Below are 57,671 nucleotides of genomic sequence, written 5' to 3'. Positions count from 1 at the left end.
CAATCCGAGTGAAGCACCTGAATCAACAAAAGCCGAACTAAGGAAGATCAATAAAAGACAAGATGATATTATTCGTTTTATCCGACATTACGAAGAAGAACAGCTTAACCCAATGATACGGACTAGTAATTCAATAGCTAGTAGATTTGATAAGATAGTAAAGTCAATGGAAGATATTATTCTCACCCATTTTAAAGCGAATCAGGAAGGACAGAGCAATCTGTTAAGGATGTTGAGTGATAAGTTTACAGGACATGCAGATGCAATCAACAATCAAGGGAAACAACTATCAGCAATTTATAAGAATCAGCAGAAGGATAATAAGAAATTACTTCAACTTATCAGTCTCTATTCAGAACTAGCTACAGTAGGATTAATGGATGGAAAACGAAAAGAAAACATAAAAGCCGAAATAACCAATCTCATAAATGAGCAATAACACTTACACAAATGAATATAGATTTTCCACCATCATCCAAAGGAACATACAATAATGCAGGAAGCTGTAAACGGCTAGCCCAATATTTGGAACATGAGGATTTAGAACGGATGGAGAAAGGTATTTATACCGAAGGCTTCTTTAATCTCTCAGAAGAAACTCTCTATAAATCACAAGTTGTGAAAGATATAGATAGTAACAAAGCCCAACTACTTAAAGGGGATGCTAAGTTTTATGCTATTCATGTCAGCCCATCTACTAGAGAATTACAAGCAATGGGAACCACAGAGCAGGAACAAGCCGAAGCTATGAGAAGATATATTCGGGAGGTCTTTATACCTGAATATGCTAAGAACTTCAATAAAGGTTTATCAGCACAAGATATTAAGTTTTATGGGAAGATTCACTTTAACAGAGACAGATCAGAGAATACAGGGGGAAACATGCACTGCCATGTTATAGTCAGCCGAAAAGACCAATCGAATAAGAAAAAATTATCACCCTTAACCAATCATAAGAACACGAAGAAAGGAACAGTTAAGGGTGGTTTTGATAGGACGAGTCTATTCCGACAGGTAGAACAAGGATTTGATAGTATATTCAACTATGATAGACTGCTAACGGAAACCTTTGAGTATTGTAATACAATGAAGAATGGCTCTATCACAGAACAAATCAAGATGCAAGAACGAATGGATGAACTCACTAATTCATTACAACATGATGTCATGAATTCAGTATGTCAGCAACCTAGTCAATCAATAAACCATACTAGTGAGTCAATAAATCAATCAGATATACAGCAGAAGCAAGAAGAGGAAAAGAAACGGGATAAGAGCTTTAGAATATGAGATATTTATTCCAAATATCGATAAAATACTTAAGAATAAAAATTTATCTTTGTATTATACAGTGACTAAAAACAAAATGTACGAAAAAAAATACATATATGATGTGCTATATGGAGCAATATACCTGCCAGAATATGCTTGGCATGTGATATTTACACCGGAAGTTCAGAGGCTTAGAGAATTAAGATTATGTAATATTAATTCTCTATGTTTAACTGGTGGGGCAAATATTAATCGGTTCGAACACACTTTGGGTACATGTCATCTTGCCTTAACGAATTTAGACAACGGTAAATATGATATATCTCCTCATGAAAAAATGCTATTTGTATTAGCTACAATCTTTCATGATGTATATAATGCTGCATTTGGACATAGTCTTGAATATGTTGAAGGAGTCAAGCCTGAAAGTATGTTTTATGATGCAGCTACGGGACGAAAGCATGAAGCATACCAATATAGAGCTGCATCTTTTGAACCCATCTACTTTGGACGATTAGAAGAGCTATTCAATAAAATTAAAGAATTAAAACTTAGAGAAGAAGATATAAAGGAAATTGGAGATATCATTAATGGCAAAGGAAAATTGGGGAAGCTCTTAAGTGGGACAATGGATTTAGACAATATTGATAATGTCTGTAGACTAGCTTATCATATGGGAATATTCAACAATAAGGAATTACCTCTTAAATTAGCTAAAGCGATCTGGATAGAAAATAACGAATTGAGAATAGATGAAGAAAATATTCCGTTAATAAAAGAATGGATAAACTTAAGGGAATCATTTTATAAATTTTTACTACTCAATCCAGAAGAATTTTCTGCTAAATATATGTTAACAGAAGCTTTTGAATTATTTCAGAGACAAGAGGATAAAGAAATTGGTTTTGCATGGTATGATGCTGATTTTCAGCTGCTAGATAAATTATCTAAAACTTCGTCTGATGTATCCAATATTGTTTCCAATTTAATGTGTGGACAATTATATGGATGTATTGCGATATATACGACTATAAAAACAGAAAAATATCGTGATTTTTTAAATATTAAAGAAAGAGAGATTGTAGAGAAGAGTATATCTTCCCTTATTAAACCAGAAGTTGTACAAACGGTATACTTATCAGATAAGGAACAAGCTATTATTAGAGGCATAAAGGGGCTTACATATTTCGCAGAAGAAAAAAAATTAAGACTTAGTTTTGATATTAAAGATAAGATTTTCAATTTGCTAGTTGATAACGAGTTGTCTAGTCATAAAGCTATGTTAACGTCAATGAGAGATGAGGCAATAGTAAAGTATAATAAATATAAGATGAAATCCCCAATTATTGGAGTACATCCTATTCTTGATATTAACAAAACAAACAGGAAAGTTGATATTAAAACGTCTAACAATAAAAGTTATGAATTGGGTTATTCTTCTAGAGACCTGCATTTAGCTATCCTATTAAAAAACAAAGAATATATAAATTTAGATGCTTTTGAAGGAAATGGGTCTTTAAAGCCGGAAAATATAGAAAATATAAAACAAACAGTCAAAGAGTATTTGATTAACTTTTTAGACGACACCCAAATTATTGAACATAAATTATACTCAGAAATCACGTATGGACAAACCTCTAATTAAGGATGTAAGAGACGTTAAACCTATTTTAAATAATATAAATTGGTCGTTTTATCCAAAACCTCCTATTCTTAAAGATGTAGTTCAACCATTTAACTCAAGGAAATATCATTGGTATCCAGCTACTTACATTCCTGAAATACCATATTCGCTTATTGAAATATTGACACTTCCGGGAGCTAAGGTGTTTGATCCTTTTATGGGAATTGGTACAACTTTCTTTCAAACCTTGATTCAAGGAAGAATTCCTTATGCTAATGATGTATCTAAGATATCTTATGAATTTGTTAAGACTCTCTATAATCTTTTTGACCCTACTATAAATCACTCTAATATTCAAAAAAAGATAAAAAATGATATAGCGAGCTACAATAACCAAGAAAATTATCTCATAAAGGAGAGTAACCCTTATATAGATGAATTTAAGAAATGGTATTCTGATGATAATTTTAATGCTATAAGTTTCCTGATTCAACTAAAAAATACACAAGAGGATAACTTGATTAGTTCTATATATAGTATTGTTATTTCTTCATTGTTAAACTCATCATCCAATCAAGACAGAGGTATGAGTTGTATTGCAGATAATATGTTGCCCAAGCTATACCAAATTCGAGAAGTTGATGTATGTAAAGTATTTTTGTCTAGTGTTAATCGATTGATATCGGATATAAAAGAAACTATAAGTTTGTTGCCAAATGAATATTCATCTTTTTATGAAAATATTAAAAACAAAGAACTTATATCAAACAATGATATATCTGAAATAGTATCTATTGAAGATTCTTCTATAGATATAGTTATTTCTTCGCCTCCATACCCTAATATGATTGATTACACTACATCTCAAAGATTAGCATATTACTATTATGGAGAGGACTTAAATGAGCATCGTAAAAGAGAGATTGGTGCAAGATATAGGCGAAATGTGAAAAACACACTTCAAGATTATTATAATCGAATGAGTGATGCAAATAAGAATATTATAAAAACATTAAAAACAGGAGGTTTATTGTGCTACGTTATGCCTTCATTTAATTCTGATAACGAGAAGAATATTGACAGGAAGCAAATTATTCAAAAAGTAATGGCTAAACTGGAGGACGAACAGGGTATGACAAAAGAAATGGAAATTGAACGTGTTGTTCCGTCTTTACGAAGAACTCATAACAGTAAATGGACTACATTAGAAAAAGAAATGATATATATATACCGTAAAATATAAGTTTATGGACTACACAGGAATTATTCTAACAGGGACTAGTGCATCTGGAAAATCTAGTATTGCTCAAGCTCTGTGCTCATTCGATGGACGATTTCAAATAGTAAAAGCTTTAACAACTCGTGAACCAAGAGATGACGACTTTAACTATGAATACATTTCAAAAGAGGTGTTTGGAGAAAGACGAGGCAGAGGGGAGTTTATTATTGAAGCTGAATATCGTAATGAATACTATTCAATTTCTCAAGATCATATTAAAGAGGTAATAGATAACGGAAAGATACCAATTCTAATTATTACGCCTCAATCGACAAGCAATCCATTAAAGATAGGTGGAATTAAGCGTGACTTTCTCTCATTCTTCTTAGATGCTACTGATTCAATATTAGAGCAAAGATTAATAGCAAGAGGTAGCTCTATAAACCGTCAAAATGTGGTAGAAAGAAACAACTCAGATAGAGAATATCAAAAGCATTCTCTTTATGGGATAATAACCACTCGAGGCGAAGATATCAAAGAGGTTGTTAATTTAATTGTATGGTCATGGAACAATAAGAATAGTGGTGGTATTTTGCCTTCACAAATAATTAAGCTATTTATCAAGTATTGTTCGCTTGTAGAGTCAGAATTTATGATAAACTATGAAAAGAATATATCTGCGGCTTCTTTCGATTTAACGTTAGGAGATAGTTATTTCCAAAATGGACAAATAAAAGAACTTAAGGATAATGAACCCAATATTGTTATTCATCCAGGAGATTTTATTGTAGTTGGAAGTCAAGAAAGAGTGAGTATGCCTGCTTCTATAGCCGGACGATTTGATTTAACTGTAAGTATGTTTTGTAAAGGCTTGATTTTATCAAATGGTCCTCAAGTAGACCCTGGTTTTAAAGGAAATTTGTTTTGTCTTTTGTTTAATACTTCAAGTGAAAAGATTGAATTACAAAAAGGAACACATTATGCAACTATTGAGTTCCATAAATTAGTAGAACCAACTCTGAACCCATATTCAGAAAAAGATAAATATCAACACAAAGAAAAAATTATGCATTATTTACCTGTAACCAAAAGTATTAGTATTATACATCAAGTTCAAAAAGACATAGAGAGTCTAAAAAACGAAAAAAGATTAATGCAAACGCTTACAATAATAATATCTATTGTTGGTATTCTTCTAGCCGCTGCTGCTCTAGTTGTTACTTTAAAATAATTATGGCAGAAAATGCGCTAATAATAGGTGCAGGCATATCTGGTATATCATGTGCCATAACGTTAATAAACAAAGGATTTGTTGGACAAATAACAATTATCGAACAGGGAGCTAGTCATAAAGCAAGACTATGTTCTGTGGATAGTATGGGTATATGCACAAATTGCTCCCCTTGCAAGACAATCTCAGGTTTTGGTGGCTCCGTTCACTATGGAGATACTGTTAAACTCTCCTGTTTCCCCTCAGGGAAAAGGCTGATTAATACTTTAGGAGGGAGCAGAAGTGAGGAATTTCAAAGTCTAGCCTTATCATATTTCTCCGATGATGTATTAAAATTCATCACTCCATCAAAAGAGAATAGTTTGTTTATTGAAAAAGAGTATCCTATAAGTATCTTACATTCTAAGAAAGCTAAAGGGATTTTAGATGAGTGGTGTTTGAAACTATCAAATAAACCAAATGTAAAAGTCTTATTTAATTGTGAGGTAACAAATATTGAAAAGCAGAATAATACATTTAGTGTTTCTTATAAAGAAAAAAGAGAACATAAAGAGATATATGCTGATACAGTAGTCCTATGTATGGGGAGGGCTGGATTTCGCAAAATGAAACAGTTTGCGAGAGAAATAAATATCGTATCAAAACCGCCTCAGGTTTCTATTGGTTTTCGTTTTATGATGCCTAACTATATATTACAAGAGGTTTGCAATATTCATCCCGATTTTAAAACTTCTTTAAATCATAATGGATATAAGTATAAAACGTTTTGTTTTAGTGCGGGGGATATTGGAGGTAGAATAAAACATGCAAATCATGGAGGATTTATGCTTATTGATGGTCATTCAATAACAGATGATGAAACACCATCTCCATTGTCTAATTTTGCTATTTTATCACAGCTAAGGGACTCTTCTGGAAACTTTTATGATTATGATTGGATTGAAAATAATGTAATATTACCATATATCGAGTTAAATACCACTCACAAAGGAAAACCTGTGTTGCAGAGTTACAATGATTTTAAAGTAGGAAAAGTGACAAAACTTAGTAATGAACATTTAGCTAAGTTTAATTCTCAAATCTATGGTGTCGGTAATTTAGCTTCATTAATTCCGAGCAAAGAACAACATATCGGTTTTTGCAACTCTTTAGAAGAATTAATAACAGAGTTTTGTCGAATATCAGAAATAAAAGAACCTTTGTCTAATGTATTAGCGCAGATTTCAGTATTAGGGTTGGAGTTAGAAAGTCTTTGGGATGAAATAGAACTGAGTCAAGACATGGAAACTAATATTCCTTCGTTGTTTGTTACTGGGGATTCAACAGGTATCGCTCAAGGAATCCTACAAGCTTCGGTTGGTGGAATTGCGGCTGCATATGGGATATTGAAAGATAGTTTGTAGCCTCATCACAACATCTCCACAAAATCTAATTTCACCAGCTCCCACTCTTTCCCTTTCAAACAGATAGGATCAATATCTTCATCCGCAGAAGTAAAGTCTGTAAAATTAGCAATAATCTGCTCCCGATCATGAGTATATTCATGCCGTTGTTGATGTATATCAAGCATTTGAGAGATCGTATAAGTATTTAAAAGCTCGTGTAAATCCCAAAAATCCTTTTTGCGACCACCACGAGAAATAACGTCCACTTTCATGGCTACAACATCATCAAGACTAGCAATACGAATATTGTTAATAATATCACAAGGATTGATTATTTCGTCATGATAATACAAATCGACCTTTATGTTCTCGTCTTTCGATTCTCCAATATAATATGACCGTCCAAAGCCAACGATATCTGTTTTATCCGTACAATAATAATATGGATAGTTGTCTTGAAAGAATTTCTCATAAACAGAGAAATCCAAACTACCATAAGGAGCATTGGTAAACAAATCTATATCAACCGATATTCTATGCCCTAAACGTAAACTCAAGGAAGTACCACCAACTAAATAGAACGGATCAAATATAGAATTAGCCATAATATCATCGAGAACCCTTCTCAACAAGGGTGTAACGGTCTCATAATGTAGTTTGGTAGCCATTATTCAAATTTTATTTAGTTGATAGATTATAGTATCGGGTAATTTCCTCAATTTCGTCTTTACTTCCTCTCTCAAAAACTCGTTTGACAACAGTATCTTTGTATTTCCCCCAATTGATTTTACTAAAATCAACATCCCAGAATAAAGACTTGCGGATGCGAGGGGCTTCTGTATAAAGGCTTGCAAGTTCTTGTTCCTTGTATTGCTTTATATCATAGTGCGTTTGTAGAATAGCAAAAAAGCCATCTTCAAATCCTAAAGCCTGATCTATTTTAAGAGCCTGTTCAGTAGTTAAGTTACGCCTACCCGCTATAATTGCATTTATGGTTTGAAAGGGAATAGCCGTTTCCTCAGCCAACGCACGTTGAGTGAGATTCTTTTTCTTCAACTCCCTTTCAATAAACTTTCCAGGATGAATACCTTTTATTATTTCGATAAGATTATTCATAAACATCACTTTTTACAAAGATAAACAAATATGTTTATCTTAAGTTTGATGTATCAGAAAAATTAGTACCTTTACACTACCGCCACAAGACGTTGTGAAGTAAGCAGAAAAATAGCGAAATACAATCGTAGCCAGAGTCAAGGACTACTTTTTAGACATCATACAAACTGGCTTGTATAGCCGATTTCAAGATATGCGACCCCTCCCAGCGGGATCACTAAAAAAAAGCCTTTCAGAAATGAAAGGCTTTTTATTTTTGCTCTATAATATGTTGTCTCAATGTACTAGCCCTTTTCAAATATCTCATTTGTCATTTAAAGGATAACCAACATACGTATTTTCTCATCAGAAACTATAGCATCCTACCCAAACATCAAAAGGTAATATGACACAGAAGTTTCAAGATCGTAAAAAAATAAAATAGCTCTTTAGTAAGAGCAAAAAATGATGTATCTTTGTGCGCATTAAATAAACATCCCTTACTTATCTATATTTATGCACGAAAAAATCATTATTCTTGATTTCGGGTCACAAACCACCCAACTTATTGGTCGCAGAGTAAGAGAACTCAATACATACTGCGAGATAGTGCCTTACAATAAATTTCCATTCGGAGATGAAACTGTAAAAGGAGTTATTCTTTCGGGGAGTCCATTTTCGGTAAACGACTCTGATGCGTTTAAACCTGAACTTAGTGAAATAAGAAAAAACTATCCTGTTCTGGGTATTTGTTACGGAGCACAATATTTGGCTTATACATCGGGCGGAAAAGTAGAGAAAAGCGACTCTCGCGAATACGGGAGAGCTCATCTTGCCAAAATAGACTCTTCAGAGCCTCTGTTTGATGGAATACAAGCAGGTACGCAGGTTTGGATGTCGCATGGAGATACAATAACATCTCTTCCTCACGATTTTAAAACTATAGCCAGTACAGGTGATGTAGAGGCTGCAGCATATAAAATAGATGGAGAGCCTACATGGGCTGTACAATTTCATCCCGAAGTTTTTCATACAACAGATGGTACACGTTTGTTGAGTAATTTCTTGAATATATGTAAGATGAAGCGCGACTGGTCACCTGCTTCTTTTATCGATACTACTGTCGCAGAACTCAAAGAGCAATTAGGAGACGACAAAGTGATACTTGCACTCTCGGGAGGAGTAGATTCGTCAGTAACGGCAGTCCTTTTGAATAAGGCAATCGGTAAAAACCTTACGTGTGTGTTTGTTGATCATGGCTTGCTTCGTAAGAATGAATTCGAAAACGTTTTGAAAGATTATGAGCATCTTGGTCTTAATGTGATAGGCGTTAATGCTAAAGATCGTTTCTATAAAGCTCTTGCAGGTGTTACTGATCCTGAGCAAAAGCGTAAGATAATAGGTAAAGGCTTTATTGATGTTTTTGATGAAGAAGCACATAAGCTCACTGATATAAAATGGTTGGGGCAGGGTACTATTTATCCTGACATTATAGAATCTTTGTCGATAACAGGAACAGTAATCAAATCGCATCATAATGTTGGCGGCTTACCAGAAAAGATGCACTTGAAGTTGGTAGAACCTCTTCGCCTGTTATTTAAAGATGAGGTGCGTCGTGTAGGTCTTGAGCTTGGCATGAAGGAAAATCTTATCAAGCGTCATCCGTTCCCGGGTCCGGGTCTTGGAATTCGTATCCTTGGCGATATTACTCCCGAGAAGGTCGAGATTGCTCAGAATGCTGATGATATCTATATCTCTATGCTACGCGAATGGGGTCTGTATGATAAAGTATGGCAGGCCGGAGCAATATTATTGCCAATCCGTTCGGTGGGAGTAATGGGCGATGAACGTACCTATGAGAATACAGTTGCTTTACGCGCCGTAACATCTACAGATGCTATGACTGCCGACTGGGCACACTTGCCTTATGAGTTTTTAGCTAAAGTCTCTAATGAGATTATCAATAAGGTGAAAGGTGTAAATCGTGTCGTTTATGATATATCTTCAAAACCACCGGCAACCATCGAGTGGGAGTAATATATTGACAAAATATAAAAAAGGACTTCAATTTGAAGTCCTTTTTTTATGTCATATACGAAAGTCTTTTATTCCTTTTCTAACAAAACTTTGTCTATAGCTTCTTTTAGGGCATTTTTAGGGAGGGCACCTTGTGCCATCTGTGGCGTTCCGTTCATCGGTATGAACAGTAGGCTTGGTATACTTCTGATTCCAAATAGAGCTGATAACTCAAGCTCTGCTTCCGTATCTATTTTGTAAATATATATTTCTCCATCATATTCTTTTGCTAATTCCTCCAAAACAGGAGCTACAGCCTTACATGGTCCACACCAGTCTGCATAAAAGTCTATTAAGGCGGGTTTGTCTCCTAAGTATTTCCATTCGTTCGGATTGGCTTCGTAGTTAGCCACTTTCTTTAAAAAATCTATTTTGTTTAAATGTATTGTTTTCACTTTGTTTTCTGTTTTAGCAAGTTCCTCTGTCTTACTACTGCTGTTTTGAGCATAAGTTGTAAGCGAGATTCCTGCGATCAATACTAGTAATAATAATCTCATTCTATTTATATTATTTTTCTTTGTTTATTTCTTTCGATCCGGCATATTGCTGATTCTCATCTATCTGGCAATATCCTGTTATGCAGCAGGAAGTATTCACTGCCACGATAAAGATACCTAAAATAAATTGCAAAGAATGAGTAGCTACCCACTTCTTTATATACCGTTTCATCATTTTTTCTTTTTCTATAAACAGCTACAAATATAATATATATTTTCCTTTAGAATATATTTCTATGGTTAAATAAAATGAATAATGATATGCAGAACCTGATAGCGATTAAACCCTAAGAGGATTTAAAAAAAGATAAAAACAAATAAGTTTTAACTCCGTTTTTCGAAGCCAAAATAAAGATTCATCACACTTTCATTTATTTTTTTCTATCTTTGTTTTCTTATAATTGATTCATAAAAACATCTAAACTATATAAATACTGTGTCAAAAAAGGTAGCTGAAACCCCACTGATGAAACAATATTTTGAGATCAAGAGCAAGCATCCTGATGCTATATTATTGTTCAGAGTAGGAGACTTTTACGAAACATTTTCGGATGACGCTATCGATGCTGCCGAGATATTGGGAATCACGCTTACGCGTAGAGGAAACGGTACTGCTCAGTTTGTAGAATTGGCAGGATTTCCACACCATGCATTGGATACATATTTGCCAAAGTTGGTACGTGCCGGAAGGCGTGTCGCTATTTGTGACCAATTGGAAGACCCTAAGCAAACGAAGACCCTTGTAAAGAGAGGTATTACCGAGCTTGTTACCCCCGGGGTCTCTATTAATGATAATATACTAAATCATAAAGAGAATAATTTCCTTTGTGCCATTCACTTTGCAAAGAACACCTGTGGAGTTTCTTTTTTGGATATTTCTACCGGAGAATTTCTCGTTGCAGAGGGTACAAAAGAATATATAGATAAACTACTTACAAACTTTTCTCCTAAAGAGGTGCTCTTAGAGAGAAGTAAGAAAAAAATGTTTGAAGAGTCGTTTGGCTCTCGTTTTTTTATTTTCGAGCTCGACGATTGGGTGTTTACCGAAGATACAGCAAAAGGTCGCCTTTTGAAGCATTTCGAAACCCGCAATCTGAAAGGTTTCGGTGTGGAGCATCTGACAAACGGAGTTATTGCTGCAGGGACAATTCTTCATTATCTGGATGTTACTCAACATACTCAGATAGGGCATATAACATCTCTCTCTCGTATAGAGGAGGATAAATATGTGCGTTTGGATAAGTTTACAGTGCGTAGCCTTGAAATTATCTCAACGATGAATGAAGGAGGCAAAAGCCTGTTAGATATCTTGGATAAGACAGTCTCTCCAATGGGTGCACGCATGCTTCGCCGCTGGCTTGTATTCCCGCTCAAAGATGTAAAACCTATCAATAGCCGCTTGTCCGTTGTAGAATACTTCTTTAAGGATATTGAACTGAAAACTTTGCTCGAAGAACAGCTTGCGTTGATCGGAGACTTGGAACGAATTATATCTAAGGTTGCCGTAAACAGAGTTTCTCCGCGCGAAATCGTTCAACTTAAGGTGGCACTGAAAGCGATAGAACCGATACGAAATGCATTTTTGGCTTCGGACGAACCAAGCTTGAGGGAAATAGGAGAAAGGCTCAACCCTTGTCCGGTGATACATGATCGTATCGAAAAAGAAGTGCAACCCGATCCCCCTTCTCTGATTAATAAAGGAAATATAATAAGAAAAGGAGTAAACCCGGAACTGGACGAACTTCGAGATATAGCCTACTCCGGAAAAGATTACTTATTAAAGATACAACAACGAGAAACTGAAGCTACAGGTATATCATCTCTGAAGATCAGTTTTAATAACGTATTTGGCTACTATATTGAGGTCAGAAATACTCATAAAGATAAAGTCCCTGAAGGCTGGATACGCAAGCAAACGTTGGTAAATGCAGAGCGCTACATTACTCAGGAACTGAAAGAGTATGAAGAAAAGATACTGGGAGCCGAAGAGAAAATTCAGGCCTTGGAATCTAATCTATTCAATGAGCTTGTCCTTAGTATTGTAGAGTATATACCGGCAATACAGGCAAATGCAAGTCTTATTGCTCAGACCGATTGTTTACTTTCTTTCTCCAAAGTTGCAAAAGAGAATAAATATATCCGTCCCGAGATAAATGATACGGATGTTTTAAAGATAAAGAACGGTCGTCATCCTGTAATAGAGAAGCAGTTACCGCTTGGGGAAAGTTATATTGCCAATGATGTATCTCTGGATAGTAACAAGCAGCAGATAATAATTATTACCGGGCCTAATATGGCGGGTAAGTCGGCATTGCTTCGTCAAACTGCACTTATTACACTGATGGCACAGGCCGGAAGTTTTGTCCCTGCCGAATCGGCTCAAATAGGATTGGTGGATAAGATATTTACTCGTGTAGGAGCTTCTGACAACATCTCTGTAGGTGAGTCTACGTTTATGGTAGAGATGAACGAGGCTTCTGATATTTTGAATAACTTATCGCCTAAAAGTCTTGTTTTGTTTGATGAATTAGGGCGTGGAACAAGTACCTATGACGGTATTTCTATTGCATGGGCTATTGTTGAGTACATTCACGAACATCCTAAAGCAAGAGCAAAAACCTTGTTCGCAACGCACTATCATGAGCTGAACGAGATGGAAAAATCTTTTAAGCGGATAAAGAACTTCAACGTTTCGGTTAAAGAAATAGACAATAAAGTTATATTCCTCCGTAAACTTGTTCCCGGAGGAAGTGAACATAGCTTTGGTATACATGTGGCTAAGATGGCGGGAATGCCTCAAAGCATTGTTAAAAGAGCCAATTCGATATTAAAGCAATTGGAATCGGATAATCGCAAACAAGGTATATCGAAACCGATTAAAGATATTAAAGAAAACAGAGAAGGGTATCAGCTAAGCTTTTTCCAACTTGATGACCCTGTTCTCAGCCAGGTAAGAGATGAAATTAAATCATTAGATGTAAACAATCTGACACCAATGGAGGCTCTAAATAAACTGAATGAGATAAAAAAAATAGTATCCGGTAAATAGGAGTAAATATACTCTAGATACGTATAACTTTATAAAATAATAAGAAAACTTGCTGATCAAATTCATAAATAGAATCTGATAAATTCAAACTATTGCAAAACTGTACTTTAGGTAGTTTTTCTTTCAATAAAAAAACTACATTCGTCAAGTTTTTTGTTTCTTTGTGTTTTAGAATAAATTAAATAACAGCTATTTCTGTAAAATAATGAATCGCAAAAAGATATTGGTCACCGGTGGTGCGGGATTTATTGGTTCACATCTTTGTGAAAGACTTTTGAAAGATGGGAATGAAGTTTTATGCTTAGATAATTATTTTACAGGCTCAAAAGATAATATCATACATCTTTTAGATAATCCATATTTTGAATTAATCAGACATGATATAGTTCATCCTTTTCATGCGGATGTTGATGAGATATACAATTTGGCTTGCCCTGCTTCTCCTGTACATTATCAGTACAATGCGATAAAAACAATAAAAACGTCTGTAGTAGGAGCCATCAATATGCTTGGTTTGGCAAAGCGCCTGAAAGCAAAGGTGCTACAAGCTTCTACAAGTGAGGTATATGGCGACCCCAATGTACACCCTCAGCCCGAATCTTATTGGGGAAATGTAAATCCGATAGGGATACGTTCTTGCTATGATGAAGGAAAGCGTTGTGCCGAAACCTTATTTATGGACTATCACCGTCAGAATGGAGTGAGAATAAAGATTGTACGCATATTTAATACTTACGGACCTCATATGAACCCCAATGATGGGAGGGTTGTATCTAATTTTATTGTGCAAGCACTCAAGGGAGAAGATATTACGATATATGGTGATGGCACTCAGACCAGAAGCTTTCAGTATGTAGATGACCTTGTTGAAGCGATGACCCGAATGATGGCGACCGACGACTCTTTTATTGGTCCTGTAAATACAGGAAATCCGGGAGAGTTCACAATGCTTGAACTTGCAACCCTCATTCTCGAACTTACAGGTTCAAAGTCGAAACTGATATTTATGCCTTTACCTAGTGATGATCCTAAACAGAGAAGACCCGATATAACTTTAGCAAAAGAAAAGCTAAGCTGGGAACCGAAGGTGCAACTGAGGGATGGGTTAATTAAAACGATTGACTATTTTGACAAAATCTTAACATAATGTGTTATAATAATGAATGCAATTTACAAAACAACAAAACTATTAGCTGTAATGCTTTTGCTAGTAACAGCCGGAAATGCACAAGATAATGTAGCGATTGTAGGAGTAAGAGCCGGGATAAACCTTTCCGGACAAGATGGAGTGCCAAGAGGTGAGCTGGACAGTTATGCCAAAGTTGGCTTCAATATAGGCGTGACGGTAGATTTCAGATTATCAGATAAAATGTATTTGATAACGGGTATGGAATACACAGTAAAAGGTTCTAAAGGCAAAAAATATGTAGAGGCGACATCAGATGCTCCGGGTCACTATTTTATTAATAACGATAAGCCTGCTTATTTACAAATACCGCTTCATGTAGGTTACCTCTGGCCTATAAACAGGGATTTTCGTTTGATGTTTCATGCAGGACCTTTTATGGCATATGGCTTAGGCGGCAAAACGCATTGGACATATGTCTATGACGATGAAGAATTTAGAAAAAAAGAAGACTTCTTCGGTATTGGTGTCGGAAAATTTGACTGGGGATTAGGTGGCGGTGTTAATGCCGAATACGACAGATATGTTTTGGCTATAGGATACGATCGCGGATTGAGAAATTTTGCACCCGGATATAATGATGGAAAAGCCAGAACAAGAAATATGTATATTTCAGTAGGATACTTATTTTAAACGCAAACAGGATTATGAAACTCAATAATCATTCTTGCCTATAACGAGCCGAGGAAAATTCATTTGGATTGTTAGGAGTGCACTAGAAGGCAGATGTTACAAGCGGGATAAAGAAGATTCGGTAAATTGGATGAAGCTTTTCCAGGATAATCGTTTCTTTTCTTCTTTAATTTTTTCCCTATAAATAGAGATCTTCTTTTCATCCGAAAAGAATTCCAATACAGCTTCGGCAATGTCTGTATTGGTTGCAGTTGGTGCTACAACTCCAATTTGTGCATCTTTTACACTATTTCCTAGTTCTCCTACATGTGTCGCTATTATAGGGAGTTCCATCTGTATGGCAATCGCAGTAACCCCACTTTGTGTAGCAGACCGATAAGGTAATACTAAAACATCTGCTGCCGAGAAAAAAGTGGCGACCATATTATCCGGAATATATTGCTCAAATACTTTTATATTATCCTTTAATCGAGACTTCTCTATGAGTTTTTTATACTTTTCAAAATCGCCATAGCTTTCTCCGGATATGATAAGTTGGAAGCTATCGTCAAGGTAGTCCATTGCTTCTATAAGTAAGTCGAGGCCTTTATATTCTCGGATGAGACCAAAAAATAAAAGATTCTTTTTGTCACTTCTTATTCCCAGTTTATCGCAAGCTGGCTCTTTTTCTATTGTTTCGCCATAATTATCATATATCGGATGCGGATGTAAAAATATATTTGCCCCTTTGCAAAGCGATAATACATCTTTCCTGACTGTTTCACTTAATACGATGAAAGCATCACATCTATTGAAAAATAGTTTTGTAAGAGGCTTATCTATAACTCGTTTTTCGTGAGGAATCGCATTGTGTGCAAGTGACACTATTTTTATCTGCTTGTTTAGCATCAGGCAAACAGAGCTGTAGGCAGGCACCATAAATGACATCCAATAGGAGATAATCAGTATGTCAGGCTTGTATTTATTTATTTCCTTTGCTGTTTTTATATAGCTGACAGGGTTTATGCTATTCAGTGTACGACAGCTTTCTATATCCGAATATTCATTGTCAGGGACATATTGGCTTTTTCCCGGGAATAGAAAATTAGGGTATAATGTTGTAAATGAAAATGCCTTCACCTCATTGTTTCCCGATAGCCCTCTGTAGAGCAACTCGCTAAATTGGGCAATTCCTCCTCTGTAGGGAAAAAATGGTGATAGGATAGCTATTTTCATGATTCTTTTTTATTCAGTTCTTTATGGATACGGGATACGACCATATCTTCCGAAATTCTCTCTAAGCAAGCATAATCTTCTCGTTGGCAGGGTAGGTCTCCATATACCGAGCAGGGTCTACATTCAATATCTATTTGAATAGCATTGTCTAAGTCCTGATTGAAACCATAAAATCCTAGCGACGGGTGTGTTGCACCCCAGATTGATATTACGGGAACCTGAACAAGAGATGCCAGATGCATATTTGCAGAATCCATTGAGAGCATTACATCCAGATATGATATAAGCATAAGCTCTCTTTCCAGATTTAATTTCCCCATTGTATTTACTGTATTTGGATACATTTTAGCCCATTTAGACAGAACTCTATCTTCCTCTTTCCCTGCACCGAACAGAAATATAGTAATATTCCCTTCTTTGGATAGTTTCTCAATTACTTTTTCCATTTTTTCCAGAGGGTATATTTTGCCCTTATGCTTAGAAAAAGGAGCAATTCCAACCCATTTCCCCGTTTTTTCGGTAGCTATAGCCCTTAAGCTAGAAAAGTCTTTGGGTATAAACTGTAATACATTCGTAAAAATCATGGGAGCAGGAAATCCCAAATCGTCAAATACTTTTTGATATCGTTCGATAGTACTTTTTAAAGGGGGCTGTAAGTTTTTATTAGCAATCATTTCTCTTTTTTCTTTACGCCCTTTGTCTATATAAGCCACTTTACGTCCTGTCATTTTCATAAAAAAACGGATGGCTTTAGATCTCAGGACATCATGTTCGTCGGCGACATGAGAAAAACCAAGAGTTGCAACCCTCCTGATTATTCTGAACATTCCTACTATGCCCCTGTGTCTGCCGGTAACGTCTACCGGAATAACATTAATGTTGAAGCCTAAGTTTTCGAATAGAGGGGCAAAAGCTTTACGCGTCATTACCGAAAAACGGTCTTGAGGGTACTTTGCTGCAACAGAAAAAATGACAGGTACAAGAATTGCAACATCCCCAAACGAGGAAGTGCGGATTACTAATACTTTAGCCATAATTGCAAAATTAGTGTTAGGTTATTTTGATTCTTTTCCATATAAAACAGGATTAAGAGCAGGGTCGTTATACATTTTCATTTGCTTGTATACCTTCATATACTTGTTTCCTGCTTCTATGTCCTCTAATAATTCTTCAATAGCTGTGGATAAATCTTCACGCTGGGCTAACAGTATATCTAATTTTTTAGAAACCTGTTCGTGATGATTTGCATCCGAATCTTTTCTGTCTACCTCTTGCTGCATGTGATATATTTTGAGAGCAAGTATCGATAAACGGTCGATAGCCCATGCCGGGCTTTCTGTATTGATACGGGCATTTGGTTGTATCTTTATGTCTTTATATTTATCAAGGAAATAGCTGTCGATTAATTCAACCAAGTCAGTTCTGTCCTGATTCGACGTATCTATTCTTCTTTTTATTTTTAGAGCTTCTGTTGGGTTTATTTCAGGGTCGCGAATAATGTCTTCCAGATGCCATTGAACTGTATCAATCCAATTTTTGAGGTATAGGAAATACTCGATAGTTTTTTCTTCAAACGGGTTGTTTATTGGAGTATCAACATGATCTGCCTTATGGTAATCATTTATTACTTGCACAAAAATGGAATTACTTAATTCGGTAAAAGTCATGATCTAGATTTTTAGTATTACTTATTTATTAATTTATTTTTTACTCGCCCACGTTTCCCTATCCAAATTTCGGTAATTTATTGCTTCTGCCAAATGTTTTGAATGAATTTTTTCAGAATTATCCAGATCCGCAATGGTTCGAGACACTTTTAGTATGCGATCGTATGCTCTTGCTGATAAATTGAATCGATCCATTGCTGTTTTTAATAATTGCAATCCCTCGTTATCGGGTGAAGCATATTTAGCGAGCATTTTGGGTGTCATCTGAGCATTGCAGTAGATACCTTCTTCATTCTCGAAGCGTTTACTTTGGTGTTCTCTAGCAACAATTACCCGCTCTCGAATAAGGTTGCTTGCCTCAGCAGGGGTTTTATCCGATATTTTTTCAAATGGAACTGGTACTATTTCTATATGAATATCTACCCGGTCGAGTAATGGCCCCGATATCTTATTCAGATATTTTTGTACTACTCCATTGGGGCAAACACATTCTTTTTCGGGATGATTGTAGTACCCGCATGGGCACGGATTCATCGAAGAAATCAGCATAAAGCTTGCAGGATACTCCACTGTAAACTTTGAGCGTGATATGGTTATTCTTCTATCTTCAAGCGGCTGTCTCATTACTTCGAGCACACTTCGGCTGAACTCTGGCAATTCGTCAAGAAATAATACTCCGTTGTGAGCCAAACTTATTTCTCCCGGCTGAGGATATGCCCCGCCTCCAACCAGTGCTACATCAGAAATTGTATGATGCGGACTGCGGAACGGACGTTGAGCCATCAGTGCTGTTTCTGTGCCTATTTTTCCGGCTACGCTGTGTATCTTTGTTGTTTCAAGCGCTTCATGCAGGGTGAATGGAGGTAGGATGGAAGGCATTCGTTTAGCCATCATCGATTTTCCTGCACCGGGAGGGCCGATCATAATGAGGTTGTGACCTCCTGCTGCGGCAACTTCCAATGCTCGCTTTACGTTTTCTTGTCCTTTTACGTCCGAGAAGTCGAAATCGAATAATTGCTGGGCATTATAGAACTCGGTGCGAGTATCTACGATTGTTTTTTCCAGATCGTGATCTCCATTAAAGAAGTTTACTACCTCTTTGATGTTGTCTACACCATATACCTCGAGGTTATTTACAACTGCTGCCTCCCGTGCATTCTTATTCGGCAATATAATTCCTTTAAATCCCATTGTTCGAGCCATTATGGCTATCGGTAAAACACCTTTAATGGGGAGTATGCTACCATCGAGAGAAAGTTCTCCCATTATTATGTATTCTTCAAGTTTGTCCGGCTTTACACTGTCTGATGCCGCTAATATTCCGATAGCTAAAGGCAGATCGTAAGCTGTGCCTTCTTTGCGTATGTCGGCAGGAGACATGTTTATGACGACTTGTTGTCTTGGGAATTTGTATCCGTTTACTTGCAATGCCGAAATAATACGTTCATGGCTCTCCTTCACTGATGCATCAGGTAGCCCAACCAGCATGAACTTAATTCCCTTCGAGCAGTTAACTTCTATGGTGATAAGTGTAGCCTCTATTCCTTGAACAGCAGCTCCAAAAATTTTGACCAACATCTATTATATTGTATATAGTAGTAAAGTTGTACTTTTATTAGTACTACACAAATATAAGGAAAAAAAAGGAATCCTTAAGTGTTAACGACTATTTGCCGGAATCAACCAGCTCATCCATCTTTTTTATTAAAGCGGTAACGGGGAAATCTCTGTCGGTTATATTACCCGAAGGCGATATAAGTACATTGTATGGTATCTCGCGTATATAATAAGTATCGAATTCCTTTGCAGACCATCCGCCTTTTACGGGTATGATCGTCCATTTTACAGAATCTGTGAAACTCTTTGATATCGGTTCATCTTCTATATCTTTGATTATGGATATGAATTCGATATTCTTTTTCTGTTTCTTCAATTCGTTATAAACCTTTACAGCATCCTTTTTTTCTAACTTGCACACTTCACAAGTTGTAGAAGCAAATGTTAATAGCACATATTTCCCTTTAAAGTCGGACAGCTGTACATTTTTTCCATTTGCATCTTTCAGGTTGAAAACCGGTGCTATTGCTCCGATCGATGATCGTTTTACTTTATCTCTAAATTGTTTTAGGTCGGCTGTCAGTTGGAAGTCAACCGCTTTTCCTTTTAGTAAAGCGAGGTTTTCATCGAGGCGGGGAATAGATGATTCGTCTTTGAAAAATGTGTTGATTAACATCACGCTTGCTATCTTTTCCGGATTTGTTTTTATATAGTTAGCTGCAATGTTCGATAATTCGAAGTTTATATTTTTTAATTCTACTACGTAGTCTTTAACTTTGAGGGTATCATTGTTGTCTGAGTTTTTTCTGTCGGCAGCAATCAAGATGTCCGCCCGATTCTTTAGCAACTCTTTGTTTTGATTCTTAAATGTTGTGAGGTCATCATTCACATCTCCACCCTTCACGTTTATCAAGTCGGGGTATAATGCATCTCCTTTTAGTTCTACATCCCATCCTTTGTTTACAAGTATATAGGTGCTTTTTGTGTTCTGATTGAAATAAAGGGACATTTCTGTAAGTGTGTCAACCGCTCCTTTGAACGAAAATTCTCCTTTTGCATTTATCGGAATTGTATCTATAACAACGGAGTCGCCGACTTCATGAGACATTAGGAAATAATTCCCTGTAAGATTCTCCAGTTTTCCGGATATCTCATATTTCGATGTCGCTTTTTTGTCACAGGATATCATTACTGTAGCGCAAAGTGTAACGATTCCTATGTAGCGTAATGCATTATAGATAGACATTCTTCCTGATTTTGTTAAGTTATATATCTTCCCCTTGATATTTTGAACGTGTAAAGATACTATTTATTATTTAAACGTTTAAAAAAATAAAATTGTTCTAAAAAAAACTAATTTAAGCAAGGCTGATGAACTTGTTTCTTTCTGTTAAAATAGATTTGGACTGAAAAAGAGTCGTTTATATTCAGAATATTTGATCTTTAACCCTTGATCTTTTTCTTGTTATTGTCTTTTCTTTCCCTTATCTGGTATACTATTATATGCTCTTTGTAAGAAACGAAAACATTTAAAATCATTATCTTTGCTCGTAAAAAAACAAATTGATATTGTATGAAATCATTCGGTTCTCTTTTTTTTCTTCTTATAAGCATATTGTTTCCTATGAAATCTTATAGTCAAGAAATTCCTTTATCTCTCGAAGACCTTATTCCGGGAGGTAAAACGTACAGCAAGTATCGTGCCGAAATGCCTCGCCGGGTAAGTTGGGCTGGTGATAAACTTACCTACGTTAAGGGGGATTCTATCATGATAGCACCTAATACGGAAAAGGAAACAGCTCAGGTTTTACTTACAGTTAAGGATATTAATGCCAATAGTGGTTTGGGCGAAGGAGAGAGCGTTAAGAGTTTAACTTACGTTCAGTTTGTTTCTGCAACGTCAAACAATTTGATGATCGTTTCTCCCGAAAAGATCTATTTGTACGATTTTGTAAATAAGAAGTTGGCAGGAACTTTTTCTTCTACAGAAAAAATGGAGAATCACGACCTGTCAGATAAAAGTAACAATTTGGCATACACGATAGAGAATAATCTTTTTGTACAAACTCCTGACGGGAAAAAGTATGATGTCACAACCGATACTGACAAGGGTATTGTAAACGGACAATCTGTCCATAGAAATGAGTTTGGAATAAATAAAGGCACTTTTTGGTCTCCTAAAGGGAACCTTCTGGCTTTTTACCGTATGGACGAAACAATGGTGACAGATTATCCTTTGGTCGATGTTTCGACTCGTATTGCTCAACTGAAAAATATAAAATATCCGATGGCAGGAATGAAAAGCCATCATGTCACAGTCGGTGTTTTTCACCCTGCAACTCAGGAAACAGTATTCCTTAAAACAGGTACACCGAAAGAAAAATATCTGACAAATATATCTTGGAGTCCCGATGAAAAGAGTGTTTATATAGCAGAAGTAAACAGAGGGCAGGATACATGTGTGCTAAGAAGCTACGACGCTTTGACGGGAAAACTGCAGACGACATTATTTACAGAGACTCATCCGAAATATGTAGAACCAGAAAATCCTGTTCTATTTTTGAAAAATGATCCGAATAAATTTATTTGGCAAAGTGAACGTGATGGGCACAATCATTTGTATCTGTACGATATTAGCGGGAAGTTGCTAAAACAAATCACTACGGGAAATTGGGATGTCACTTCTGTTCTCGGGTTTGACAAAAAAGGAGAAACTATATTCTACGTATCCACCGAGGAAAGCCCGATAGAAAGGCATATTTATAAGCTTAACCTCAAAACCGGAAAGAGAGAAAAACTGTCGAAAGAAGAAGGTGTGCACAATGCCATGCTGAGTGCTTCGGGAAAATACGTATGTGATATTTATACTTCACAAAACAATCCGGGTAAAGCTGGCGTTACGGAGACTAAAACAAATAAAACCTATATCTTTCATACAGCTAAGAATCCTTACAAGAATGTGGAGTTGCCTGAAATTACTTTAGGTTCGTTGAAAGCCAACGATAATAGTACCGATTTGTATTATCGCATTGTTAAGCCTCTGAACTTTGATCCGAACAAAAAATACCCTGTAATAGTTTATGTCTATGGAGGTCCGCATTCGCAATTGGTAGATAACTCATGGCTTGGTCAGGCGAGGGGTTGGGATATATATATGGCCGAAAAGGGATATATTGTTTTTACAATCGATAACAGAGGTACAAGTTATAGAGGGATAGATTTTGAGAATATCACACATCGCAGACTTGGTGTTATAGAGACTCAGGATCAGATGACAGGTGTTGAATACTTGAAATCTTTGCCATACGTAGATACTGTCAGGATAGGCGTTCATGGATGGAGTTTCGGTGGTTTTATGACTCTCAATCTGATGCTTCGTCATCCCGAGACTTTCAAGGTAGGTGTAGCGGGTGGACCTGTTACCGATTGGAAATATTATGAAGTGATGTACGGCGAACGATATATGGATAGTCCACAGGAAAATCCTGAAGGATATAAAGAAACAAGTATGGTAGCACGTGCGGGAGATCTGAAAGGACGCTTGATGCTTATACATGGAGACGAAGACCCGACAGTAGTGATGCAACAAAGCCTTCAATTCCTAAATTCTGCAATAAAGAAAGGAACGCATCCCGACTTCTTCATCTATCCGGGGCATGGTCACAATATGATAGGGCGTGATAGAGTGCATCTGCATGAGCATATAACTCGCTATTTTGATGATTTCTTGAAATAACTGATAAGTAAATGACAATAACCAGAACTGATTCGTCCAATAAAGATTTTATCGAGCTTATACCATATCTCGATGCGGAACTAGACGTAATGGATAGGGAGGCTCATACGATATGCAGTCAGTATAACGGTGTGGAAGCTATAAAGAATGTCGTTCTTGCTTATTCGGAAGGAATAGTTGTCGGGTGCGGAGCAATTAAAAAGTACTCGGAAGATACGATGGAAGTAAAACGAATGTTTGTAAGACCGGAATATCGCGGCAAAAGGATTGCTTCAAATGTATTGAAGGAATTGGAAGTTTGGGCTTTAGAGTTGGGGTATTCAGTCTGCATTCTCGAAACCAGTTGTAAACTCTCCGATGCGATAAGGCTTTATGAGAAAAGCGGCTATGTGCAAATACCTAATTATGATCAATATGAAAATGTTGAGACTAGTCGATGTTTTTGCAAAAAGCTGAAATAAATACCTCGAATAGAAACTGACTCGAACAGATACATTTCTTTCTAATAATTATCTATTAATAGAAGTATGGATATGAGGATAGTCTCTTGAAAGGTTATTTGTAATTTTGATAAAAAAAGGTAACAAATGAAATCAACGAAAAAGGTGTTACTTTTGTCACTTTTTAGTATTTAATAAATTTAGAATAAGGTACATGTACAAAATAAGCAAACAGTTCTCTTTTTCGGCCTCACATATTCTTGAGGGACTCCCTCAGGAGCATCCTTGTTCCCGATTACACGGGCATAACTATGTTATTACCGTGCATTTGAAATCAAAGGAATTGAATCAAGTAGGCTTTATAAAAGATTATAGAGAACTAGACAGTGTAAAGAAATATATTGACGAGAAACTCGACCATAGGCACTTAAATGATGTTTTGTCCTTTAATCCTACGGCAGAAAATATTGCCCGATATCTGTATGATACATTTGTGGCGGATATTCCTGAGTTGTATGCTGTAGAAGTTTCTGAAACACCAAAAACGACCGCAATATATGAAGCTGATAGTAAATGAGATATTCTACTCCTTGCAGGGAGAAGGGGGGCGTAGCGGAGAGGCTTCTATATTTATAAGGCTTACAAAGTGTAATCTCGCTTGCAGCTTTTGTGATACAGACTTTGCCGACGGCGATGTGATGACTATAGATGAAATACTGGAAGAGATAAAACAGTATCCTTGTAAGTGGATTATATGGACAGGAGGAGAACCGACTATCCAGCTCAAAGATGAATATCTTGCTGTTTTCAGGAAGCACGGCTATAAACAAGCAATAGAGACAAATGGTACGCGCCTTGTGCCATCCTTGATAGATTATATTACATGTAGTCCCAAGCAAGATTACGAAACGATAAAAAGCAGGATTCCTGTAGTAAACGAAATAAGAATTCCTGTTAAAGTAGGAGATACAATTCCTGATACTTCTATTTTTCCAAAGGCCGACAATTATTTTTTAAGTCCGATTTTTGATGCAGACAAAATCAACTTGGAGAATGTAGACTATTGCGTAGAACAAATAAAGTTGAACTCACAGTGGAAGCTGAGCTTACAAGTTCATAAGCTTATACATATCGAATAATGGAGAAGTTTGAACTCGATATACTAGGCTGTGGCTCGGCTACTCCAACTACTCTGCATAATCCTTCATCGCAAGTGTTGAACATAAGAGATAAACTCTTTATGATAGACTGTGGGGAGGGTACACAGTTGCAGTTTAGGAGAAGCAAACTGCGTTTTGGGAGGCTTAATAGTATTTTTATATCCCATCTGCATGGCGACCATTGTTTTGGTCTTATCGGGCTGATCTCTACATTAGGGCTGCTTGGGCGTACGGGTGATATTACGATATATTCCGTTGCGGGACTGGAAGAAATATTGCGCCCCGAAATTGACTTCTTCTGTAAGGATAATCCTTTCCAGGTGAAGATAGAAACTTTTGACCCTAAAAAGAGTGAGCTAATATATGATGATCGTTCTGTTTCTGTGACTACAATTCCCCTGAAGCATCGTGTTCCATGCGCCGGATTCCTTTTTCGGGAGAAGCAAAAGGAAGCGCACTTGATTCCCGAGATGATAAAGTTTCATAATATCCCCATTCGGGAATTAGCTAATATAAAAAAGGGTGCTGATTTTATAACAGAAGAGGGAAAGGTTATTCCTAACTCGCATCTGACAATTCCTTCCGAGCCTGCACGTTCTTATGCTTATTGTTCAGATACAGCTTACAATGAAAAGATAGTGCCTATTATAGAGGGGGTTGACTTGCTTTATCATGAGGCTACCTTTGTAGACGAAGATGCTACAAGAGCCAAGGCCACAGGGCACTCTACTGCGTCTCAGGCTGCACAGATAGCAAAGCTGGCAAATGTAAAAAAAATGATGATTGGTCATTTTTCGGCACGATACCCTGATAATCAGATTTTGTTGGATGAAGCAAGGAAAATTTTTCCGAATACAATTCTTGCTAACGAAGGGTTACGTGAAAAATTGTAAAAACAAGGTTTTTTTTATTCTATTTTATTCTTTTATAAGCTTTAATATCTATATTTGCGTTTATTAGGAGTATGATTAATGGCAGGAATTAGAAAAATATTATTCATTGCGTTGTTTGCAGGGCTCTCTTTATCAGCCAATTCGGCTAGGGCGGAGTTTCCTTCAGACCCATTTCGTACTGCCGGTGAACAGCAAGATAATACGATGACTTTAGAGGTTGTGATCAATGGTATCTCTAAAGTAACAATGGAAAATATTCCAACGGCCGGCTATCTTGAAGTTTATAGTATATTGGGTGTAAAGGTAAGAAGCATAAACCTAAGAACATATCTAGGTGTGTGCAATATTGAACTTCCTAAAGGCATATATATATTGAAAGCCGGAAAGGTTGCCCAAAAGGTAATAGTGAAATAAGTTTTGGCTTATTATATTTATTTAGTGAAGGCAGTAAGATTTCTTACTGTTTTTTTGTTTTAATCAAATGACAAGTAGGGTGTTAGCCTTTTTGTATCGGCATCTGTAAACTCTTCGAGTAAAGACAATCTGTCTATAGACTCTATTTTGCCTTTTCGCTCTCGTATATCTATGATGATTTTGGCCCGTTTGTATTTGATATATGGGTGTTTGTTCAATTCTTCAAAAGAGGCTGTGTTGACTTTTATCTTTTTAGTATTGGGCGTGATTTTCAGATATGGTATGATTTTCTTGAATAGATCATCGTCCATCCCCCATACTTCCTTCAACTGATTCAGATTGTTGTATCCACCCAATAGATTACGGTATTTTACTATCCTGTTGGAAAAAGCACTCCCTATGCCGGGTATCTTCTTTAGATCAGTCGTGTCGGAACTATTTATCTCTATTGTTTCACCGGTTTTTAACTTCTCCTGATGAGTGTATTCAGTGTAATGTGTGCTGTCTTTCTGTATATGGTTTTCTTGTGCATAGGAGTTTGTTGAATCCCTGTCTTTTAGTTTTTCTATAAATGCTTCAAATTCTCTTTCGGATTCAGGACAGATGGTTTTATCATTCTCTTTCTGAATGGAAACGAGAATGTATATTCCACCCGAGATAACGATAAGGATTAGTAATAATATGATTGCTATCCTATCTCCCTTATGGATATATAGATAATCCTTCCAGCTCATGTATTATTTACCGCTGAGGCTTTCTATCAGGGTATTTATGTTTGAGGTAAACAGGCTTACTGATATTGCCATTACGATGACTCCAAAGAATTTACGCAACACATATACTCCTCCTAATCCCAGCAGCTTTTCTACTACCTTCAGATACCTGAGTACAAGAAATACAATTATCATGTTAAGAAATAAGGCAATAATTATATTCGATACATCATAATCTGCACGCATGGATAGTAGCACAGTAAACGTTCCCGGCCCTGCTATTAAAGGGAATACAATCGGAACAAGAGTCTTTGATCCTCCCGGTGCATCATTCTTGAATATTTCGACCCCAAATATCATTTCTATCGAGATGATAAATATGACCAATGCTCCTGCAACGGCAAAGGATGAAACTTCTACATTGAACATGTTAAGTACCCATTTGCCCACAAATAAGAAAGCTGTCATTATTATAAAAGAATAGATCGCAGCTTGTAGCGGGTTTATGTCTCTGCCCTCTCCTTTGAAACCAAGAAATATAGGAATTGATCCGGATACATCGATTAGTACGAAAAGCACAACGAATGCGCTCAGAATTTGTGTTATGTCAATATTAAAGTCCATAGTATTTGCTTTTTTAGGATTACACAAAGGTAAATAATTTTTGATGCATCAAAAAAGTTAAAGAGAAAATAGTATGCAGGCTAAATATGTTTTATAATAAGTGATTAATAAAAAACTTTTGTAAGTTTGTAAAAATATAATATTTGTATGAATAACCACGGATTTGTAAGGGTGGCAGCAGCTTCTCCGGCTTTGAAAGTTGCAGACTGCGATTACAACACTGACGAAATCATAAAACTCATAAATAAGGCTGAAGAAGATAACATTTCGGCAATAGTTTTTCCTGAACTATCCATTACGGCATATACTTGCGGAGACCTCTTTCTACAAAGTTTGTTGCTTGAAGAAGCCTTGAAATCACTCAACCGTATCTGTGATGCTACGGGCAATCTGTCTATTGTGGCGTTGGTAGGTCTGCCTATAGCTGTATCCAATCGACTTTATAATATGGCGGTAGTAGTTAGTGGCGGGCGAGTTATGGGTGCTGTTCCTAAAACGTTCTTGCCTAATTATAATGAGTTTTACGAAAAACGATGGTTTTCATCATCCGAAGAATTAAAAGAAAAAACAATTACCTTATGTAACCGTTCTGTTCCTGTGGGAGTTGATCTTATCTTTAAAACGGAATTGTTTAATTTCTCAATTGATGTTTGTGAAGATTTATGGACTCCGATACCGCCATCAAGTATTTCTTGTCTCAATGGCGCAGAGGTGGTTTTTAATCTTTCGGCAAGTAACGAGACTACAGGTAAACATCTTTATCGAAAATCTCTCGTTAGCCAACAATCGGCACGTTGCATTTCCGGATATGTATATGCTGCCTCGGGCAATGGGGAGTCTACTACCGATATAATTTTTGCCGGGAGTAGTATGATTGCAGAGAATGGTTCGATTTTGGCTGAAGGAGAACGTTTTTCGTTCGATAGTAAAGTTACAGTTGCAGATATAGATATTGATCGGTTACGCATTGATCGATTGAAGAACAAATCATTTTCCTTGTCTGAATATACAGCTATAAAAGGTGTTGAGTTTAGAGACGTTTTTGTGTCTAAAAACCTTATATCAAAATCTATTTCAGATAAATTAGGTAAGGATAAAAAAGCGGACATAAAAAAATATGGATTGAGGCGATTTATATCTCCTACACCTTTTGTTCCAACAAATGATGGTACGTTGAATGAACGTTGCGACGAAATATTTTCAATACAAGTTAGCGGCCTAGCCAAAAGGATGCTGCATACCTCTATTCAAAAGGCAGTAATTGGTGTTTCAGGTGGTCTTGATTCTACATTGGCATTGCTTGTTTTAGCTAAGACATTTGACAAACTGAATATATCCCGAGAGAATATAATCGGTATCACAATGCCGGGCTTTGGGACTACCGATCGTACTTATACGAATGCAATTAAGTTGATGCAGTCGTTAGGAACAACGATTAAAGAAATATCTATAAAAGATGCCGTAATTCAGCATTTCAAGGATATTGAACATGATGTAAATACCCATGACATAACTTACGAAAACTCTCAGGCTCGCGAGCGAACCCAAATACTGATGGATTATGCGAATAAAGTGAATGGGCTTGTGATAGGAACGGGAGACCTCTCGGAATTGGCATTAGGTTGGTGCACCTATAACGGAGATCATATGTCGATGTATGCAGTGAATACGGGTATTCCGAAGACGCTTGTTCGCACCCTAGTAGGATGGATTGCCGATACACATATGGATGAGTCGTCTAAAGCTATACTTCTTGATGTAATGGATACACCTGTTAGTCCCGAACTGCTTCCTATGGATGAAAACGGAGAGATCTTGCAAAAGACAGAAGATGTGGTAGGACCATATATATTGCATGACTTCTTCTTATATTACGTGTTGAGATTTGGGTTTCCTCCTTCAAAAATATATTTTCTAGCTAAGCATGCCTTTGCAGAGCAATATACTAATCAGGAGATATTGAAATGGCTTAGAACCTTCTTTTGGCGGTTTTTCTCTCAGCAGTTTAAGCGTTCGTGTCTGCCTGATGGTCCGAAGGTAGGGTCAGTAAACTTGTCTCCACGTGGTGACTGGCGGATGCCAAGTGATGCTTCTGTGGCTTTGTGGATAAAGGAATTAGAAACGTTACAACCATAGTTTATTATATTTAAAGACAACTATTTACTTTGCAAAAAGATATTTATATTATTTGAATTATTGAAAAGGCTATCATGAACTTTTTCATATAATAGAAGATTCATAATCATACAACAAATACAGATTAGGTAAAGCTGAGAATGTAGATATAAAATTATAGTATATTTAATCTTTAGTACCTAAACACGTCTCGATCCTTCTGAACGAAACTTTATAATCAGAAAAACTATATGACCACAACAAGACTTTTTTCAACGATCTTTCTATTGCTTTATTTTACTTCTTTGTTTGCTCAGGATGAGCCCCCTTTCCGATTTGGGATAAGAGGTGGAGGTAATTTGTATAGTGGAGTACTAAGTGTAGCTCCGGAAATCAGCAAAAAATTACATGCCGGTTATCAGATTGGATTGACCGCTGAATATGAGTTTAGAGACAACGTTTATTTGCAGACAGAAGTCGGCCTTACAACAAAGGGCGTAGTATACAAAGGTTCCGAAGTTTTGGAAGGGGGAGTAAGGCAGTGGACGCAAAACTTCACACTCAGATATTTAGAGGTGCCTTTTTTAATTGCTTATAAACCTGAAATAGAGGAAAATATTAGTCTGTATTTTCATGGCGGACCTTATTTCGCCTACGGCATAGGAGGTAAAACAAGGCTAAAGATAACTCATAAGCAAGCCGAAGGTGAAGATGTTGATACTAGCCAAGATTCATTTGGAGAAAATGGATTTAAAAAATTAGATATTGGCATAAGGTTTGGTTCAGGACTTGAATTTGAGAAATATACTATAGGATTTGATTTTGAATATGGTCTCACAAATATTAGTCGTAAAGACACTAAATTGAGTTCTCTTCTCAATGATAGAGGATTTAAAAATAAGGGAGTATGTTTATCGTTAGGGTATAAATTCTAAAAAAAGAAGCGTAAAGAATATAAATTTGAAAGAAGAAAAAACGATAAATTGAAATTATATTAATTCTTACAAAAAGTCTCTTATTCTTTCTTTTGCCATTGTTTTTTTAACATAGTTCTATTACCTTTGGAGAGAGTAATCCGGATTTTGTTTATCGTTGATAAACAAATGGATAAAGATATTCTAATGAAAAGATAAGAATATAAAGAAATAAATATACTTAGGAAAATGAACGGCTTTGGCGTTTATATGTTATAAACATGGAAATTAAAAATTAAATCAAATGAAGAGTACTCTAGTTAATACCAATTTCCATTTTAATGGGCAAACAGATGTCTATCATGGAAAAGTAAGGGATGTATATTCTGTAGGTGACGACCTATTAGTGATGATTGCAACAGACCGTATTTCGGCTTTTGATGTTGTGTTACCAAAAGGTATCCCATACAAAGGACAAGTGCTGAATCAGATTGCTGCGAAATTTCTGGATGCTACAGCCGATATTGTTCCTAACTGGAAATTGGCAACACCTGACCCTATGGTAACAACAGGGTTGCGTTGCGAGCCGTACAAAGTAGAAATGGTAATTCGTGGTTATCTCACCGGTAGCGCTTGGCGTGAATATAAAGCAGGAGCAAGAACTCTTTGTGGAGTGTCACTTCCTGAGGGGATGAAAGAGAATCAAAAATTTCCTACCCCGATCATTACTCCTACAACAAAGGCAGATGAAGGCCATGATGAAAATATATCTAAAGAAGAGATAATTGCACAAGGATTAGTAAGTAGAGAAGAATACGAGCAACTTGAAAAATATACTTATGCACTCTTCCAACGCGGTACAGAAATGGCTGCACAAAAAAAACTGATTCTAGTAGATACAAAATATGAATTCGGTAAAAAAGATGGAAAGATTTTCTTAATAGATGAAATTCATACACCAGACTCTTCTCGCTATTTTTACGCTGATACTTATCAAGATCTGTTTGAAAAGGGAGAAGAACAACGACAACTATCTAAAGAATTTGTTCGCAAATGGTTAATGGATAACGGATTCCAAGGTAAAGAAGGACAGACTATTCCGGAGATGACAGAGGAATATTGCAATAGTGTATCGGAACGTTATATCGAACTATACGAAAAGATAGTTGGAGAACCGTTTATAAAAGCAGATGTAAGCAATGTTTCGGAACGTATCGAAGAAAACATTAGCAGATATCTAAAAAAGAGAGGATAGAAACGGATGCCAAATCTCTATATTATAGCTGGCTGTAATGGTGCGGGAAAAACAACCGCATCATACGCCATGTTTCCTGAAATGCTCGATTGTAAAGAGTTTATCAACGCCGATGAAATAGCCAAAGGATTGTCTCCATTTCAGCCGGAGAAAGTCGCTATTGAAGCCGGTCGTATCATGCTTATGCGCATGAACGAAATGATGCGTCTTCAGGAAGACTTTGCTATAGAGACAACATTGGCGACCAAGTCGTACGTCAACTTTATCAGACGTGCGCAAGCTGAGGGTTATTTTGTAACACTTATATACTTTTGGCTCGAATCGCCAGAATTGGCAATAAAAAGGGTAGAGCAGCGCGTGCGTTTTGGAGGGCATCATGTTCCTGATGATGTTGTAGTAAGACGCTACTTTGCAGGAATGCGAAACTTATTTTCGCTATTTATTCCTATCTCCGATTACTGGCTTTTGGTTGATAACTCAACCGATCCATTCAGAATTATTGCAGAGGGGAACAGAACTAAAATACAGGAAATTCAAGATGAAGATACTTTCTTCTATCTCAAGAATGCTTGATCTTCAACTGAAGTCTACTTCAATTATATTCCATAAAAGATAATGAGCTATAAAGCCGAAAAAGTAGTGCCTTATTCCTCTACAGAGAATAAGGGAGCACAAGTCGAACGGATGTTCGATTCCATCGCCGAAAACTATGATACCCTAAACCATACAATGTCGATGGGTATAGATATAGGCTGGCGTAAGAAGGGCTTGTCTATGCTTAAAAAGAATAACCCTCAACATATACTGGATATTGCTACCGGTACAGGAGACCTCGCTATACAGGCTTATGATATATTATCTCCTCAGCATATACTGGGAATCGACATATCTGAAGGCATGATGAATGTTGGGCGTCAAAAAGTAGCAAAGGCGGGGTTATCTGATAAAATAAGTTTCGAGAAGCAAGACTGTATGGCTTTGAGTATTGAAGATAATTCGTTTGATGCCGCAATTGTGGCTTTTGGTGTTCGTAACTTCGAAGATTTAGACAAGGGATTGAAAGAAATACTACGAGTTCTTAAGCCGGGAGGTCAGTTGATGATTTTAGAACTTAGTACTCCCCAACATTTTCCCATGAAGCAAGCATATTGGTTGTATTCTAGATTATTTATACCTACAGTTGGGCGATTGATATCAAAAGATAAAACAGCCTACTCTTATTTACCAAAATCAATAGAAGCTTTTATTCAGGGAAAAGATATGACAGAGACCCTATTGAAAAATGGTTTCCGAAAAGCAATATACAAGACTTATACGCTTGGTGTTTGCTCTATGTATCTGGCTGAAAAATAATTTCTCTTTTATAAAAAGGCAAGACTCCATTCATCAAATATTTTAACGGAGTTTATCCCATGCTTTTCTAAACCTTTTCTTATTTTGTCTATTGACTTTTCTACTCCCAGATTTGTCTTTGAATAAAAACAATCGGCAAAACAAATAATCTTTTCCTCAATGCTCATTGGTTGCATATTGCGGTGCGGTAAAGGCAGGTTCTCTGCTTTTATTTCTTCGAGAGAAATGCCCACGCCTGTATGTCTTTCACAAACCAATGCATGACGGTGATATCCTTGGGCATCTAATAACTCACGTCCCAAGTATCCATGACACACATACGGTGCTATTCCATTACACTCGATAGAAGGAGCGTTGGTAAGGAAAATACCTATATCATGAAGCATGGCGGCTTCTTTTATAAACTGAATATCAGCATTTAGTTCTGGGTGTTTCTTTGCGATCTCCAGGGCTTTGTTCATTACCTCTTTGCTGTGTCTGATCAGTATCTTATATAAATCAGAATCTTTCTTATAATATTTTTCTATAATAGCGATCACGTCCATGACATATAAATATTTATTGAGTACGAATTGTGTAAATTTGTAACATGTCTTATATTCAATATTAGAAACAGTCAATATCAAAAAAAGTTTTGTAATTTAGTAACAATAAAAATCGCCTCATGACAATTGAGGATGTATAGAAAATGAGATAAGTAAACAAACCTCGGAAATGATTGTTTACATGCTGAGAATAAACAATAAAACAACATAGTTATGTCAGATAGTGGCAATAATGAATGTCCTCTTTGTGGTAAAGATACACAAGATGGTGAAATATTCTGTCGTGACTGTCAGGAAATTGCACAAAATTCTTACCCCTCAGGTTTGCTGTCGGCAGATGAAGAGGCAGTAATATCCCCAGAGCTTCATGAAGAAGCCGATCAAGGTGAAGTAAATAATTTAGACAATGCTTTAGATAAAGATGAAACTTCACCTTCGACAGAGGCGGAGGATAAGAATACATTTTTCCGTAAAAATAAGAAGCTGTTAATATTCTTCTTTGTGGGGCTCATTATCTTCATGATAGTTGGGGTGATAGGGGGCTACTTGCGTCAACAGAATTTGAATACGTTGGCAACTGAAACTGCATATTGGAACAAGTGTATCGAAGAAAATACGCCTTTGGGATATTCTAAATACTTGGTGAAATACCCCGAAGGGAAATACAGTGAGGAGGCTTATCAAAAGATTGTAGAACTACGTGACAACGAACGAAAAGCTTGGGAAAAGCTCAGAAGATCAAATGATATAGATGCCCTGTTTGCTTTTCTCAAAGATCATCCTGAAACGCCTTATCTAAAAGATATTCGGCATGTGATAGATTCGTTAAGTTGGATTGCAGCTCAAGCTCAAAATTCAGCAGATGTCTATTTGGCTTATCTGGAGAATTCAAAACTTGGGCGGATTGATGGAGAGTACATTGCATTGGCTCAGGAACGTTACGACTATCTTAGTCAGCTGAAAACGCTCGAAGGAAAAGATCTGGATGAAGTGAAGAAAACCTTGACAGATTTCTTTAGTGCCATGTCTACTGTTAGCAGTAAGGGAATGCAAAAGTTATCAGTAGATACCTTAAGTCAATTCTATACCTCTAAAAACCTATTGAGCAAGCATATCGCAGATTCATTGACAGTAGGTCGTAAAGCAGATAAAATACGCAGCGTGCTTTACACTCCTGTTACAGACTCCATAGAAGCTATTCTTGACAACAAAGGCGTTTGTTTTATTACATTGCCTGTGAAGAAGGAAGTGACTTATTCAGATAGGAAAAAGAAGAAAGATCTTAGTCAGTCTACTCTAAGCATAGAGCTTAATAATAAGAAATTGCAGGCTATCTATAAAAAGTCTAAAGCTACAAAATAAAGATAGCATTCCTTTCCTTCTTATTATCAATTGAAATACTGCTGATATTCTGCTGGGAGTTCTTTTATCTTTTTGATCTCAATGTCTTTATAGAATACTTCTCCGGCTTCGCTCTGTAATTGTATTTTGCCTTCTACCAATGGCTTTGTTTCTCCATTGTCCAGGTGGCGAAGGTTGGATAATGCCATTACTACATTGCCGTTTACAATATGTAAGCTTTTGCCTTCGTAGCATATAAGCTCTATGTCGTTCCACTCATCTTTAGGTCTCTCTATTGTGCCTTTTGCTGCGCAGTAGTAGCCGTAAGGAGAGTTAACTCCGATCGGGATTAAGGGAGCTGCATTGTCGAATACGACTCTCGATGAATCTTTTCGGGCACGAACATCCATTTGAGTTTGACCTATGCACCAGTAGTCTCCACTGCTGCCCTCAGTTCCGGTTTCTATTAGTTGAAATTCATGACTTGTCATCCATGTTCTCCAATAGTCGGCGCCACACTCTCCGATGGAATGGTATAATATTCCTGAGTCCAAAGACTTATTGAGTCTTGGCTCCCACTTCTGACTTCCCCATTTCATCTTTAGTCGGAGATGATAATTTCTATAACTTTCCTTTGTGAAAACACATCCGTAAACTTCCCCGCTAACCTTTAATATTGGTTCGTCACCGTCCTGTATTACCGTAAATACATTTTTATAGTTGTTGTTATATCCTATAGGTTTGATTGTGTCTCCGTTTGCATCTAATGGAACTCTGCCGTTGTAGTTGTCTTTCATCTCGTAACTCAGATACATATCCCATTTCGACAAATCTTTATCAAGCAAAGATGTCCATCCGGTCTCTTTTTGTCCTTTAGATCCGCATGAGATAAATACAACGACTAATAATAAATAGCTTAATTTTGATAATATGTTTTTCATAAATAGCAATGATAATGTATTGAATGATTGGCTGTTCAAATATATGCAATTAATTTGTTAGTTTTTTGAAAGTCCTATATATTCTACTCAACAGATTCTAACAATAAAGCAAAAGGTGACAAAAGTGACACTTTTTAGACCCTTATCTATTGTCACTTTCTGAATTTGTTCTGCTCTCTTTATCCTTGCTTGTCATATATAGGAACGAAGCACTTCTTCTATTATAAGATAATTTATTTACATAAAAGTACGTTGTAATCTTATATTGAACAAAAAGAGTGAGCTTTAGTCTTTGGATTATACTTCCATTTTCAATATTTTCCTAAATTTGCAATACGTAACAAATTGAATGAAAAGAATGAATAATAGAATTACATCTTTATTTGGTATAAAATATCCGATTATATCAGGAGGTATGGTTTGGTGTAGTGGTTGGCGTTTGGCTTCGGCAGTCAGTAATGCCGGAGGGCTTGGGCTTATAGGAGCCGGGTCTATGCATCCCGAAACATTGCGCGAGCATATACAAAAATGTAAGGCAGCTACAGATAAACCTTTTGGTGTGAATGTGCCATTAATGTATCCTGACATAGAAGCGATTATGGATATTATTGTATCCGAAGGGGTGAAGATTGTATTTACATCGGCAGGTAATCCTAAGCTTTGGACTAAAAAGCTTCAAGATAATGGAATAAAAGTGGCACATGTTATTTCCAGTTCTAAATTCGCATTAAAATGTGAAGAGGCAGGAGTGGATGTTGTAGTAGCTGAAGGGTTCGAAGCCGGAGGGCATAACGGACGTGAAGAGACTACTACAATGGTGCTGATTCCGCAAGTAAGGAAAAGCATATCGATCCCTCTTATTGCAGCCGGAGGGATAGGGACGGGCAGTGCTATGTTAGCTGCTTTCGCATTAGGGGCGGAAGGGATTCAGATGGGTACTCGGTTTGCTCTTACACAGGAGAGTTCGGCTTCTAAGGAGTTTAAAGAATTGTGTATAAATCTTAAAGAAGGGGATACCATTCTCTCATTGAAAAAACTTAGTCCTACCCGACTAATAAAGAATGATTTTTATACTACAGTTCAGGAAGCAGAAGACAGAGGAGCAACAGCAGAAGAAATGCGTGGAATTTTAGGACGTGGGCGTGCTAAGAAAGGAATTTTTGAAGGAGACCTTTCGGAAGGCGAACTTGAGATAGGACAAGTTAGCTCACTGATTGAAGACCTTCCTACAGCCGGAGATGTAGTAAATAGTGTAATTGAAGAATATAACGCGAAAGTTGAAAGTATGATTTCGCAAGACATGAAATTTTGATAATAAAAAATAGGAATTGATACGGAGGTTTTCATAAAATTGGAAGCCTTCGTTTCGGTTCGTTCAGTACTTCTTAAACAGGAGAGCTACAGAATATAAACAGATACGAAGATAGCCTGATCTTATTTTTATAATAAGATTAATTATATATAATACCTAAATCTCAACTGATAAAAACATGAGAAAATTCTGTTGTATATATGTACTGATAGTTCTTTGTCTCTTTTCGGCCTGTAAAAAGAAAGAACAGAAGACTCCCTATGATTTTGAGCAGATCAAACAAAAGAAGGAACTAACCATTATTACGCTCAACACCTCTACATCTTACTTTATATACAAAGAAGAGCCTATGGGGTATGATTATGACCTCGCTCAGGATTTCTGCGACCACTATGGGCTGACATTGAAAGTAAAGGTAGCGGAGAATACAACTAAGCTTGTGCAGATGCTGAATAATGGTGAAGGCGACCTCATCGCCTATGCTGTACCTATACAGACAGGACTTAAAGATTCTATCCTATATTGCGGACTGCAACAAATAACCCATCAGGTATTAATCCAACAGGCAAATAAGGGAGATACTATAATAAAAGATGTAACGGGCTTGATCGGCAAAGAGGTCTATGTAGAAGACAACACAAAATATTATCAACGCTTGCTAAATCTGAATTCCGAACTGGGAGGAGGTATCAACATTCATCCTGTAAATGAGGATACGATTACCAGTGAAGACCTCATCGAAATGGTATCTCAAGGAAAGATAAAATATACAATATGTGATGAATATATTGCCAAGTTGAACAAAACATATTATCGCAATATAGATATATCGCTTCAGATCAGTTTCGACCAACGCTCATCATGGGCTGTGCGGAAAGATTCTCCCCAGTTGGCAAAAGCATTAAATGAATGGTTCCAGCAGAATGGGAATACTCCTGTTTATAAAGGAATTACTAAAAAGTATTTCGAGCTGAGTAAGCAGACTTTCGAGGGTGAGTACGAAATCCCGAAGAATTTACCTAAGGGCGCAATTTCTATTTATGACGAACTGTTTAAAAAGCATGCTAAAGGAACAAAGTACGATTGGCGTTTTTTGGCAGCGATATGTTATCATGAGTCTCGTTTTCAAAATAATCTTACTTCATGGGCGGGAGCTGCCGGAATAATGGGATTGATGCCACGCACAGCAGCGTCTCTTGGTCTGAAAAGTGAAGACCGGATGAATCCCGATTTAAGTATAGGTGCTGCCGTAGAGCTACTCGATAGACTAGACAAAATATTTGGTAAAGTGAGTAGCATAGAGGAGCGCGAGAAATTCTTGCTTGCAGCTTATAATGGAGGAAATGGGCATATAAATGATGCGCAGGCTTTGGCTCAAAAATATGGCGCTAACCCTTATATATGGGAAGGGAATGTGAAGAAATATTTGGAGCTGAAAGGAAATCCTGAATATTATAATGACCCTGTATGTAAAAGTGGATACTTCAGAGCCGGACAAACGACACGCTATGTAAATGATGTATTGAGAACAATGGAACGCTTCAAAAGGATAAGTCCAAAATGATAAAATCAGAAAAGGGTATTTGCTATAAGCTGTACCCTTTTAATTTTTCTGTAATTTTTATCGTTTCTACTGCTTCTTTTACGTCGTGCACACGTAAGATGTCAGCCCCGTTCTGTAGGGCGAAAGTGTTTAGTATGGATGTGCCATTAAGGCTTTCTTCGGCTGTTGAGTCTATTAAATTATAGATCATTTTCTTTCTGGAAATACCAACAAGTAAAGGAAGCTCAAAAATAGAGAAGCCTTTCAATGAAGCCATCAACTCATAATTCTGGTCGATGGTTTTACTGAATCCAAAACCCGGATCTATTATAATATCGTTTACGCCTTTGAGGTGTAGTTCGGCTATCTTTTTAGAGAAGTAGTAAAAAATATCTTGAATCAGATTGTCGTAATCTGTCAATTGGCTCATTGCTTGAGGTGTGCCTCGCATGTGCATAAGAATATAAGGAACATTGAGCGAAGCAACGGTGTCGAACATATTTTTGTCCATTTCACCTCCCGATATATCATTTATAATGTCAACACCATGTTCTTCTACACAAAAACGAGCGACATCGCTATAGAATGTGTCAACCGAGAGAATAGCGTCGGGAAATTCTTTATTTATAATATTCAGTGCCGGTTTTAGGCGTTCTATCTCCTCTTTTGAGGACAATAATGTAGACGAAGGGCGTGTAGACTGTGCTCCTATATCCACAATTTTGCCTCCTTGTGTTAATATTTCTGCTACACGGGCAACAATTTCTTGTTCACCCTGTTTGCGGCTCTCTGCAAAAAATGAATCAGGAGTAATATTCAATATCCCCATCACAATAGGTTGCGACAGTTCTAGCAATTCTCCTTTTATATTAATTGTTTTCATGCAATTCTCCCTTTTACTAAGATGTAACAAAAGTAACAGATTTTCTGCGATTATTGCTATCTTACTTTTTTCATATTTGAAGCCGAGTCTTCAATAAAATAGAGAGGTGATATTCAACGCTAGTAAGATGTCTCTTAAAACTCTCTCAGTCCCGACACTTTATAGCGGCTCAGTGTTTCTAATTTTACGTTCTTGCCTACTACCACTCCATTGTCATAGAGGGCTTGTTCCACGGCTTTAAAAGCTATTTCGGGGTGATTATTGTCTTGGCTGAGGTGGCAAAGCCAGATGTTTTGAAGATTTTCGCTGTATATGCTTGCAATAAACTGGGCAGATAAACGGTTGCTAAGATGCCCCATGCCATTGCCTATACGTTGTTTCAGATAGTAAGGATATTTACCCGCCTGAAGCATATATTCGTCGTAGTTGGCCTCAATTACCAGGTGATTTGCCTTCGCGGCATATTCTTTTATCGTATCGGTAATCCGTCCGATATCTGTTACTAATACAAACGTTTGCTCGTCGAACTCAATGTGATAACCTACGTTCTCTATACTGTCGTGAGGAACGTCAAAGGCGGTTATCTGAAATTCCCTGATAGAAAATGTTTGTTCTTTTTCTATAATCTTTCTTGAGTGCACCAAGCTTGCTCGTACAGCTCTGTTTCTTAAGATCCCGTTATGTACGGTTTCCGTTGCATAAACAGGGATGTTGTATTTGTCACCCAGGCATCCCACTGTTTTGATGTGATCAGCATGGTCGTGGGTTACCAATACGGCTATGATTTTATCGAATGAGACACCGTATTCGCGAAGGGCTTTTTGTATGGAACGTATCCCTATGCCGGCATCGATGAGCACACCATATTCACTCGTTCCCAGATAGTAGCAATTACCACTGCTACCACTACCCAGGCTGAAAAATTTATATTTATATTGAGGGAATAGGCTGTACTGCATAATGAATGCAAAGTTATATAGTCCTCCCTATAAAAAAGACTTATATTAGGTTAAAAAATAGACGCAAAGAAAAAAATATCTTTTATTTATTTTAATATCCGAAGGGCTAGCAGGCTCTTATTTCTTCAGGAAGCATGTTTTAAGTACGATGCTCGATCCGTCTATCTTACAATCCACTTCAGTGGGTTCTTCTGTAAGGCGGATACTTTTTACCTTCGTACCTCTTTTTATTACCATCGATGATCCTTTTACTTTCAGATCTTTGATTACTGTAACCGCATCTCCGTCTTGTAGCTCTGCGCCGTTGCTGTCTCGTGGTGTCATATCGTCTGATTCTGCTTTTGCTTCGCCTGTCCATTCATGAAAACAGTCGGGACAAATAAACATAGTACCATCAAAATATGTATTTTCCATGCTGCATGCAGGGCAATTTGGAGTATCTCCCATTTCGTGCTAATTTTTATAGTGTTAAAAAATGAATTATACTCTTTTTCGGTAAGAAATATAGAATATAATATATTTACTAATTATTTGAAATAAGGTGCAAAGATAAGGCAAATAGCAAGTGCATCCAAATAAGGAGTAGAAACAGGGAATGATTGGCAAGGATAAGGGATTTATTGATATTGCTTAATGAATGTTTAGTGATAATAAAATATATTATCCGAACAATACAGTTAACAAAATAATAGGTTAAATTTGTTACTTAAAGAAAAATCAACGATCTGTTTTGTGTAGATCAGAATATAATTTAGATAATATATATTGAGCCGATAAAACGGCAGAAAAATTAAAATATACAATGGAGAACCAATTAAAAGAGATCGTTTATTCTCGTGATACAATTGAATTTGTAACAGTAGCAGTACAATATTGTGGCTATTTTGAAAGCTTTGAAGATGTAAGCGAAGCGGAGTTGATAGATAAGCTTACAAAGCTTCTTCCACTGCTTTACTTAAAAGCTTCTCTTGTACCCGAGACAGATATCATAAATGAAGACGAGGAACCTGAGATAACAGTAACGGAGGGAGATTATAGCTATATCTCTTCAAAGCTATATGATGTATTTCAGAATAATGATGCGTATCTTGAGGTTTTTCTTCAGGATATGAAATATAGCGACACTCCTATTACTGCCAGTATAAGCGAAGATCTCTCGGATATCTATCAGGATTTGAAGAACTTCATTACGGTTTTTGAAAGAGGTGTTACAGACAATATGAATGATGCACTATATTTCTGTATAGAGAATTTTAAATCATATTGGGGGCAGAAGCTGGTAAATGTTTTGAGAGCTTTGCACTCACTCAAATATACGATAGTAAATGATAACCTTGATGAAGATCTCGAATCTGCTGATACAAATGAATTATGGTAAACACTATATCCAAAGCTGAATTGTCTACTTATGCACAGGAAGTTTTTCCGGGTAGAATAATCGTAATACAAGAAGAAACCGAGGCGAAGAAAGCATGTGACTATCTTAGCAAATGTGAGGCTATCGGATTTGATACAGAGACCCGCCCTGCTTTTCGTAAGGGAGTGACGCATCAGATAGCACTTATGCAGTTGTCTACAATCGATACCTGTTTCCTATTCCGGCTCAATCTCATCGGGTTTCCTGCTTGTTTGGTCGAACTTCTTGTCAATCCTGCTGTTAAGAAGATCGGGCTGTCGCTGAAAGATGACTTTTCGGCGATACACAAGCGGATGAGTTTGGCTCCGGCTAACTTCGTCGAATTACAGTCTTTTGTTAAAGATTACGGTATAGAAGACAATGGCTTACAGCGTATTTATGGCATACTTTTTGAAAAGAGGATATCAAAAGGGCAACGCCTGTCAAACTGGGAAGTAGATGTACTTTCTGACTCACAGAAAATGTATGCTGCACTCGATGCATGGGCTTGTCTGAGAATATATAACGAACTTAAAAACAAAGAAAAAATAAATTCGGTCAGGAGTTGATATTCTGATGCTTCTGACTCATAATTGAAAAATATATGGCATTTATAGATTATTACAGCATTTTAGGTGTATCTAAAACTGCCAGTGGCGATGATATAAAAAAGGCTTACCGAAAGTTAGCCCGTAAATATCACCCTGACATAAATCCTAATGATGAGGAAGCAAAGAAGAAGTTTCAGCAGATAAACGAGGCGAATGAAGTTCTGTCCGACCCCGAAAAACGTAAAAAGTATGACGAGTACGGAGAGAACTGGAAGCATGCCGAAGAATTTGAAAAAGCACGTCAGCAACAAGCTCAGAATGGAGGTTTTGCTGATTATAGCAGCTTTGGTGGCGACTTTGGCGGAAGGACATATAGCTTTACCGGTGAAGACGAAGGAGGGTTTTCTGACTTTTTTGAGTCCCTGTTCGGTGGTAGGGGCGCATCCAGAGGTTCTCGGACAAGCGCATTTAGAGGGCAAGATTATACTACGGAACTTCATTTAAGTTTGCGTGATGCCTCTGAAACTCATAAACAGACTTTGACTCTTAACGGAAAAAATTTACGGATAACAATTCCGGCAGGGGTAGCAGACGGACAAGTAATAAAGCTGGCAGGACAAGGAGCTCCCGGTAGAAATGGAGGCCCTAACGGAGATCTGTATATTACGTTTGTGATACAAGAAGATCCGAAATTCAAAAGAGTGAGCAATGACTTGTATACGAATGCAGATCTAAGCTTGTATACAGCTGTGCTTGGAGGAGAGGAAACGGTAGACACTTTTACAGGAAAAGTAAAATTGAAAGTTGCCGCCGGAACTCAGAATGGGACAAAAGTTCGTCTAAAAGGGAAAGGTTTTCCTGTATATAAAAAGGATGGACATTTTGGAGATCTGATTATTACCTATACGGTGAAAATCCCGACCAATCTGAATGCAGAACAGAGGGAACTGTTCGAAAAGTTAGCAAAGTCTTAATTTAAAGCGCCACAGTTATGAATTCAGAACTGATTATTATACACGAATATTGTATTCAAAACCAAGTAGAGCCCGATTTTATTGTGCAGCTTGAAAATGAAGGACTGATACAGATAAGTATTGTTGATAACGAGCGGTATATACATATTTCGCAGTTGAGTCACTTGGATCAGTATGTACGTTGGTACTACGACCTGTCAATTAATGTGGCGGGGATTGATGTTATTCAAAACCTTTTGGATAAGATAGATACGATGCAGGACGAAATTTTACGATTAAAAGAACAATTACGTTTGATAGATTAATATTTATGAAGAAACTTTTATTTCTTTTTTCAGCCATAGTGGTTGCTTTTCCTATGTTTTCACAAAATGAGGTTTTGAGAAACAAGATTCAAAAAATAATTCAGGGTAAAGATGCTACAGTTGGCGTTGCTCTTATTGTAGATGGAAAAGACACGTTGACTATCAATAATAATTTTCGTTATCCAACCCAAAGTGTATACAAGTTTCATTTAGCATTGGCTGTATTAGATTATTTAAATAAGAATAATCTCACTCTGGATCATCAGCTGTATGTAAAGAAGGGAGACTTACTCCCCAATACTCACAGCCCGTTAAGGGACGATTATCCGCAGGGAGAGATGTACCTCTCTGTTGCTGATATTATCAGATATACAGTATCTAAGAGCGATAATAATGGATGTGATATCCTGTTTCGCTTGGTAGGAGGTACAGCTGTAGTGGATAGATATATAAGAGGTCTTGGCCTTTCTGAGTTTGCCATTACTGCCACAGAAGAAGAAATGCACGGACCTTGGGAAGTACAGTATACTAACTGGTCTACCCCCTATACTGCTGCACAAGCTTTAGAAATATTTAGAACACAGGATATTTTACCCCAGCCTTTCCACGATTTTTTGTGGGATACGTTGGCTGGGACTACTACAGGGGGAAATAAAATAAAAGCATTGTTTCCCGAAGGGACATTCGTCGCACACAAAACGGGGAGTTCGTTTCGTAATGCCGAAGGGTTGAAGGCAGCGGAAAACGATATTGCGATCATACAATTGCCTGATGGTAGATATTATTCTTTGGTTGTATTTGTTGCCGACTCTATGGAAAGCAATGATGTGAATTGCGGTATAATTGCTCAAATCTCAAAAGCGGTGTATGATTCCCTTGTAGAACAGAAATAGCCGGATTTTACCAAATCGATTTTGCTGAATATACCTCCAGATTTTTGACCTCGATATTGTTCCCCCAGAAGTGGAACCCTTCTGTATTATTGCTATCGGGTTTGCGTTCCATCGAATATGAGAATATTCCTCCGTCGATAAATACTTCTACAGATGTGCGATCGATATAAATATCTGCTGAAAGTTCCATACTCGTCATGTCTTGTGGCGAATAGAACATTCCGTTCAGCATGTTTCCATTCATATCATAATTTATCAAGCGCTGACCAAATAGGTTGAGCCCTGCATCTGTGGCGTGTGACAGCCTAATTGTTGTTTTGATGCGCAGGCAATCTGAGTTGTAGAACTCTTTCATCTTGTTGTTGGCGTCATCCGATTTCAGATTACTCCATTTTTGAATAGGGGTAAATAATTGTTCTGTCTCTTTTATCGGTTTGTTTATCAACTTTACGCCGTCTTTTGTGTTTTTTAGAGTTAGCTCGGTAGGGAGTAACATCATTCCATTGAATGGCATATCGGGTTGATTTATGCGTCCCCATCCTATTTGTATGCGTCTGCCATCACTGTCGGGGATGTTTGTAAATGTCTGTGCAGCATAAATTGATCCCGAAGTATAATAATATTTGCCAGCCTCAGGAGTGAATGTCTTTCCGTCAAAAGAGCCTAGCATATATGTTCCCGAAGCTCCATACATCACCCATTTAGTATTGTTTTTGTTCCCGTCTATCGGTAACTCAAATAGTTCGGGGCATTCCCAAAATCCTGTAACGTGGCTCTCATAATTCCAATCTTTCAGATTCTTAGATGTGTATATTGAGTGCCCGTCTCTTTCATTCAGTACCATTACCCAATGTTTTGACGGAGTATACCAAAAAACTTTCGGGTCACGTGTATCTTTGCTATTCCATTTGTCTTTTGAGTCTATAAGCGGGTTTTTGTCATACTTTGTCCATGTACGCCCTTTGTCTAGACTGTAAGCCATGCATTGTACTTGCTTTTCAGAGCTATCTGCTGTATAAAAGGCTATCATCGCAGGATTGTCTTTCTTGTTATATCCCGCTGTATTATCATAATCAATGATTGTTGAGCCGGAGAATATTGTGCCCAAATGATCGGGATATAGTGCTTCGGGTAATTGTTGCCAATGTATCAGGTCTTTGCTTACGGCATGTCCCCAGTGCATGTTTTCCCATTCACGTTCGTAAGGATTATGTTGATAGAAAAGATGGTATTCACCATCGTAGTATATCAATCCATTGGGATCGTTTATCCATCCTCGTTGAGTAGTGAAGTGAAATTGCGGACGGTTCTTTTCCTTATACAGATTTTCATATCCTTCTATTCTGTCATCCTGATAGATTTTACTTAATCCTGATGGATCACCCTCATAGCTGATGTTTATAGTCTTACCCTTATAAGCTGCCATATCGTAAAATACCCAGTAATCGGGATTTGCAGATAGGCGTATTACGAATGATCTGTCCTCTTTTCCGTCTACATCAAAACTCATTCTTTTTCTTTCTGCTTTCTGCGAAACAGGGAGGTTCAAGTATTGTCTCGTTATCTTTATCGGAATATTTGCGGCAGATAAAGAAAAACAAAATAGAAGTGAAACGTGTAGGAATAATAAATTTTTAATGGGCATTTTCATGGTATATCCGATCGTTTATGTTTTCTTCTTTTTTACCAAAATAGATTCAGTGAGAAGTTCTTGCAGCCTTTCGGGTGATATATTCGTTTGTATTTTCCCTTCGCTTACAAAGGATATTTTACCCCTTTCTTCTGATATGACAATCGCTTTGGCGTCCGTTTCTTGGGATATGCCGAGGGCTGCCCGGTGTCTTAATCCGAGAGATTTGGGTATCTCCTGATTCTGCGAAATAGGAAGGATACATCCGGCTGCTTTAATTTTGTTTCCTGATATAATTAAAGCTCCGTCGTGTAAAGGCGTGTTTTTAAAGAATATATTTTCTATCAGGCGGGTACTGATCTCGGCATCTAAGACTTCGCCTGTTTCTTCATATTGTCCTAACTTAATCTCCTGTTCGATAACAATAAGTGCCCCTGTATATGTTTTGGCCATATTCATACATGCTAAAACAAGAGAGGTAATAACAGGCTCTGAGAGACCTCCACGTTCTTTTGAACTGAAGAACCGAGCAAAGAAACGGAAGGTGCGATTGGAGCCGAGCGTCATCAAAAAACGTCGGATTTCATCTTGGAAGATAATGATGAGTACGATGAGTCCAATATCGACAAATTTGTCGAGGATAGCACCCATAAGGCGCATCTCCAGAACTTTAGATACAAGTATCCATAAGATCATAAAAGCCAATACACCATTGAATATGGCTCCTGTACCCGATTTGGAGACAATCCTATATAATTGGTACATTACTGTAGCTACCAATAGTATATCAATTATATCTTTTATTCCAAAGTTTTCGAGCATATATGCGATACTATATTACTAAAATTCAAAGATAAGTTATTTCTTCGATAGATAATTCAGAAAAGACATCAGTCTTCTTAAAAAATCTTTTATTCCAACATCAGATTCATAATAGGCTGATGGTCTTCAAAGAATCGTTGCTGTTTTTCTTCGAGCTCATGAACCTTGTATCCAAACAAGAGCCTGCTCAGCAATCGTACGTCTGTTTCTATATCAAAAGAGTCTTCCGATTCTAATATTAAATCTACATTTCCACAGTCTATTGAATATATTTGAGGAGTATCTTCCTGCAAACAATCCGTTACTTTTATTCTGAATTTCTTAGATAGATTATCTTTTGCATATAGGTCTAAAAGAGTCCATGCGTCTATCACACGTGCCATGCCCGGTAGATCCCTTTTTTCGGGGTATCCGTCCAGTTTATACTCCTTGGCTATAGCCTCAAAGTCATTTCTGTTTTTTTGAACACAAAAGTCTCTGAATCTGAATAATTGATCGAACGTTTGATAAGCCATATCCATATTATCGGAATATGTATCTAGTATTTCTTTGACAGGAATAATATTTTCTCCCTTATCAAATACTTGTTCATATTCGTATTTCTTATAAAAGTCATACAGCCATTCTTCTGCAGGAATCAGTATTGCAAGAGGTATATTTCTTTTGGCAAGAACTTTATGCGCTTCATGAAGCAGTTGTGCCATGTAGCCTTTTTTTCTGTGTTTGGGCAATGTGCATAGTCCTGCCATGTATGCAAAAGGGATTTCCTGCCGGTAGAAGTTTATTGTATACGGTAACATTTGAAGGCTTGCAACAGCTTCTCCTTCTTCAAAATATATCAGTGTATTCTCATGCTTGTATTTGTATGTGAAAAGGATATCGAGAAACTCGTCCGTATCCTCGAAGCATATTTTCCACATACTACGTACTAATTCTGCTGTTTGCTCATTGGCGAATTGTATCATGAGAACGATAATATAATGTTACACAAATGGAATAAGAATTCCTTCTTCTAATAATATATCAGGGTAATATGACATTTTTGCTTTACGAAGGTTTGTTATGCCCATGTCTTCCTCTCTGTTGATATATTTGTATTCAGACGCTTCATGCTCTATAAACTGCTGGTTGATAATTGTATATGCGCCGTTTACTTCACTGAAGGCTTTTTCTACATGCACAACGAAAGTATCAGCCGTAAGTTGCTCTCCTATCGTAAATGCCACAATCTTTCCATTAACACGGATTGCACCTCCACGAAGTTGCAGATATTCGAAGTTTTCGAGCATAATTTTGGTTGCAATATAATCGTATCGTTGAGAAAAATCCGCTTTTGAGGTGTTCACTTCTTCCCATTCATCGAGCATATATGCACACTCTTCCAGCTCTTTTTTTGAGGTCAGAGGAAAATATTCCCAGTCGGGGTTGTCTGCCTTAAATCGGTTAATGTGATTGCGCTTGCTTTGTAGCTTTTTGCCCGAAAGGTTAATTAACTTCTCAGACAAATAGATATACTCATCATTGTTGCGATCGGGCAGATATCTGAACTCTCCCGGAATTTCGTTGCGTATTTTTTCCCACATTTCAGACGAGATGCCTTTCATCTGGAATGGTATTTTGTTTATTTTCGCATCTTCTTCTATTAATTTGAATGCATCTATAAGTGGCATTTTCCCGATAGGCATCATATAGTACGTCTGTCCGTCGGAATCCTGGAACCGAAGAAATATAGTCCGGTGTTCTATTGCGTACACCGTTTTGAATTTTGCATTCCATGCGTAAAGATTTGTAAAACAAAAGTCGCAGGCACGATATTCGTTTCCTGCAAAAGCGGCATCTATTACTTTTTTATCAGAAAATGTAATCTGCTTAAAGTTGATCATAAATTAGGAACGTATTAAAAATCCTATAAACAAAACTACTATAAATATTGTTTAGAAACACAAGTCCGGATTATTTATATTATATAACATTTGTTTATAAAATAAAATATCACGAAATTTGTGACTTATAAAGAATCATTCTATATAAGAAAACTATCGAAAGATGTCTAAAACGAAGAAAGTGCTGGCTGTAGCCGAAACTTCATATATTATTCGTAAAGGTCTGGTTTATGTTTTATCTCAGCTAAATAGCGTCGGTAAAGTTGTAGAATTGAGAGAAATGGAAGATATAAATTATCAGATAAATATACTCAAACCGGATGCTGTTCTTATCAACCCCATGTTGCTGGGGCATACATCAAGGCATGATATCCGGCAGCAGCTCAATTTGGATAAACATACAGCAATAATAGCTTTGGTTTATAATCTTATTGATGAGCAGTTTTATCGTTCCTATGACGCAGTTATACGTATAAATGATTCGGAATCGAAAATTGAAGAAACTTTACTTAAATGTCTTGAGAAGGAAACGGGAGGACAGTCAGACACCGAAGAGTTGAGTGATAGAGAGAAAGAAATTTTGATAAGTGTTGTAAAGGGCATGAGTAATAAAGAAATAGCCGATCATCATAGTATCTCTATTCATACGGCGATTACGCACCGCAGAAATATTACACGCAAATTGAAAGTTCATAGTATTTCTGGATTGACTATATATGCAATAATTAATAAATTAGTGGATATTTCGGAAATAAAATATCAAGACGAATAAACTTGTACACAATGCAGAATGTAACAATCATATTTAATAAGAAAATGAAAATGTCGGAGCTTATAGATGCCGACTACCACTTATTATTATTGCTCAATCGGTTAAATATTTCGCTTGGGTTCGGCGAAAAAAGTGTTGAGGCAGTTTGTAAAGAAAATGATTTTGATACAGATTGTTTCCTATTCCTTGCAAACTATCAATCAAATAAATGTATAACCAATATACAGGAGGTGTTCAGTAAATTGCCTCTTGCTCCGTTTCTCAGATACCTTAAAAATTCACACAGTTATTTTCTCGAAAGAAGGCTTCCGAATATTCGCCGTAAGCTTGAATTGGTTTTCCCCGAAACAGACAAAGCATTACAAACCGTTGTTCTTGATTTCTTCGACAATTATACCAAAGAAGTATTGGAGCATATGAGATATGAGGATGATGTTGTTTTTCCTTATGTCTACTCTTTGATTGATAAAGATGCCAATAAGCAATACTCTATCAATATATTTGAAGAACGGCATAATGATATTGAGGGAAAAATAAATGACCTGAAACAGATATTGTTAAAGTACGTTCCGGGCACGACAGATCAGATGTTGATGGTAAATGTTCTTACCGAATTGTATATGTCCGAAGAGGAGCTCGAAGCGCATACCTTTATAGAAGACAATCTGGTTATTCCACGTGTAAAAGAAATAGAGAAAGAGCGCAAAAAGAAGTAATTACTCTTTCTTAAACCAACTACCCAAATCTTTTAAGTTGAAAACTTTCTTCAATTTGAAGAAGGCATACAGTATGGAGGCACATAATGTGATCCCTCCTAAATATTTGTATTGCGGTATATACATCACAATAAGAAATGTAATGCAAATCAGCATTAGATTTATCAGTATCATTGAAATGATCGTATTAGTCCATTTGAAATCTGAGAGCTTACGTCCAATAATGTATACAAGAGGCAGATATACAATATAGGAAGCCAAATATGCAATTCCTGTCGCATCTAATCCATACAGCGGGTAGAGTATATATGCGGAGAGAAGATATACGCTATAATATGCGGCTTCTGACATAAAAAACACAAGTCCTTTATTTTTCACGAGCATAATAAAGGCTATTGGCCAGCTTAGTACTTTGAAGAATGAGCCTGCTACTTGCCAGCATAAGAGTGTATTCGCCCCCGAAAATTTCCCCGAATAGAGTACTGATAAAGCGAAGTCGGAGAACAGCATCATGCCTATAACAATAGGAGAGGCAATAATCAGTACGATATAGCTCTGTTCATTTATGAGTGCTTTCATTTTATCCTTTTCGCTCGCTATTGCCGAAAGACGAGGATAAAAGTCTGATCCCATCGATCTGAGTATGAGTGCAAGATATACATTTGTTATTGTCCATGCCGATTGAAATAGTCCTGCTGCTTCAATATCATCGGTTCGTGTGATGTATGCTCTGATGAGAAACATGCTCACAGTACTTACAAGCGCTGCCGATACAATGTAAATTCCAAGTTTTAGAGAGCTTAATCCTTCGTGGAAAGCTTCTTTATTCGAGATGTTAGCTTTCTCTATACTTTGTTTTCTGTAATAAAATTCAACACAAAGAAAAGATATTCCTCCCGATACAATAAAAGCAGGGATGATACCTTCCAGCCCGAAGATAAAATATATAGGAATGGTGATAATTAAGCCTATTAAACTACCCCATACAGCAGATTTTGCCATCTCGGGAATTTTGTGCATCCCCTGTAATATGGTTGATTTGCCTGTTGTAAGTATTGCCAGAAATACGCAAATAGCCAAACCTGCAATTGGTAGAGTATATTTGTTGCTGTCGAATGCCCAAAGGCTAATCGGATAGCATAAGATGAGGCAAATGACAGAGCCTATGATTGCCGACCATTTGAACCAAATATTAAGGCTTGATATCACTCTATTGAGGACTGTCAGGTCTTCTTTGGCTTCGGTTTCGGCTATGTCTTTTACTCCCGCAGTATCCAGTCCGAGGCTGAATCCTGATCGCATCATATCTATGATAGACTGGTAGATGCCGATAATGCCTATCCCCGTGGGTCCTAACAATATGGCAATAATCTTGGTTCGGATGATACCAATGAGAATAATCAATGCCTGAGATCCGCCAAAAATGGTGGTAGACTTTATTATCTGTTGATATGAAGATTTCTTGCTCAATGTTATACTTTAAGGTTTGGTCTTTATTTCAAAGTTGTTTTTAATTGTCTCAAAGCTTTTGTTCAGACTATCTTCCGTGTCGCTTTGTATTATGATTAGATAGCTCATATTTCCTACTTTAAGAGCGAACGTGTTTCCGTAAGATTTTTTAGAATCTCTAACGATCGTAAATTCAGAAGATAATGCATCATATTTGCCAAATTTGGATGGAATGATTTTCTCTGCTGAGTATTCAAACTTTGTTCTGTCTACATTTTTTTGATGCGTTTCTATTACTTCCTTTAAGTCTGTACTTTTTTCTGTAAATGTTATAAATATAATGTTATTTCCTTCTTTTCCTTTTATAGAATATGATTCTCCGGGCAATTCGTTTGTTTCTACAGTCCAGCTATGTGGATATTCGAAAAGTACCCCTTCATAAAAAAGTTTCTTTTCAGCATTGCCACTAATGCATGAAAGAAAACAAGTAATTAACCCTATGTTTAGCGCAAGAAAGAGAGCGGATCTGTTCATGTTACTTTTGATGAATGATTATGCAAATCTATTATTTTTTTACTGTTTTGCGCTAAATATCAATATCAAACGAAGATAAAATGCATCGATACTGTATTGTGGTTCTTAAATAATGTGCGGATTTCAGAACTTTAAATATTAGTTGCATAGACAACATGTATTTGATAATCAATAAGATAATGTTCATTTTTAACATGGTTTCTTTTGAAACTAATAGATTCCTTATATCTTTGTGCCCAATTTTAATTAATTATATCAAATGAATATGAAGAAGACATTGGCTATTGCTGTTTTAGCCCTGTGTAGTACCTCGCATGTCTTTGCAGGAGGTATTCTTACCAATACGAATCAGAGTGCACATTTCATCAGAATGGTTGCTCGTGACGCATCTGTGCAAATAGACGCCGCTTATACAAATCCTGCGGGGCTTGTAAAACTTAACGATGGTTTCCATTTTTCTTTTTCCAATCAGAGTGCTTTTCAAACAAGAACGATAACTTCCACTTTTGCTCCATTTGCAGGGTTTGGTGGCGATGCTACAAAAAGTTTTAAGGGAACAGCTTCAGCTCCGATCATTCCTAGTATTCAGGCTGCATACAAAAAAGGTAAATGGGTACTTTCCGGAAATATTGCAGTGACAGGCGGCGGCGGTAAAGCTACATTTAATGATGGGTTGCCTTCTTTTGAATCAACTATATCAATGTTGCCCGGTTTGCTTGCTGCGAGCGGAATCACCACAAATAACTATTCGGTAGATGCATATATGCGTGGTTCATCATTTATATATGGTGCTCAGATCGGAGGAAGTTATGCTATTAATAATATGTTTTCGGTATATGGCGGTTTTCGTCTTAATATAGTAAATAACAGGTACGAGGGACATTTGAGGAATATATCTTTTAACCCTCAACACCCGATGTTAAATCCTACAGGAGGCATGATGTCTGCTCAGACCTTTTTTAATGACGCTGCTTCGTTGGCGAAGGGAACTGCAGCAAATCTGAATCCTTTTATCGAAAGTGGAGCCGGTGCATACACTGTGGGGCAACTGATTACTGCAGGAAAGCTGTCGCAAGCGATGGCCGACCAACTAAGGGCTGGATTGAATATTGGCAATGCCGAGCAGTTTAATCAAATGCAGATACAGCAGGTTCAGGCTGGATATGTAATTGCAGGGCAGGCGTATGAAAATAATGCAAAAGCTGTAGCTGATAAAAATCTTGATTCATCACAATCCGGATGGGGTATATCTCCTATTCTTGGGTTCAACTTCAGCTATAATAACTTGAATGTCGGTATGAAATATGAGTTTCGTACAGCTCTCAACGTAGAGAATAAAACCAAAGTTGATGATACAGGCTTGTTTAAAGATGGAGTAAATACTCCTCACGATATTCCTGCTCTATTCACAGTGGGCGCTTCTTATCAGATTACCCCGAAACTATTGGCAAGTGTTGGTTATCACCACTTTTTCGACTCAGATGCTAAAATGGCAGACGATAAACAAAAGCATATAAACGGAGGTACAAATGAATATTTATTTGGAGCCGAATATAAAATAGACGACATGTTCTTGGTAAGTGCCGGAGGGCAAATCACCCGCTATGGCGTAAAAGATGAGTATCAGAGAGATTTAAGTTTCTCTATCAACTCATATTCTATAGGTTTAGGTGGTGCTGTAAATGTTGCCAAAAACGTTCTTATAAATGTAGGTTACTTCTGGACAACATATTCTGACTGGACAAAAGACAATCCAAAATATGTTGCAATACCAAATACCAACCCTCAGGCTTATCTTGCTGGAAAAGACGTATTCTCACGTACCAACAAGGTATTTGCTGCTGGAGTGGACTTTTCATTCTAACAGAAGCGTTTTATAAAAACTACGGAATTTTAGTGGCAAGATGGAATATTCAAGTTCCATCTTGCTTTTTTTGTTCAATTTTCTTTTCAAATATTTGTGTAATTAGCTGATTATGTCTACATTTGCAACCCGAATAATGCATGAAAAGGGCTTGTTCTGATGGCAATGTGTTGATTGTCATTCGAATAGTGTTCGTTTCTTGTGTTATTTGCTAATTAAATGTATAATTAAAAACTGAATTTAAAAAGTTCTAAAGATTAAAACAACATGCCTACAATTCAACAATTAGTAAGAAAAGGACGGGCGGTTTTGGTTGAAAAGAGTAAGTCTCGTGCATTGGATGCATGTCCTCAACGTAGAGGTGTTTGTATCCGTGTATATACAACAACTCCTAAGAAACCTAACTCAGCGATGCGTAAGGTAGCACGTGTGCGTTTAACAAATTCAAAAGAGGTGAATGCTTATATACCTGGAGAAGGTCACAATTTGCAGGAGCACTCAATTGTACTTGTTAGAGGTGGTCGTGTGAAAGACCTTCCGGGTGTTCGTTACCACATTGTACGTGGAACATTGGATACTGCAGGAGTAAATGGTCGTACACAACGCCGCTCTAAATACGGAGCAAAACGTCCTAAACCGGGAGCACCAGCGGCAGCTGCAGCTAAGGGTAAGAAAAAATAATTACCTGAGGCAATCCCTTTAACCGAGATTTTTAATTAAGTATTAAAACGGTTTAAGTTTATTGGATAGGCTATATATAGGTTGAGTAAATAGTTCGGCGGAACTTTTGAAGGCATCTAAAATTGGCAACCAAAAACAAAAACAAAATTTTTCAGTAAAAAAATGAGAAAAGCAAAACCAAAGAAAAGACAGATCCTACCGGATCCTGTTTTCGGTGATGTAAAGGTTACAAAGTTTGTTAACCACTTAATGTATGATGGTAAAAAATCTACTGCATTCGATATCTTCTATACTGCATTAGAGATCGTGAAGAAGAAATTACCAAACGACGAAAAAACTGCTCTCGAGATATGGAAAGCAGCTCTAGATAATGTAACTCCTCAAGTAGAAGTGAAGTCACGCCGTGTAGGTGGTGCAACATTTCAGGTTCCTACCGAAATTCGCCCAGACCGCAAAGAATCTATCTGTATGAAAAATCTTATCCTTTATGCTCGCAAGAGAGGTGGTAAGACTATGGCAGACAAATTAGGCGCAGAAATCTCAGATGCATACAACAATCAAGGAGGCGCATTCAAAAGAAAAGAAGATATGCATAGAATGGCTGAAGCTAACCGTGCATTCGCTCATTTCAGATTCTAACAAAAAGGAAGAGTTAAAAAACAATGGCAAAGGTTAATGACAGTTTAAAGAATACAAGAAATATAGGCATCATGGCGCACATCGATGCCGGTAAAACCACTACTTCTGAACGTATCCTGTTCTATACCGGTCTTACACATAAGATTGGAGAGGTACATGATGGCGCTGCCACTATGGACTGGATGGAGCAAGAGCAAGAAAGGGGTATTACTATTACATCTGCCGCTACCACAGCAAGCTGGAAGTATGACAATGAAATGTTTAAGATCAACTTGATCGATACTCCCGGACACGTTGACTTTACAGTAGAGGTAGAGCGTTCACTCCGTATTCTTGATGGGGCAATTGCTGCTTACGATGCTGTAAGTGGTGTTGAACCTCAGTCGGAAACAGTATGGCGTCAGGCTGACAAATACGATGTTCCTCGTATGTGTTATGTAAATAAAATGGACCGTTCGGGAGCAGATTTCTTTGAAGTGGTACGCCAAATAAAAGAAATGTTGAATGGTAACCCATGTCCGGTTCAGATTCCAATTGGAGCAGAAGAACACTTCAGAGGAATCATCGACCTTATCAAAATGAAGGCGATGTACTGGCATGATGAAACAATGGGTGCAGACTATGAGTTGGACGAAATTCCTTCCGAATATCTAGCTGAAGCTCAAGAGTGGAGAGAAAAAATGCTTGAAAAAGCTGCAGAATGTGATGAAACGTTGATGGAGAAATTCTTTGATGATCCGTCTTCAATCACAGAAGAAGAAATTATCGCAGCATTACGCATCGGTACTCTTTCTATGCAGATCAATCCAATGTTGTGTGGTTCTTCTTTCAAGAACAAAGGAGTTCAACCGTTATTGGATGCTGTATGTAAATTCTTGCCTAGCCCAATAGATACTGTAGCTATCGAAGGAATAGATCCAAGAACAGGTGCTACTATCGTTCGCCACCCAAGCCCAAGTGAGCCGATGGCTGCTTTGGCATTCAAAATCGCAACAGACCCATTCGTAGGACGTTTGTGTTTCTTCCGTGTTTACTCGGGGGAATTAGCAGCCGGATCGTATGTTTATAACAGCCGCTCTGAAAAGAAAGAACGTATCTCACGTTTGTTCCAGATGCACTCTAACAAGCAAAATCCGAAAGACGTAATTGGTTGTGGAGATATAGGTGCAGGTGTAGGATTTAAAGATATTCGTACAGGTGATACACTATGTGACGAAAACAATCCGATCGTACTTGAATCTATGGACTTCCCAGAACCGGTTATTGGTATCGCTGTTGAGCCGATCACTCAGAAAGATGTGGATAAATTGGCTACAGGATTAGGAAAACTTGCTGAAGAAGATCCAACATTCCGTGTTCACACCGATCAGGATTCAGGTCAGACTATTATCGAAGGTATGGGTGAGCTTCACCTTGAAATTATCATCGACCGTCTGAAACGTGAGTTTAAGGTTGAATGTAATCAAGGTCGTCCTCAGGTATCATATAAAGAAGCAATTACTCAAACTGTTGATCTTCGTGAGGTTTACAAAAAACAAACCGGGGGTCGTGGTAAGTTTGCCGATATTATTGTTAAAGTTGGTCCAACAGATCCTGGATTTGAAGGAGAACTTCAATTTATCGATGAGGTGAAAGGTGGTAACGTTCCTAAGGAATTTATCCCTTCAGTTCAGAAAGGATTTGCTGCTGCAATGAAAAATGGTGTACTTGCAGGA

57 protein-coding genes (2 of these 57 cut by a window edge) are annotated in these 57,671 nt (G+C 37.2%); 35 read left to right on the top strand and 22 right to left on the bottom strand.

The window, feature by feature from the left end; translation table 11 throughout:
- The 6 genes from BGO84_RS04540 to BGO84_RS04515 all read left to right on the top strand — a co-directional run.
- Positions 1-439: the 3' portion of a BfmA/BtgA family mobilization protein gene (locus BGO84_RS04540; RefSeq protein WP_291027957.1), read on the top strand. It extends 149 nt beyond the left edge of the window; the window shows 439 of its 588 coding nt (coding positions 150-588); the start codon falls outside the window, past its left edge; it ends in the stop codon at positions 437-439.
- 11 nt (positions 440-450) lie between these two features.
- Positions 451-1,290, top strand: coding sequence for a DUF5712 family protein (locus BGO84_RS04535; protein ID WP_291027956.1), 840 nt, complete (start codon positions 451-453; stop codon positions 1,288-1,290).
- Positions 1,291-1,366: 76 nt separating this feature from the next.
- Positions 1,367-2,917 carry a hypothetical protein gene (locus BGO84_RS04530; RefSeq protein WP_291027955.1) on the top strand — a complete coding sequence of 517 codons (1,551 nt, stop codon included), beginning with the start codon at positions 1,367-1,369 and terminating at the stop codon, positions 2,915-2,917.
- Positions 2,898-4,139, top strand: a complete 1,242-nt coding sequence (locus BGO84_RS04525; RefSeq protein ID WP_291027953.1) for a hypothetical protein — start codon at positions 2,898-2,900, stop codon at positions 4,137-4,139. The genes BGO84_RS04530 and BGO84_RS04525 overlap by 20 nt, the downstream gene beginning before the upstream one ends.
- 4 nt (positions 4,140-4,143) lie before the next feature.
- The gene (locus BGO84_RS04520) at positions 4,144-5,346 is read left to right on the top strand and encodes a hypothetical protein (RefSeq protein WP_291027951.1); all 1,203 of its coding nucleotides are present in this window, start codon (positions 4,144-4,146) and stop codon (positions 5,344-5,346) included.
- Positions 5,347-5,348: 2 nt separating this feature from the next.
- Complete coding sequence (locus BGO84_RS04515; RefSeq protein ID WP_291027949.1) at positions 5,349-6,749, top strand: hypothetical protein; 1,401 nt, start codon at positions 5,349-5,351, stop codon at positions 6,747-6,749.
- A gap of 5 nt (positions 6,750-6,754) precedes the next feature.
- On the opposite strand, the gene BGO84_RS04510 is transcribed toward BGO84_RS04515, so the two are convergent.
- On the bottom strand, positions 6,755-7,399 hold the full coding sequence (locus tag BGO84_RS04510) for a nucleotidyl transferase AbiEii/AbiGii toxin family protein (RefSeq protein WP_291027947.1): 645 nt from the start codon (positions 7,397-7,399) through the stop codon (positions 6,755-6,757).
- 10 nt (positions 7,400-7,409) lie between these two features.
- A complete protein-coding gene (locus BGO84_RS04505) occupies positions 7,410-7,847 on the bottom strand; it encodes a HigA family addiction module antitoxin (protein WP_291027945.1) in 438 nt (145 codons plus the stop codon).
- 495 nt (positions 7,848-8,342) lie between these two features.
- On the opposite strand from BGO84_RS04505, the gene guaA reads away from it, so the two are divergent.
- Positions 8,343-9,863, top strand: coding sequence for a glutamine-hydrolyzing GMP synthase (gene guaA, locus BGO84_RS04500; RefSeq protein WP_291027944.1), 1,521 nt, complete (start codon positions 8,343-8,345; stop codon positions 9,861-9,863).
- A 68-nt stretch (positions 9,864-9,931) separates the two neighbouring features.
- Here guaA and trxA read toward each other — a convergent pair whose 3' ends face one another.
- Both trxA and BGO84_RS04490 read right to left on the bottom strand, forming a co-directional pair.
- Positions 9,932-10,399, bottom strand: coding sequence for a thioredoxin (gene trxA / locus BGO84_RS04495; protein WP_283685454.1), 468 nt, complete (start codon positions 10,397-10,399; stop codon positions 9,932-9,934).
- A 10-nt stretch (positions 10,400-10,409) separates the two neighbouring features.
- Entirely contained in the window at positions 10,410-10,574 is a 165-nt protein-coding gene (locus tag BGO84_RS04490) for a hypothetical protein (RefSeq protein WP_167755448.1), read from the bottom strand.
- Between the two features lie 291 nt (positions 10,575-10,865).
- Between BGO84_RS04490 and mutS the strand changes: the two genes are divergently transcribed.
- The 3 genes from mutS (at position 10,866) to BGO84_RS04475 (ending at position 15,267) form a co-directional block, all read left to right on the top strand.
- A complete protein-coding gene (gene mutS, locus BGO84_RS04485) occupies positions 10,866-13,448 on the top strand; it encodes a DNA mismatch repair protein MutS (RefSeq protein WP_291027942.1) in 2,583 nt (860 codons plus the stop codon).
- Positions 13,449-13,653: 205 nt separating this feature from the next.
- A complete protein-coding gene (locus BGO84_RS04480) occupies positions 13,654-14,595 on the top strand; it encodes a UDP-glucuronic acid decarboxylase family protein (RefSeq protein ID WP_135105468.1) in 942 nt (313 codons plus the stop codon).
- A gap of 12 nt (positions 14,596-14,607) precedes the next feature.
- The gene (locus tag BGO84_RS04475) at positions 14,608-15,267 is read left to right on the top strand and encodes a porin family protein (protein ID WP_291027940.1); all 660 of its coding nucleotides are present in this window, start codon (positions 14,608-14,610) and stop codon (positions 15,265-15,267) included.
- Positions 15,268-15,363: 96 nt separating this feature from the next.
- Here the strand turns inward: BGO84_RS04475 and BGO84_RS04470 are convergent, their stop codons facing one another.
- The 5 genes from BGO84_RS04470 to BGO84_RS04450 all read right to left on the bottom strand — a co-directional run bounded on the left by BGO84_RS04470 (position 15,364) and on the right by BGO84_RS04450 (position 20,952).
- Positions 15,364-16,482, bottom strand: a complete 1,119-nt coding sequence (locus BGO84_RS04470) for a glycosyltransferase (RefSeq protein ID WP_291027939.1) — start codon at positions 16,480-16,482, stop codon at positions 15,364-15,366.
- Complete coding sequence (locus tag BGO84_RS04465) at positions 16,479-17,516, bottom strand: glycosyltransferase family 9 protein (RefSeq protein WP_291027937.1); 1,038 nt, start codon at positions 17,514-17,516, stop codon at positions 16,479-16,481. Before BGO84_RS04465 ends, BGO84_RS04470 begins: the two co-directional genes overlap by 4 nt.
- Before the next feature lie 21 nt (positions 17,517-17,537).
- Positions 17,538-18,149, bottom strand: coding sequence for a DUF4254 domain-containing protein (locus BGO84_RS04460; protein ID WP_291027935.1), 612 nt, complete (start codon positions 18,147-18,149; stop codon positions 17,538-17,540).
- A gap of 33 nt (positions 18,150-18,182) precedes the next feature.
- Entirely contained in the window at positions 18,183-19,727 is a 1,545-nt protein-coding gene (locus BGO84_RS04455; RefSeq protein WP_291027934.1) for a YifB family Mg chelatase-like AAA ATPase, read from the bottom strand.
- 88 nt (positions 19,728-19,815) lie between these two features.
- Positions 19,816-20,952 carry a TlpA disulfide reductase family protein gene (locus BGO84_RS04450; RefSeq protein WP_291027933.1) on the bottom strand — a complete coding sequence of 379 codons (1,137 nt, stop codon included), beginning with the start codon at positions 20,950-20,952 and terminating at the stop codon, positions 19,816-19,818.
- Positions 20,953-21,330: 378 nt separating this feature from the next.
- On the opposite strand from BGO84_RS04450, the gene BGO84_RS04445 reads away from it, so the two are divergent.
- From BGO84_RS04445 to BGO84_RS04420, 6 genes are all read left to right on the top strand, one after another.
- Positions 21,331-23,442, top strand: a complete 2,112-nt coding sequence (locus BGO84_RS04445) for a S9 family peptidase (RefSeq protein ID WP_291027932.1) — start codon at positions 21,331-21,333, stop codon at positions 23,440-23,442.
- An 11-nt stretch (positions 23,443-23,453) separates the two neighbouring features.
- On the top strand, positions 23,454-23,903 hold the full coding sequence (locus tag BGO84_RS04440) for a GNAT family N-acetyltransferase (protein WP_291027930.1): 450 nt from the start codon (positions 23,454-23,456) through the stop codon (positions 23,901-23,903).
- 193 nt (positions 23,904-24,096) lie between these two features.
- On the top strand, positions 24,097-24,459 hold the full coding sequence (queD, locus tag BGO84_RS04435) for a 6-carboxytetrahydropterin synthase QueD (protein WP_283685445.1): 363 nt from the start codon (positions 24,097-24,099) through the stop codon (positions 24,457-24,459).
- Positions 24,440-25,021, top strand: coding sequence for a 7-carboxy-7-deazaguanine synthase QueE (locus tag BGO84_RS04430; protein ID WP_283685444.1), 582 nt, complete (start codon positions 24,440-24,442; stop codon positions 25,019-25,021). Before queD ends, BGO84_RS04430 begins: the two co-directional genes overlap by 20 nt.
- The gene (locus tag BGO84_RS04425) at positions 25,021-25,935 is read left to right on the top strand and encodes a ribonuclease Z (RefSeq protein ID WP_291027928.1); all 915 of its coding nucleotides are present in this window, start codon (positions 25,021-25,023) and stop codon (positions 25,933-25,935) included. Before BGO84_RS04430 ends, BGO84_RS04425 begins: the two co-directional genes overlap by 1 nt.
- Before the next feature lie 78 nt (positions 25,936-26,013).
- Positions 26,014-26,349 (top strand): T9SS type A sorting domain-containing protein, encoded by a 336-nt coding sequence (locus tag BGO84_RS04420; RefSeq protein ID WP_291027926.1) that lies wholly within the window; start codon positions 26,014-26,016, stop codon positions 26,347-26,349.
- A 59-nt stretch (positions 26,350-26,408) separates the two neighbouring features.
- Here the strand turns inward: BGO84_RS04420 and BGO84_RS04415 are convergent, their stop codons facing one another.
- Both BGO84_RS04415 and BGO84_RS04410 read right to left on the bottom strand, forming a co-directional pair.
- Positions 26,409-27,083, bottom strand: coding sequence for a helix-hairpin-helix domain-containing protein (locus BGO84_RS04415; RefSeq protein ID WP_291027924.1), 675 nt, complete (start codon positions 27,081-27,083; stop codon positions 26,409-26,411).
- Positions 27,084-27,086: 3 nt separating this feature from the next.
- A complete protein-coding gene (locus tag BGO84_RS04410) occupies positions 27,087-27,686 on the bottom strand; it encodes a MarC family protein (RefSeq protein WP_252638010.1) in 600 nt (199 codons plus the stop codon).
- A gap of 147 nt (positions 27,687-27,833) precedes the next feature.
- Here BGO84_RS04410 and BGO84_RS04405 point away from each other — a divergent pair, with 147 nt between their 5' ends.
- From BGO84_RS04405 to ubiE, 5 genes are all read left to right on the top strand, one after another.
- Entirely contained in the window at positions 27,834-29,822 is a 1,989-nt protein-coding gene (locus BGO84_RS04405; RefSeq protein ID WP_291027922.1) for an NAD(+) synthase, read from the top strand.
- A gap of 230 nt (positions 29,823-30,052) precedes the next feature.
- Positions 30,053-30,736 (top strand): porin family protein, encoded by a 684-nt coding sequence (locus BGO84_RS04400; protein ID WP_291027920.1) that lies wholly within the window; start codon positions 30,053-30,055, stop codon positions 30,734-30,736.
- Positions 30,737-31,019: 283 nt separating this feature from the next.
- The gene (locus tag BGO84_RS04395) at positions 31,020-31,970 is read left to right on the top strand and encodes a phosphoribosylaminoimidazolesuccinocarboxamide synthase (RefSeq protein WP_291027918.1); all 951 of its coding nucleotides are present in this window, start codon (positions 31,020-31,022) and stop codon (positions 31,968-31,970) included.
- Between the two features lie 6 nt (positions 31,971-31,976).
- The gene (locus tag BGO84_RS04390) at positions 31,977-32,543 is read left to right on the top strand and encodes a zeta toxin family protein (RefSeq protein WP_006841758.1); all 567 of its coding nucleotides are present in this window, start codon (positions 31,977-31,979) and stop codon (positions 32,541-32,543) included.
- A 42-nt stretch (positions 32,544-32,585) separates the two neighbouring features.
- Entirely contained in the window at positions 32,586-33,323 is a 738-nt protein-coding gene (ubiE, locus tag BGO84_RS04385; protein WP_006841759.1) for a bifunctional demethylmenaquinone methyltransferase/2-methoxy-6-polyprenyl-1,4-benzoquinol methylase UbiE, read from the top strand.
- 8 nt (positions 33,324-33,331) lie between these two features.
- Here the strand turns inward: ubiE and BGO84_RS04380 are convergent, their stop codons facing one another.
- Entirely contained in the window at positions 33,332-33,868 is a 537-nt protein-coding gene (locus tag BGO84_RS04380) for an HD domain-containing protein (protein ID WP_291027915.1), read from the bottom strand.
- Positions 33,869-34,081: 213 nt separating this feature from the next.
- Between BGO84_RS04380 and BGO84_RS04375 the strand changes: the two genes are divergently transcribed.
- Positions 34,082-35,230 carry a hypothetical protein gene (locus BGO84_RS04375; protein WP_291027914.1) on the top strand — a complete coding sequence of 383 codons (1,149 nt, stop codon included), beginning with the start codon at positions 34,082-34,084 and terminating at the stop codon, positions 35,228-35,230.
- 26 nt (positions 35,231-35,256) lie between these two features.
- On the opposite strand, the gene BGO84_RS04370 is transcribed toward BGO84_RS04375, so the two are convergent.
- Complete coding sequence (locus BGO84_RS04370) at positions 35,257-36,150, bottom strand: DUF1080 domain-containing protein (protein ID WP_291027913.1); 894 nt, start codon at positions 36,148-36,150, stop codon at positions 35,257-35,259.
- A gap of 358 nt (positions 36,151-36,508) precedes the next feature.
- Here BGO84_RS04370 and BGO84_RS04365 point away from each other — a divergent pair, with 358 nt between their 5' ends.
- Entirely contained in the window at positions 36,509-37,462 is a 954-nt protein-coding gene (locus tag BGO84_RS04365; protein ID WP_291027912.1) for a nitronate monooxygenase, read from the top strand.
- A 178-nt stretch (positions 37,463-37,640) separates the two neighbouring features.
- Positions 37,641-39,026, top strand: coding sequence for a transporter substrate-binding domain-containing protein (locus BGO84_RS04360; RefSeq protein WP_291027910.1), 1,386 nt, complete (start codon positions 37,641-37,643; stop codon positions 39,024-39,026).
- A gap of 22 nt (positions 39,027-39,048) precedes the next feature.
- Here BGO84_RS04360 and folP read toward each other — a convergent pair whose 3' ends face one another.
- From folP to BGO84_RS04345, 3 genes are all read right to left on the bottom strand, one after another.
- Positions 39,049-39,888, bottom strand: a complete 840-nt coding sequence (folP, locus tag BGO84_RS04355; RefSeq protein ID WP_283685431.1) for a dihydropteroate synthase — start codon at positions 39,886-39,888, stop codon at positions 39,049-39,051.
- A 134-nt stretch (positions 39,889-40,022) separates the two neighbouring features.
- Entirely contained in the window at positions 40,023-40,847 is an 825-nt protein-coding gene (locus BGO84_RS04350; protein WP_291027908.1) for an MBL fold metallo-hydrolase, read from the bottom strand.
- A gap of 117 nt (positions 40,848-40,964) precedes the next feature.
- Positions 40,965-41,294, bottom strand: a complete 330-nt coding sequence (locus tag BGO84_RS04345) for a zinc ribbon domain-containing protein YjdM (protein WP_135105494.1) — start codon at positions 41,292-41,294, stop codon at positions 40,965-40,967.
- 355 nt (positions 41,295-41,649) lie between these two features.
- Here BGO84_RS04345 and BGO84_RS04340 point away from each other — a divergent pair, with 355 nt between their 5' ends.
- The 5 genes from BGO84_RS04340 to bla are packed head-to-tail and all read left to right on the top strand — an operon-like array spanning position 41,650 to position 44,966.
- Positions 41,650-42,225, top strand: a complete 576-nt coding sequence (locus tag BGO84_RS04340) for a DUF5063 domain-containing protein (protein WP_283685429.1) — start codon at positions 41,650-41,652, stop codon at positions 42,223-42,225.
- Positions 42,219-42,812 (top strand): 3'-5' exonuclease, encoded by a 594-nt coding sequence (locus BGO84_RS04335; RefSeq protein ID WP_291027906.1) that lies wholly within the window; start codon positions 42,219-42,221, stop codon positions 42,810-42,812. The genes BGO84_RS04340 and BGO84_RS04335 overlap by 7 nt, the downstream gene beginning before the upstream one ends.
- Before the next feature lie 35 nt (positions 42,813-42,847).
- Positions 42,848-43,768: a J domain-containing protein gene (locus tag BGO84_RS04330; protein ID WP_291027905.1), complete on the top strand. Its 921-nt coding sequence runs from the start codon at positions 42,848-42,850 to the stop codon at positions 43,766-43,768.
- Positions 43,769-43,785: 17 nt separating this feature from the next.
- The gene (locus BGO84_RS04325) at positions 43,786-44,073 is read left to right on the top strand and encodes a chaperone modulator CbpM (protein ID WP_291027903.1); all 288 of its coding nucleotides are present in this window, start codon (positions 43,786-43,788) and stop codon (positions 44,071-44,073) included.
- A 5-nt stretch (positions 44,074-44,078) separates the two neighbouring features.
- Positions 44,079-44,966 carry a class A beta-lactamase, subclass A2 gene (gene bla / locus BGO84_RS04320; protein ID WP_291027901.1) on the top strand — a complete coding sequence of 296 codons (888 nt, stop codon included), beginning with the start codon at positions 44,079-44,081 and terminating at the stop codon, positions 44,964-44,966.
- Between the two features lie 7 nt (positions 44,967-44,973).
- Here bla and BGO84_RS04315 read toward each other — a convergent pair whose 3' ends face one another.
- The 4 genes from BGO84_RS04315 to BGO84_RS04300 all read right to left on the bottom strand — a co-directional run bounded on the left by BGO84_RS04315 (position 44,974) and on the right by BGO84_RS04300 (position 49,301).
- The gene (locus tag BGO84_RS04315; protein ID WP_291027900.1) at positions 44,974-46,617 is read right to left on the bottom strand and encodes a GH32 C-terminal domain-containing protein; all 1,644 of its coding nucleotides are present in this window, start codon (positions 46,615-46,617) and stop codon (positions 44,974-44,976) included.
- A 15-nt stretch (positions 46,618-46,632) separates the two neighbouring features.
- Positions 46,633-47,418, bottom strand: coding sequence for a diadenylate cyclase CdaA (gene cdaA, locus BGO84_RS04310; protein WP_291027898.1), 786 nt, complete (start codon positions 47,416-47,418; stop codon positions 46,633-46,635).
- Positions 47,419-47,507: 89 nt separating this feature from the next.
- On the bottom strand, positions 47,508-48,383 hold the full coding sequence (locus BGO84_RS04305) for a GNAT family N-acetyltransferase (RefSeq protein ID WP_291027897.1): 876 nt from the start codon (positions 48,381-48,383) through the stop codon (positions 47,508-47,510).
- Positions 48,384-48,401: 18 nt separating this feature from the next.
- Positions 48,402-49,301, bottom strand: coding sequence for a phosphatidylglycerol lysyltransferase domain-containing protein (locus tag BGO84_RS04300; protein WP_135105502.1), 900 nt, complete (start codon positions 49,299-49,301; stop codon positions 48,402-48,404).
- Between the two features lie 163 nt (positions 49,302-49,464).
- On the opposite strand from BGO84_RS04300, the gene BGO84_RS04295 reads away from it, so the two are divergent.
- The gene (locus tag BGO84_RS04295; protein ID WP_283685425.1) at positions 49,465-50,073 is read left to right on the top strand and encodes a LuxR C-terminal-related transcriptional regulator; all 609 of its coding nucleotides are present in this window, start codon (positions 49,465-49,467) and stop codon (positions 50,071-50,073) included.
- Between the two features lie 11 nt (positions 50,074-50,084).
- The gene (locus tag BGO84_RS04290) at positions 50,085-50,789 is read left to right on the top strand and encodes a hemerythrin domain-containing protein (protein WP_006841778.1); all 705 of its coding nucleotides are present in this window, start codon (positions 50,085-50,087) and stop codon (positions 50,787-50,789) included.
- On the opposite strand, the gene BGO84_RS04285 is transcribed toward BGO84_RS04290, so the two are convergent.
- Positions 50,790-52,259: an oligosaccharide flippase family protein gene (locus tag BGO84_RS04285; RefSeq protein ID WP_291027894.1), complete on the bottom strand. Its 1,470-nt coding sequence runs from the start codon at positions 52,257-52,259 to the stop codon at positions 50,790-50,792.
- A 9-nt stretch (positions 52,260-52,268) separates the two neighbouring features.
- The gene (locus BGO84_RS04280) at positions 52,269-52,772 is read right to left on the bottom strand and encodes a hypothetical protein (RefSeq protein WP_291027892.1); all 504 of its coding nucleotides are present in this window, start codon (positions 52,770-52,772) and stop codon (positions 52,269-52,271) included.
- A 259-nt stretch (positions 52,773-53,031) separates the two neighbouring features.
- Here BGO84_RS04280 and BGO84_RS04275 point away from each other — a divergent pair, with 259 nt between their 5' ends.
- The 4 genes from BGO84_RS04275 to fusA form a co-directional block, all read left to right on the top strand.
- Positions 53,032-54,636 (top strand): aromatic hydrocarbon degradation protein, encoded by a 1,605-nt coding sequence (locus BGO84_RS04275; RefSeq protein WP_135105506.1) that lies wholly within the window; start codon positions 53,032-53,034, stop codon positions 54,634-54,636.
- Between the two features lie 267 nt (positions 54,637-54,903).
- On the top strand, positions 54,904-55,317 hold the full coding sequence (gene rpsL, locus BGO84_RS04270; protein WP_006841782.1) for a 30S ribosomal protein S12: 414 nt from the start codon (positions 54,904-54,906) through the stop codon (positions 55,315-55,317).
- A 162-nt stretch (positions 55,318-55,479) separates the two neighbouring features.
- Entirely contained in the window at positions 55,480-55,956 is a 477-nt protein-coding gene (gene rpsG, locus BGO84_RS04265) for a 30S ribosomal protein S7 (protein ID WP_006841783.1), read from the top strand.
- 23 nt (positions 55,957-55,979) lie between these two features.
- A protein-coding gene (gene fusA, locus BGO84_RS04260; protein WP_291027890.1) for an elongation factor G crosses the window boundary here: on the top strand, positions 55,980-57,671 show its 5' portion. The gene runs 432 nt beyond the window's last position; 1,692 of the gene's 2,124 nt are visible here — the first part of the coding sequence; its start codon is at positions 55,980-55,982; the stop codon falls past the right edge of the window.

This window comes from Dysgonomonas sp. 37-18 (assembly GCF_001899125.1).
In the GTDB taxonomy this organism is placed as follows: Bacteria; Bacteroidota; Bacteroidia; order Bacteroidales; family Dysgonomonadaceae; genus Dysgonomonas.
Note: the sequence above shows the minus strand (reverse complement) of the source record. Positions and strands in the feature narration are given on the sequence as shown.

What these genes read in the sequence shown, in the direction of transcription:
- BGO84_RS04315 (WP_291027900.1), bottom strand. Translation starts at nt 46,617, where the DNA reads ATGAAAATGCCCATTAAAAATTTATTATTCCTACACGTTTCACTTCTA.
- queD (WP_283685445.1), top strand. Translation starts at nt 24,097, where the DNA reads ATGTACAAAATAAGCAAACAGTTCTCTTTTTCGGCCTCACATATTCTT.
- BGO84_RS04515 (WP_291027949.1), top strand. Translation starts at nt 5,349, where the DNA reads ATGGCAGAAAATGCGCTAATAATAGGTGCAGGCATATCTGGTATATCA.
- BGO84_RS04360 (WP_291027910.1), top strand. Translation starts at nt 37,641, where the DNA reads ATGAGAAAATTCTGTTGTATATATGTACTGATAGTTCTTTGTCTCTTT.
- BGO84_RS04460 (WP_291027935.1), bottom strand. Translation starts at nt 18,149, where the DNA reads ATGACTTTTACCGAATTAAGTAATTCCATTTTTGTGCAAGTAATAAAT.
- BGO84_RS04425 (WP_291027928.1), top strand. Translation starts at nt 25,021, where the DNA reads ATGGAGAAGTTTGAACTCGATATACTAGGCTGTGGCTCGGCTACTCCA.
- cdaA (WP_291027898.1), bottom strand. Translation starts at nt 47,418, where the DNA reads ATGCTCGAAAACTTTGGAATAAAAGATATAATTGATATACTATTGGTA.
- BGO84_RS04405 (WP_291027922.1), top strand. Translation starts at nt 27,834, where the DNA reads ATGAATAACCACGGATTTGTAAGGGTGGCAGCAGCTTCTCCGGCTTTG.
- rpsG (WP_006841783.1), top strand. Translation starts at nt 55,480, where the DNA reads ATGAGAAAAGCAAAACCAAAGAAAAGACAGATCCTACCGGATCCTGTT.
- BGO84_RS04430 (WP_283685444.1), top strand. Translation starts at nt 24,440, where the DNA reads ATGAAGCTGATAGTAAATGAGATATTCTACTCCTTGCAGGGAGAAGGG.
- BGO84_RS04295 (WP_283685425.1), top strand. Translation starts at nt 49,465, where the DNA reads ATGTCTAAAACGAAGAAAGTGCTGGCTGTAGCCGAAACTTCATATATT.
- BGO84_RS04390 (WP_006841758.1), top strand. Translation starts at nt 31,977, where the DNA reads ATGCCAAATCTCTATATTATAGCTGGCTGTAATGGTGCGGGAAAAACA.
- BGO84_RS04325 (WP_291027903.1), top strand. Translation starts at nt 43,786, where the DNA reads ATGAATTCAGAACTGATTATTATACACGAATATTGTATTCAAAACCAA.
- BGO84_RS04415 (WP_291027924.1), bottom strand. Translation starts at nt 27,083, where the DNA reads ATGAGCTGGAAGGATTATCTATATATCCATAAGGGAGATAGGATAGCA.
- BGO84_RS04370 (WP_291027913.1), bottom strand. Translation starts at nt 36,150, where the DNA reads ATGAAAAACATATTATCAAAATTAAGCTATTTATTATTAGTCGTTGTA.
- BGO84_RS04420 (WP_291027926.1), top strand. Translation starts at nt 26,014, where the DNA reads ATGGCAGGAATTAGAAAAATATTATTCATTGCGTTGTTTGCAGGGCTC.
- BGO84_RS04465 (WP_291027937.1), bottom strand. Translation starts at nt 17,516, where the DNA reads ATGGCTAAAGTATTAGTAATCCGCACTTCCTCGTTTGGGGATGTTGCA.
- BGO84_RS04280 (WP_291027892.1), bottom strand. Translation starts at nt 52,772, where the DNA reads ATGAACAGATCCGCTCTCTTTCTTGCGCTAAACATAGGGTTAATTACT.
- BGO84_RS04275 (WP_135105506.1), top strand. Translation starts at nt 53,032, where the DNA reads ATGAATATGAAGAAGACATTGGCTATTGCTGTTTTAGCCCTGTGTAGT.
- BGO84_RS04535 (WP_291027956.1), top strand. Translation starts at nt 451, where the DNA reads ATGAATATAGATTTTCCACCATCATCCAAAGGAACATACAATAATGCA.
- mutS (WP_291027942.1), top strand. Translation starts at nt 10,866, where the DNA reads ATGAAACAATATTTTGAGATCAAGAGCAAGCATCCTGATGCTATATTA.
- BGO84_RS04525 (WP_291027953.1), top strand. Translation starts at nt 2,898, where the DNA reads ATGGACAAACCTCTAATTAAGGATGTAAGAGACGTTAAACCTATTTTA.
- BGO84_RS04520 (WP_291027951.1), top strand. Translation starts at nt 4,144, where the DNA reads ATGGACTACACAGGAATTATTCTAACAGGGACTAGTGCATCTGGAAAA.
- BGO84_RS04470 (WP_291027939.1), bottom strand. Translation starts at nt 16,482, where the DNA reads ATGAAAATAGCTATCCTATCACCATTTTTTCCCTACAGAGGAGGAATT.
- BGO84_RS04345 (WP_135105494.1), bottom strand. Translation starts at nt 41,294, where the DNA reads ATGGGAGATACTCCAAATTGCCCTGCATGCAGCATGGAAAATACATAT.
- BGO84_RS04395 (WP_291027918.1), top strand. Translation starts at nt 31,020, where the DNA reads ATGAAGAGTACTCTAGTTAATACCAATTTCCATTTTAATGGGCAAACA.
- BGO84_RS04440 (WP_291027930.1), top strand. Translation starts at nt 23,454, where the DNA reads ATGACAATAACCAGAACTGATTCGTCCAATAAAGATTTTATCGAGCTT.
- BGO84_RS04510 (WP_291027947.1), bottom strand. Translation starts at nt 7,399, where the DNA reads ATGGCTACCAAACTACATTATGAGACCGTTACACCCTTGTTGAGAAGG.
- BGO84_RS04505 (WP_291027945.1), bottom strand. Translation starts at nt 7,847, where the DNA reads ATGAATAATCTTATCGAAATAATAAAAGGTATTCATCCTGGAAAGTTT.
- BGO84_RS04480 (WP_135105468.1), top strand. Translation starts at nt 13,654, where the DNA reads ATGAATCGCAAAAAGATATTGGTCACCGGTGGTGCGGGATTTATTGGT.
- BGO84_RS04475 (WP_291027940.1), top strand. Translation starts at nt 14,608, where the DNA reads ATGAATGCAATTTACAAAACAACAAAACTATTAGCTGTAATGCTTTTG.
- guaA (WP_291027944.1), top strand. Translation starts at nt 8,343, where the DNA reads ATGCACGAAAAAATCATTATTCTTGATTTCGGGTCACAAACCACCCAA.
- BGO84_RS04365 (WP_291027912.1), top strand. Translation starts at nt 36,509, where the DNA reads ATGAATAATAGAATTACATCTTTATTTGGTATAAAATATCCGATTATA.
- BGO84_RS04380 (WP_291027915.1), bottom strand. Translation starts at nt 33,868, where the DNA reads ATGGACGTGATCGCTATTATAGAAAAATATTATAAGAAAGATTCTGAT.
- BGO84_RS04375 (WP_291027914.1), top strand. Translation starts at nt 34,082, where the DNA reads ATGTCAGATAGTGGCAATAATGAATGTCCTCTTTGTGGTAAAGATACA.
- BGO84_RS04305 (WP_291027897.1), bottom strand. Translation starts at nt 48,383, where the DNA reads ATGATACAATTCGCCAATGAGCAAACAGCAGAATTAGTACGTAGTATG.
- BGO84_RS04400 (WP_291027920.1), top strand. Translation starts at nt 30,053, where the DNA reads ATGACCACAACAAGACTTTTTTCAACGATCTTTCTATTGCTTTATTTT.
- BGO84_RS04300 (WP_135105502.1), bottom strand. Translation starts at nt 49,301, where the DNA reads ATGATCAACTTTAAGCAGATTACATTTTCTGATAAAAAAGTAATAGAT.
- trxA (WP_283685454.1), bottom strand. Translation starts at nt 10,399, where the DNA reads ATGAGATTATTATTACTAGTATTGATCGCAGGAATCTCGCTTACAACT.
- BGO84_RS04530 (WP_291027955.1), top strand. Translation starts at nt 1,367, where the DNA reads ATGTACGAAAAAAAATACATATATGATGTGCTATATGGAGCAATATAC.
- BGO84_RS04330 (WP_291027905.1), top strand. Translation starts at nt 42,848, where the DNA reads ATGGCATTTATAGATTATTACAGCATTTTAGGTGTATCTAAAACTGCC.
- folP (WP_283685431.1), bottom strand. Translation starts at nt 39,888, where the DNA reads ATGAAAACAATTAATATAAAAGGAGAATTGCTAGAACTGTCGCAACCT.
- rpsL (WP_006841782.1), top strand. Translation starts at nt 54,904, where the DNA reads ATGCCTACAATTCAACAATTAGTAAGAAAAGGACGGGCGGTTTTGGTT.
- BGO84_RS04490 (WP_167755448.1), bottom strand. Translation starts at nt 10,574, where the DNA reads ATGATGAAACGGTATATAAAGAAGTGGGTAGCTACTCATTCTTTGCAA.
- ubiE (WP_006841759.1), top strand. Translation starts at nt 32,586, where the DNA reads ATGAGCTATAAAGCCGAAAAAGTAGTGCCTTATTCCTCTACAGAGAAT.
- BGO84_RS04290 (WP_006841778.1), top strand. Translation starts at nt 50,085, where the DNA reads ATGCAGAATGTAACAATCATATTTAATAAGAAAATGAAAATGTCGGAG.
- BGO84_RS04350 (WP_291027908.1), bottom strand. Translation starts at nt 40,847, where the DNA reads ATGCAGTACAGCCTATTCCCTCAATATAAATATAAATTTTTCAGCCTG.
- BGO84_RS04410 (WP_252638010.1), bottom strand. Translation starts at nt 27,686, where the DNA reads ATGGACTTTAATATTGACATAACACAAATTCTGAGCGCATTCGTTGTG.
- BGO84_RS04340 (WP_283685429.1), top strand. Translation starts at nt 41,650, where the DNA reads ATGGAGAACCAATTAAAAGAGATCGTTTATTCTCGTGATACAATTGAA.
- BGO84_RS04450 (WP_291027933.1), bottom strand. Translation starts at nt 20,952, where the DNA reads ATGTCTATCTATAATGCATTACGCTACATAGGAATCGTTACACTTTGC.
- bla (WP_291027901.1), top strand. Translation starts at nt 44,079, where the DNA reads ATGAAGAAACTTTTATTTCTTTTTTCAGCCATAGTGGTTGCTTTTCCT.
- BGO84_RS04455 (WP_291027934.1), bottom strand. Translation starts at nt 19,727, where the DNA reads ATGTTGGTCAAAATTTTTGGAGCTGCTGTTCAAGGAATAGAGGCTACA.
- BGO84_RS04445 (WP_291027932.1), top strand. Translation starts at nt 21,331, where the DNA reads ATGAAATCTTATAGTCAAGAAATTCCTTTATCTCTCGAAGACCTTATT.
- BGO84_RS04335 (WP_291027906.1), top strand. Translation starts at nt 42,219, where the DNA reads ATGGTAAACACTATATCCAAAGCTGAATTGTCTACTTATGCACAGGAA.